55 protein-coding genes (1 of these 55 running past the window's edge) are annotated in these 56,032 nt (G+C 68.1%); 31 read left to right on the top strand and 24 right to left on the bottom strand.

Annotated features, from left to right (window positions below):
* Nucleotides 1-814, bottom strand: the 5' portion of a protein-coding gene (locus WIX39_RS10545) for a Bug family tripartite tricarboxylate transporter substrate binding protein (RefSeq protein WP_409195018.1). It extends 158 nt beyond the left edge of the window; only the first 814 of its 972 coding nucleotides appear in the window; it begins with the start codon at nt 812-814; the stop codon falls past the left edge of the window.
* A gap of 96 nt (nt 815-910) precedes the next feature.
* Between WIX39_RS10545 and WIX39_RS10540 the strand changes: the two genes are divergently transcribed.
* Complete coding sequence (locus tag WIX39_RS10540; RefSeq protein WP_081265714.1) at nt 911-1,837, top strand: LysR family transcriptional regulator; 927 nt, start codon at nt 911-913, stop codon at nt 1,835-1,837.
* Between the two features lie 412 nt (nt 1,838-2,249).
* Nucleotides 2,250-2,522, top strand: a complete 273-nt coding sequence (locus tag WIX39_RS10535; RefSeq protein WP_409195017.1) for a hypothetical protein — start codon at nt 2,250-2,252, stop codon at nt 2,520-2,522.
* A 204-nt stretch (nt 2,523-2,726) separates the two neighbouring features.
* Here the strand turns inward: WIX39_RS10535 and WIX39_RS10530 are convergent, their stop codons facing one another.
* The 7 genes from WIX39_RS10530 to WIX39_RS10500 all read right to left on the bottom strand — a co-directional run bounded on the left by WIX39_RS10530 (nt 2,727) and on the right by WIX39_RS10500 (nt 9,514).
* Entirely contained in the window at nt 2,727-4,238 is a 1,512-nt protein-coding gene (locus tag WIX39_RS10530; RefSeq protein WP_081265712.1) for a tripartite tricarboxylate transporter permease, read from the bottom strand.
* Nucleotides 4,239-4,257: 19 nt separating this feature from the next.
* Entirely contained in the window at nt 4,258-4,746 is a 489-nt protein-coding gene (locus WIX39_RS10525; protein WP_081265711.1) for a tripartite tricarboxylate transporter TctB family protein, read from the bottom strand.
* Between the two features lie 124 nt (nt 4,747-4,870).
* Complete coding sequence (locus WIX39_RS10520; protein ID WP_081265710.1) at nt 4,871-6,667, bottom strand: GspE/PulE family protein; 1,797 nt, start codon at nt 6,665-6,667, stop codon at nt 4,871-4,873.
* Nucleotides 6,664-7,449 (bottom strand): spermidine synthase, encoded by a 786-nt coding sequence (locus WIX39_RS10515; protein ID WP_409195016.1) that lies wholly within the window; start codon nt 7,447-7,449, stop codon nt 6,664-6,666. The genes WIX39_RS10520 and WIX39_RS10515 overlap by 4 nt, the downstream gene beginning before the upstream one ends.
* Complete coding sequence (locus tag WIX39_RS10510; RefSeq protein ID WP_409195015.1) at nt 7,449-7,982, bottom strand: DNA-deoxyinosine glycosylase; 534 nt, start codon at nt 7,980-7,982, stop codon at nt 7,449-7,451. Before WIX39_RS10510 ends, WIX39_RS10515 begins: the two co-directional genes overlap by 1 nt.
* 97 nt (nt 7,983-8,079) lie before the next feature.
* Nucleotides 8,080-8,520: a hypothetical protein gene (locus tag WIX39_RS10505; protein WP_081265707.1), complete on the bottom strand. Its 441-nt coding sequence runs from the start codon at nt 8,518-8,520 to the stop codon at nt 8,080-8,082.
* Nucleotides 8,521-8,653: 133 nt separating this feature from the next.
* Complete coding sequence (locus WIX39_RS10500; protein WP_409195014.1) at nt 8,654-9,514, bottom strand: TatD family hydrolase; 861 nt, start codon at nt 9,512-9,514, stop codon at nt 8,654-8,656.
* Between the two features lie 89 nt (nt 9,515-9,603).
* Between WIX39_RS10500 and WIX39_RS10495 the strand changes: the two genes are divergently transcribed.
* The 6 genes from WIX39_RS10495 to WIX39_RS10470 all read left to right on the top strand — a co-directional run bounded on the left by WIX39_RS10495 (nt 9,604) and on the right by WIX39_RS10470 (nt 15,239).
* A complete protein-coding gene (locus WIX39_RS10495; RefSeq protein ID WP_409195013.1) occupies nt 9,604-10,614 on the top strand; it encodes a S1C family serine protease in 1,011 nt (336 codons plus the stop codon).
* A gap of 48 nt (nt 10,615-10,662) precedes the next feature.
* Complete coding sequence (locus tag WIX39_RS10490; protein WP_081265704.1) at nt 10,663-11,676, top strand: AAA family ATPase; 1,014 nt, start codon at nt 10,663-10,665, stop codon at nt 11,674-11,676.
* Entirely contained in the window at nt 11,657-12,646 is a 990-nt protein-coding gene (locus tag WIX39_RS10485; protein ID WP_081265703.1) for a DUF58 domain-containing protein, read from the top strand. Before WIX39_RS10490 ends, WIX39_RS10485 begins: the two co-directional genes overlap by 20 nt.
* The gene (locus WIX39_RS10480; protein ID WP_081265702.1) at nt 12,643-13,680 is read left to right on the top strand and encodes a VWA domain-containing protein; all 1,038 of its coding nucleotides are present in this window, start codon (nt 12,643-12,645) and stop codon (nt 13,678-13,680) included. The genes WIX39_RS10485 and WIX39_RS10480 overlap by 4 nt, the downstream gene beginning before the upstream one ends.
* A gap of 263 nt (nt 13,681-13,943) precedes the next feature.
* A complete protein-coding gene (locus WIX39_RS10475) occupies nt 13,944-14,321 on the top strand; it encodes a VOC family protein (protein ID WP_409196338.1) in 378 nt (125 codons plus the stop codon).
* A 9-nt stretch (nt 14,322-14,330) separates the two neighbouring features.
* Nucleotides 14,331-15,239, top strand: coding sequence for an amino acid ABC transporter substrate-binding protein (locus WIX39_RS10470; protein WP_106935486.1), 909 nt, complete (start codon nt 14,331-14,333; stop codon nt 15,237-15,239).
* A gap of 104 nt (nt 15,240-15,343) precedes the next feature.
* On the opposite strand, the gene WIX39_RS10465 is transcribed toward WIX39_RS10470, so the two are convergent.
* The gene (locus tag WIX39_RS10465) at nt 15,344-16,282 is read right to left on the bottom strand and encodes a LysR family transcriptional regulator (RefSeq protein ID WP_081265699.1); all 939 of its coding nucleotides are present in this window, start codon (nt 16,280-16,282) and stop codon (nt 15,344-15,346) included.
* A gap of 113 nt (nt 16,283-16,395) precedes the next feature.
* Here WIX39_RS10465 and WIX39_RS10460 point away from each other — a divergent pair, with 113 nt between their 5' ends.
* Nucleotides 16,396-16,779 (top strand): nuclear transport factor 2 family protein, encoded by a 384-nt coding sequence (locus tag WIX39_RS10460; RefSeq protein WP_081265698.1) that lies wholly within the window; start codon nt 16,396-16,398, stop codon nt 16,777-16,779.
* Nucleotides 16,780-16,845: 66 nt separating this feature from the next.
* Here the strand turns inward: WIX39_RS10460 and WIX39_RS10455 are convergent, their stop codons facing one another.
* Complete coding sequence (locus tag WIX39_RS10455) at nt 16,846-17,466, bottom strand: TetR/AcrR family transcriptional regulator (RefSeq protein ID WP_106935487.1); 621 nt, start codon at nt 17,464-17,466, stop codon at nt 16,846-16,848.
* A 64-nt stretch (nt 17,467-17,530) separates the two neighbouring features.
* Nucleotides 17,531-18,133 (bottom strand): phenylacetic acid degradation protein PaaY, encoded by a 603-nt coding sequence (locus WIX39_RS10450; protein WP_106935488.1) that lies wholly within the window; start codon nt 18,131-18,133, stop codon nt 17,531-17,533.
* Nucleotides 18,134-18,282: 149 nt separating this feature from the next.
* Here WIX39_RS10450 and WIX39_RS10445 point away from each other — a divergent pair, with 149 nt between their 5' ends.
* The 21 genes from WIX39_RS10445 to WIX39_RS10345 all read left to right on the top strand — a co-directional run bounded on the left by WIX39_RS10445 (nt 18,283) and on the right by WIX39_RS10345 (nt 38,913).
* Nucleotides 18,283-19,086 (top strand): enoyl-CoA hydratase-related protein, encoded by an 804-nt coding sequence (locus WIX39_RS10445; protein WP_106935489.1) that lies wholly within the window; start codon nt 18,283-18,285, stop codon nt 19,084-19,086.
* A gap of 2 nt (nt 19,087-19,088) precedes the next feature.
* The gene (gene paaI, locus WIX39_RS10440) at nt 19,089-19,532 is read left to right on the top strand and encodes a hydroxyphenylacetyl-CoA thioesterase PaaI (RefSeq protein WP_106935490.1); all 444 of its coding nucleotides are present in this window, start codon (nt 19,089-19,091) and stop codon (nt 19,530-19,532) included.
* Between the two features lie 15 nt (nt 19,533-19,547).
* Nucleotides 19,548-20,861: a phenylacetate--CoA ligase PaaK gene (gene paaK / locus WIX39_RS10435; protein ID WP_106935491.1), complete on the top strand. Its 1,314-nt coding sequence runs from the start codon at nt 19,548-19,550 to the stop codon at nt 20,859-20,861.
* 39 nt (nt 20,862-20,900) lie between these two features.
* Entirely contained in the window at nt 20,901-21,911 is a 1,011-nt protein-coding gene (gene paaA, locus WIX39_RS10430; RefSeq protein WP_081265692.1) for a 1,2-phenylacetyl-CoA epoxidase subunit PaaA, read from the top strand.
* Nucleotides 21,908-22,204, top strand: a complete 297-nt coding sequence (gene paaB, locus WIX39_RS10425; RefSeq protein WP_081265691.1) for a 1,2-phenylacetyl-CoA epoxidase subunit PaaB — start codon at nt 21,908-21,910, stop codon at nt 22,202-22,204. Before paaA ends, paaB begins: the two co-directional genes overlap by 4 nt.
* Nucleotides 22,205-22,218: 14 nt before the next feature.
* Entirely contained in the window at nt 22,219-22,998 is a 780-nt protein-coding gene (gene paaC / locus WIX39_RS10420; protein ID WP_081265690.1) for a 1,2-phenylacetyl-CoA epoxidase subunit PaaC, read from the top strand.
* Entirely contained in the window at nt 22,998-23,522 is a 525-nt protein-coding gene (gene paaD / locus WIX39_RS10415) for a 1,2-phenylacetyl-CoA epoxidase subunit PaaD (protein WP_106935492.1), read from the top strand. The genes paaC and paaD overlap by 1 nt, the downstream gene beginning before the upstream one ends.
* Nucleotides 23,523-23,537: 15 nt before the next feature.
* Entirely contained in the window at nt 23,538-24,623 is a 1,086-nt protein-coding gene (gene paaE / locus WIX39_RS10410) for a 1,2-phenylacetyl-CoA epoxidase subunit PaaE (RefSeq protein WP_106935493.1), read from the top strand.
* A 47-nt stretch (nt 24,624-24,670) separates the two neighbouring features.
* Entirely contained in the window at nt 24,671-25,816 is a 1,146-nt protein-coding gene (locus tag WIX39_RS10405; RefSeq protein WP_081265687.1) for an ABC transporter substrate-binding protein, read from the top strand.
* A 137-nt stretch (nt 25,817-25,953) separates the two neighbouring features.
* The gene (locus tag WIX39_RS10400) at nt 25,954-26,982 is read left to right on the top strand and encodes a branched-chain amino acid ABC transporter permease (protein WP_081265686.1); all 1,029 of its coding nucleotides are present in this window, start codon (nt 25,954-25,956) and stop codon (nt 26,980-26,982) included.
* The gene (locus tag WIX39_RS10395; protein ID WP_285412255.1) at nt 26,979-28,889 is read left to right on the top strand and encodes a branched-chain amino acid ABC transporter ATP-binding protein/permease; all 1,911 of its coding nucleotides are present in this window, start codon (nt 26,979-26,981) and stop codon (nt 28,887-28,889) included. The genes WIX39_RS10400 and WIX39_RS10395 overlap by 4 nt, the downstream gene beginning before the upstream one ends.
* A complete protein-coding gene (locus WIX39_RS10390; protein WP_081266386.1) occupies nt 28,886-29,617 on the top strand; it encodes an ABC transporter ATP-binding protein in 732 nt (243 codons plus the stop codon). The genes WIX39_RS10395 and WIX39_RS10390 overlap by 4 nt, the downstream gene beginning before the upstream one ends.
* A gap of 154 nt (nt 29,618-29,771) precedes the next feature.
* A complete protein-coding gene (gene paaZ / locus WIX39_RS10385; RefSeq protein WP_081266387.1) occupies nt 29,772-31,832 on the top strand; it encodes a phenylacetic acid degradation bifunctional protein PaaZ in 2,061 nt (686 codons plus the stop codon).
* Nucleotides 31,829-32,596 carry an SDR family NAD(P)-dependent oxidoreductase gene (locus WIX39_RS10380; protein WP_234382796.1) on the top strand — a complete coding sequence of 256 codons (768 nt, stop codon included), beginning with the start codon at nt 31,829-31,831 and terminating at the stop codon, nt 32,594-32,596. Before paaZ ends, WIX39_RS10380 begins: the two co-directional genes overlap by 4 nt.
* A 29-nt stretch (nt 32,597-32,625) precedes the next feature.
* Complete coding sequence (locus WIX39_RS10375; protein ID WP_081266388.1) at nt 32,626-33,186, top strand: methyltransferase family protein; 561 nt, start codon at nt 32,626-32,628, stop codon at nt 33,184-33,186.
* A 108-nt stretch (nt 33,187-33,294) separates the two neighbouring features.
* Nucleotides 33,295-33,744, top strand: coding sequence for a hypothetical protein (locus WIX39_RS10370; protein ID WP_205367840.1), 450 nt, complete (start codon nt 33,295-33,297; stop codon nt 33,742-33,744).
* A 161-nt stretch (nt 33,745-33,905) separates the two neighbouring features.
* On the top strand, nt 33,906-34,490 hold the full coding sequence (locus tag WIX39_RS10365) for a phosphatase PAP2 family protein (RefSeq protein ID WP_106935497.1): 585 nt from the start codon (nt 33,906-33,908) through the stop codon (nt 34,488-34,490).
* Entirely contained in the window at nt 34,487-35,572 is a 1,086-nt protein-coding gene (locus tag WIX39_RS10360; RefSeq protein ID WP_106935498.1) for a glycosyltransferase family 2 protein, read from the top strand. Before WIX39_RS10365 ends, WIX39_RS10360 begins: the two co-directional genes overlap by 4 nt.
* Complete coding sequence (locus tag WIX39_RS10355) at nt 35,569-37,185, top strand: ArnT family glycosyltransferase (RefSeq protein WP_409195012.1); 1,617 nt, start codon at nt 35,569-35,571, stop codon at nt 37,183-37,185. Before WIX39_RS10360 ends, WIX39_RS10355 begins: the two co-directional genes overlap by 4 nt.
* Nucleotides 37,178-38,041 (top strand): ChbG/HpnK family deacetylase, encoded by an 864-nt coding sequence (locus WIX39_RS10350; RefSeq protein WP_409195011.1) that lies wholly within the window; start codon nt 37,178-37,180, stop codon nt 38,039-38,041. The genes WIX39_RS10355 and WIX39_RS10350 overlap by 8 nt, the downstream gene beginning before the upstream one ends.
* Nucleotides 38,042-38,109: 68 nt before the next feature.
* Nucleotides 38,110-38,913 carry a CPBP family intramembrane glutamic endopeptidase gene (locus WIX39_RS10345; protein WP_409195010.1) on the top strand — a complete coding sequence of 268 codons (804 nt, stop codon included), beginning with the start codon at nt 38,110-38,112 and terminating at the stop codon, nt 38,911-38,913.
* A 37-nt stretch (nt 38,914-38,950) separates the two neighbouring features.
* Here WIX39_RS10345 and WIX39_RS10340 read toward each other — a convergent pair whose 3' ends face one another.
* From WIX39_RS10340 to WIX39_RS10310, 7 genes are all read right to left on the bottom strand, one after another.
* Nucleotides 38,951-39,466 carry a hypothetical protein gene (locus WIX39_RS10340; RefSeq protein WP_409195009.1) on the bottom strand — a complete coding sequence of 172 codons (516 nt, stop codon included), beginning with the start codon at nt 39,464-39,466 and terminating at the stop codon, nt 38,951-38,953.
* 223 nt (nt 39,467-39,689) lie between these two features.
* Nucleotides 39,690-40,301, bottom strand: a complete 612-nt coding sequence (locus tag WIX39_RS10335; protein WP_106935503.1) for a flavin reductase family protein — start codon at nt 40,299-40,301, stop codon at nt 39,690-39,692.
* A 24-nt stretch (nt 40,302-40,325) separates the two neighbouring features.
* A complete protein-coding gene (locus WIX39_RS10330; RefSeq protein ID WP_106935504.1) occupies nt 40,326-41,894 on the bottom strand; it encodes a TerC family protein in 1,569 nt (522 codons plus the stop codon).
* A 201-nt stretch (nt 41,895-42,095) separates the two neighbouring features.
* Complete coding sequence (locus WIX39_RS10325) at nt 42,096-42,821, bottom strand: hypothetical protein (RefSeq protein ID WP_234382799.1); 726 nt, start codon at nt 42,819-42,821, stop codon at nt 42,096-42,098.
* 205 nt (nt 42,822-43,026) lie between these two features.
* Nucleotides 43,027-44,331 carry a c-type cytochrome gene (locus WIX39_RS10320; RefSeq protein WP_106935505.1) on the bottom strand — a complete coding sequence of 435 codons (1,305 nt, stop codon included), beginning with the start codon at nt 44,329-44,331 and terminating at the stop codon, nt 43,027-43,029.
* Nucleotides 44,328-46,577 (bottom strand): xanthine dehydrogenase family protein molybdopterin-binding subunit, encoded by a 2,250-nt coding sequence (locus WIX39_RS10315; RefSeq protein ID WP_106935506.1) that lies wholly within the window; start codon nt 46,575-46,577, stop codon nt 44,328-44,330. The genes WIX39_RS10320 and WIX39_RS10315 overlap by 4 nt, the downstream gene beginning before the upstream one ends.
* Nucleotides 46,574-47,077, bottom strand: coding sequence for a (2Fe-2S)-binding protein (locus WIX39_RS10310; protein ID WP_106937537.1), 504 nt, complete (start codon nt 47,075-47,077; stop codon nt 46,574-46,576). Before WIX39_RS10310 ends, WIX39_RS10315 begins: the two co-directional genes overlap by 4 nt.
* 178 nt (nt 47,078-47,255) lie before the next feature.
* On the opposite strand from WIX39_RS10310, the gene WIX39_RS10305 reads away from it, so the two are divergent.
* Nucleotides 47,256-48,917: a SulP family inorganic anion transporter gene (locus WIX39_RS10305; protein ID WP_106935507.1), complete on the top strand. Its 1,662-nt coding sequence runs from the start codon at nt 47,256-47,258 to the stop codon at nt 48,915-48,917.
* 115 nt (nt 48,918-49,032) lie between these two features.
* Here the strand turns inward: WIX39_RS10305 and WIX39_RS10300 are convergent, their stop codons facing one another.
* The 6 genes from WIX39_RS10300 to WIX39_RS10275 all read right to left on the bottom strand — a co-directional run bounded on the left by WIX39_RS10300 (nt 49,033) and on the right by WIX39_RS10275 (nt 55,939).
* Nucleotides 49,033-49,662 carry a hypothetical protein gene (locus tag WIX39_RS10300; RefSeq protein ID WP_106935508.1) on the bottom strand — a complete coding sequence of 210 codons (630 nt, stop codon included), beginning with the start codon at nt 49,660-49,662 and terminating at the stop codon, nt 49,033-49,035.
* The gene (locus WIX39_RS10295) at nt 49,662-51,257 is read right to left on the bottom strand and encodes a vWA domain-containing protein (protein WP_409195008.1); all 1,596 of its coding nucleotides are present in this window, start codon (nt 51,255-51,257) and stop codon (nt 49,662-49,664) included. Before WIX39_RS10295 ends, WIX39_RS10300 begins: the two co-directional genes overlap by 1 nt.
* Entirely contained in the window at nt 51,254-52,507 is a 1,254-nt protein-coding gene (locus WIX39_RS10290; protein WP_409195007.1) for a toxic anion resistance protein, read from the bottom strand. The genes WIX39_RS10295 and WIX39_RS10290 overlap by 4 nt, the downstream gene beginning before the upstream one ends.
* A 37-nt stretch (nt 52,508-52,544) precedes the next feature.
* A complete protein-coding gene (locus WIX39_RS10285) occupies nt 52,545-53,669 on the bottom strand; it encodes a hypothetical protein (RefSeq protein WP_409195006.1) in 1,125 nt (374 codons plus the stop codon).
* Between the two features lie 74 nt (nt 53,670-53,743).
* Entirely contained in the window at nt 53,744-55,039 is a 1,296-nt protein-coding gene (locus tag WIX39_RS10280; protein WP_409195005.1) for an aminotransferase class V-fold PLP-dependent enzyme, read from the bottom strand.
* Between the two features lie 3 nt (nt 55,040-55,042).
* A complete protein-coding gene (locus WIX39_RS10275; protein WP_106935513.1) occupies nt 55,043-55,939 on the bottom strand; it encodes a transporter substrate-binding domain-containing protein in 897 nt (298 codons plus the stop codon).
* Nucleotides 55,940-56,032: the final 93 nt, after the last annotated feature.

The following is a 56,032-nucleotide window of genomic DNA, read 5'->3' as shown; positions in this document are numbered from 1 at the left end:
TCGCTGCCTTGTTGATCTTCGCGACGATGTCCGCCGGCAGGTTCTTCGGGCCATAGAAGCCGAACCAGGTGTTCGATTCGTAGCCGGGCAGCGTGTCGGCAATGGGCGGCAGCTCGGGCGCCAGCGGGCTGCGCTTGAGCGAGGTGACGCCCAGCGCGCGCAGGCGGCCGTCGCGCACATGCGGCATGCCGGTGGGCAGCGAGTCGAACAGCACGTCGACCTTGCCGCTGATCAGGTCGGGAATGGCCAGTGCCGTGCCCTTGTAGGGGATGTGCGTGACGAACACGCCGGCCTGTGCCTTGAACAGCTCCGCCGTGAGCTGCACGATGGTGCCGTTGCCGCTCGATGCGTAGTTGAGCTTGCCAGGGTTCTTCTTGGCGTAGTCGATCCACTCGCGCACCGTCTTCGCCGGCGAATTGACCGGCACCAGCATGATGCTGGCCGCGTCGCCCACGTGCGCGATGGGCGTGAAGTCGCGCACCGTGTCGTAGGGCAGCTTGCTGACGGCCGGCCCGATGGAGTGGGTGCTGGTGGTGGCCAGCAGGATGGTGTAGCCGTCGGGCGCGGCCTTCGCGGCCTGGTCGGAACCGATGGCGCCGCCGGCGCCGGGCTTGTTGTCGACCACCAGCGTGGTGCCGAGCTTCTCGCTCATCTTCTGTCCCAGCGTGCGGGCGAACAGGTCGGTGGCACCCGCCGCCGGGAACGGAACGATCAGGCGTATCGGCTTGTTCGGGTAGCCCTGGGCCAGGACGGCGGAAGACGCGGCCGTGCCGAGCGCGACGGCAAGCACCTGGAGGAAGCGGAGGCGTTTCATGTGCGGGGAATTCTGTGCCTGTGTAAAAAAAGAATGCTATGCAGCGGCAGCGCATCAAGCCAGATAATTCCGCTTATTCAACTATCAATGCTGTTTATGACCAAGGGTGCCGCCGAAGACATCTCGCTGCAGCAGCTGCGCGCGCTGACGGCGGTGGCCGAAACAGGCAGCTTCACGCTCGCGGCCGAGGCGCTGCAGCTCACCCAGCCTGCCATCAGCCACCTGATCAAGCGGCTGGAGGAGGAGCTGGCGCAGCCTCTGGTGGTGCGCGGGCGCCGCATCCGCATGACCAACGCGGGCCAGATGATGGTCGACACCGCCGTGCGCGCGTTGCGGCTGATCGACGAGTCGGTGGACGCCTGCCGCTCGCAGTCGCAACTGCGCGAGGGCCGCATCGTGCTGGCGGTGGGGCACCTCACGGCCGGCGCCCTGCTGCCGCCGCTGCTCGGCCGCTTCTCGCAGAAGCACCCGACGCTCGCGACCACGCTGCTCGACAGCACGGCCGAGCAGATGATCTCGCGCATCCTCTCGCAGGAGGCCGACCTGGGCTTCGGCTCGGACATCGGCCAGAAGCACTCCGAACTCGCGACCGAGCCGCTGTTCTCGGAGCGCATGGCGCTGTTCGTGCGCGACGACCATCCGCTGGCGCAGCACGCGGTGGTCGAGGCCCGGCACCTGGAGGGCCTGCCCTTCATCCACGTCAACCCCGACGCCAACGTGTGGCGCGCCGTGAGCCGCCAACTCGCGAGCGCGGCCAACGTGTACCCGCACGTGGTGCACCATGTGTCGATGCTGTCGACCGCGTTCGGCCTGATCCAGGCGGGCGCGGGCGTGGCGCTGGCGCCGCGCTATGTGGAAGTGCTGATGCCGCCCAACCTGCGCGCAGTGGCCGTCACGCGGCCCACACTCGAATACCCGGTGGTCGCCATACGGCTGGCCAAGCATCCGCTGAGCCCGGCGGCGATGGCTTTCCTGGCGATGGCGCGGCAGCACATGAAGCCGCCGCGTTCCATCAGGCCCTAGCTCTCTGTCGTTCAGGGCGCGATCACGCCGACGGGGTACCTTGCTCCGCGAATGTCCCCCGGCCTTCGGCCTCCTCCTTTATTTCGCTGCGCAAGGCATCCCATCGGCCTGATCGTTGAGCGCCGCTGTGGAAGCTGCATTTGTTGGCGATTGGCGAGACTTCGTGCCGCGCGATGCGGCTCTTTCGCCTGGTTCTTCTCTAGAGTGAATGCCCCTGTCACTCCACACCCCGCCTGGGGGCGCAACTCCACACAAGCCAATTGAATGTTCGAAGGCTGCTTGCCTCGCGGCAGGTCATCGGTGCGAAAGCAGCGATGCAGATGCGAGGTATCAAAGGCGACGGCCGGGGTGTTATCAGCACCCCGACCGTCTAACCAAGTTCGTGCACACCCCTAGAAGGAACCGCACAAAAATGGCTACCAAGACTATAGCCCGGCCTCGCACGCCGGTATCTCCCGAAGACACCGCCCAAGACCCCGCGGATCTTCTCGAAAACACCCTCTCCCAGCTCGAAGCCCTCCTGTGGGTCTGCCACGGAGAAGACATCGACTGGTGCAGCGGTGACGCACCCCGACAACTCGACAACCTGCTCTGGCTGGCCGCCGACCTCTCCCGCAAGGCAGGCCAACTCTTCCAGCTGACCGAAACGGCGAGGCGCGCAGCGCCAAAGCCAGGCCCGGCCTGAACGCCCAAGCAGCGCCCAGGTGCGCAGGGCGCCGGGTGCTCCCCGCAGCGAAATAAAGGAGGAGCCGAAGGCGGGGGACATTCGCGGAGGGGAGCACCCGGCGCCCTGTGCACCCGCCCTGAACAGCAGCCCCACCATCGACAACAGCACAAACAAAAACGGCGCCCGAAGGCGCCGTCTTGAAGCGTGCAAAAAACTGGAAGATCAGTCTTCGACGAAAGCTTCTTCGCGCTTCGACTTCACAGCCGGCAGCAGCACGATGATCAGCAGCAATGCAGCTGCAGCCAGCAGGCTCGCCGAGATCGGACGCGTGACGAACACGCTCCAGTCGCCGCGCGACAGCAGCAGCGAACGGCGCAGGTTCTCTTCCATCATCGGGCCCAGGATGAAGCCCAGCAGCAGCGGCGCGGGTTCGCATCCGAGCTTGAAGAAGGTGTAGCCCACCAGACCGAAGATGCCGACCATCCACACGTCGAAGGTGTTGTTGTTGGTCGAGTACACGCCAATCGCGCAGAACAGCACGATCGCCGGGAACAGGTATTTGTACGGCACCGAGAGCAGCTTGATCCACATGCCGATCAGCGGCAGGTTCAGGATGATCAGCATCGCGTTGCCGATCCACATCGAGGCGATCAGGCCCCAGAACAGTTCGGGGTTGCTGGTCATCACCTGCGGGCCGGGCTGGATGTTGTGGATGGTCATGGCACCCACCATCAGCGCCATCACCGCGTTGGGCGGAATGCCCAGCGTCAGCAGCGGGATGAAGGAGGTCTGCGCGCCGGCGTTGTTGGCCGATTCGGGAGCCGCCACGCCGCGGATGTTGCCCTTGCCGAAGGGCACTTCGCCCGGCTTCAGCTTGGTCTTCTTCTCGATCGTGTACGCCGCGAAAGCCGCCAGCAGCGCGCCGCCGCCGGGCAGGATGCCCAGTGCCGAACCCAGCGCAGTGCCGCGCAGCACGGCGGGAATCATGCGCTTGAAGTCTTCCTTGGTCGGGAACAGGCCCGAGACCTTGGCGGTGAACACTTCGCGCTCGTCGTCGGGACGCGAGAGGTTGGCGATGATTTCACCGTAGCCGAACACGCCCATGGCGATGGCCACGAAGCCGATGCCGTCGGTCAGCTCCGGAATGTCGAAGCTGTAGCGCGCCACGCCGGAGTTCACGTCGGTACCGACCAGGCCGAGCAGCAGGCCCAGCACGATCATCGCGATGGCCTTGAGCAGCGAGCCCGAAGCCAGCACCACGGCACCGATCAGGCCCAGGATCATCAGCGAGAAGTATTCGGCAGGGCCGAACTTGAAGGCCAGTTCGGTCAGCGGCGGCGCGAAGGCGGCCAGGATCAGCGTGCCCACGCAGCCCGCGAAGAACGAGCCCAGGCCCGCGGCGGCGAGTGCCGGACCCGCGCGGCCCTTGCGTGCCATCTGGTAGCCGTCGATCACGGTCACCACCGACGAGGATTCGCCCGGCAGGTTCACAAGAATCGCGGTGGTGGAGCCGCCGTATTGCGCGCCGTAGTAGATGCCGGCCAGCATGATCAGCGCCGACACAGGAGGCAGCGCGTAGGTGGCGGGCAGCAGCATCGCGATGGTCGCGACCGGGCCGATGCCGGGGAGCACGCCGATCAGCGTACCCAGAATACAGCCGACCAGGCAGTACAGCAGGTTGGTGAAGGTAAAGGCAACGCCAAAACCCATCGAGAGGTGTTCAACCAATTCCATGATGTGAGCAGCTTTCTTCTCAGCCGGTGATGAAGGTCGGCCAGACCTGGATCTGGAGCTTCAGCGCCCAGATGAATGCAACGTAGCTGCCCACGGCCAGGACGGTCGCGAGGATCAGCACTTTCTTGAGGTCGAACTCGTTGCCTGCGAGGCTCGAGATGATCACCAGCGCGTAGATCGCGATGATCATGCCCATGGCCGGCACGCCGATGCTCGGCAGGCCGCCGAGCAGAATGCCGAACGCGAGGTTGGCGCCCAGGATGAACACCACCTGCTTCCAGGCCCACTTGCCGATCTTTTCGCCGTCGTTGGTTTCAACGGTGAGGCCGCTGAACATGATCCCCAGGCCGATGAGAGCCATCAGGATGCCGAGCATCAACGGGAAGTAACCCGGACCCATGCGGGCGCCGCTGCCCACGCTGTAGGTGGTGGCGCCCCATGCGAACGCCACGCCCACGACCGTGAACATCAGACCCGAGAAAAAGTCTTTCTGACTTTTGATTTTCACAACCGAACTCCTCGAATATTTTCGATGGAGGCGATTGTGGAGTCAGCTCCCGGTCAGCCCGATGTGGGTTCCACTAACCGAAGGCCTAGGGATAACCCGAAAGGCCACACGGGCCTTTGCGTCGCTATTCGAGCGGCGGCGTGGCGCTGAGCACTTCCTCGATGGTGGTCACGCCCTCGGCCACGCGCAGCGCACCGGCCAGGCGCAGCGGGCGCATGCCGTCGATCACGGCCTGGCGACGAAGGCCCGCCAGGTTGGGCTCTTTGGTGACCTGCGTCTTGAACGGCTCGCTGATGCTCAGCAGTTCGTAGAGACCCATGCGGCCCATGTAGCCGGTCATGCGGCAGTCGACGCAGCCCACCGGCTTGTACGCGCGCACCGAGCCCGTGATCTGCCACGGCTTGACGATGGTCTCCAGGCTCTCGCGCGTGACGGTGTCGTCGGGCTGCTTGCAGTGCGGGCACAGCGTGCGCACCAGGCGTTGCGCGAGCACGCCCAGCATCACCGCGTTGATGAGGTAGGAAGGCACGCCCAGCTCCATGAGCCGCGTGATGGCGCTTGGCGCGTCGTTGGTGTGCAGCGTGCTGAACACCAGGTGGCCGGTGAGCGCGGCCTGCACCGCCATCTCGGCGGTGGCAAGGTCGCGGATTTCGCCGACCATGATGATGTCCGGGTCCTGCCGCATCAGCGCGCGCAGGCCCTCGGTGAAGCCGAAGTCGAGCTGCGGCTGCACCTGCGTCTGGTTGAACGACGGCTCGATCATTTCGATCGGGTCTTCCACCGTGCTCACGTTGACCTCTTCGGTGGCCACGCGCTTGAGCGTGGAGTACAGCGTGGTGGTCTTGCCCGAGCCCGTGGGCCCGGTCACCAGGATGATGCCGTTGGGCCGCGTGACCAGTTGTTCCCAGCGCTGCGCGTCGTGCTGCGAGAAGCCCAGCGCGTCGAGGTCTTTCACCGCGGTGTCGGGGTCGAAGATGCGCATGACCATCTTCTCGCCGAAAGCGGTGGGCAGGGTCGACAGGCGCATTTCGACTTCTTCGCCGCGCATGTTGCGGGTCTTGATGCGGCCGTCGAGCGGGCGGCGTTTCTCGACGACGTCCATGCGGCCGAGCAGCTTGATGCGCGCGACCATCGCGTTCATCACGCCCATCGGCATCTGGTAGGCCGGATGCAGGATGCCGTCGATGCGAAAGCGGATCACGCCCTGCTCGCGGCGCGGCTCCAGGTGGATGTCGCTCGCGCGCTGGTCGAAGGCGTATTGCCAGAGCCAGTCGACCACCTGCACCACGCTCTGGTCGTTGGCGTCGAGCTGCTTGTTGCTCTTGCCCAGCTCCACCAGCTGCTCGAAGCTCGCGCCGCCGGTGTTGCCGCCGGCCTTCTGCGCGGCGCGCACCGACTTCGCGAGCGAGAAGAACTCGGCCGTGTAGCGCTGGATGTCGGCCGGGTTGGCGACCACGCGGCGCACCGTGCGGCGCGACTGGCGCTCGACCTCGGCGATCCAGTCGGTGAGGAAGGGCTCGGCCGTGGCCACCACCACCTCGTTGGGCAACACCTGCACAGGCAGCACCTTGTGGCGCTCCGCATAGGCCGCGCTCATGGTGTCGGCCACCTTGCCCACGTCGACCTTGAGCGGATCGATGCGCAAGTAAGTAAGGCCGGCACGGCCCGCGAGCCATTGCGTGAGCATCTCGAGGTCGAGCGGCTTGCTGTCGCTCTCGCGGGTCATCGCCACGTTGGCCAGGCGCACCAGCGGTGCCTGGCGGCTCTCGGCCTGGGCGCAGCGCGCGATGGTGCGCTTGGCTTCGACCGGGGAGATCACGCCGTCGGAGGCGAGCCATTCGATCAGGCGCCGCAGATCGAGCGGGCCTTCGTGGCGCGAGGCCGGCGAGGCGGAAACGGAAGCAGCGGGTACAGCGCTCATGAGCCGGTGGTTCGGGTGAGTGTCGGGTTCTGGGGTTTGAACACCCGCAGCCACTTGGGTGCGGGCAAGCCCCATCGAGTCTGGATCGTTTGGGCGCGCTCGGCAAGCGCCTCGCGCTTGGGGCGGCTCGGCGTGCGCTGCGCGAGCACCACCGTGTTGCCTTCGCGCGTCGGCTTGAAGGCCCAGACCGCGTCCGCGCCGAAGGCACTCGCAATCTTCTCGAGGCTGCGCTCGTAGCTCGACAAGCGTCCGAAAAGGTTGACGGTCATGCAACCGTCATCGGTGAGCAGCGCGCGGCAGTCGGCGTAGAAGTCTTCGCTGTCGAGCACGGGCGCCGCGGCCTCGTGGTCGTAGAGGTCGACCTGCAGCGCATCGACCGTGCCGTGCCATTCGGGCTTGCGGATCTCGGCCGCCGCGTCGGCGATCACCACGCGCAGCTTCGGGTCGTCGGCCGGCAGCTTGAACCAGCCGCGGCAGGCCGACACCACCTGCGGATTGAGCTCGATCGCGGTGGTGCGCATGCGCAGGATCTTGCGGCTGAACTTGGTGAGCGTGGCGGCACCCAGGCCGAGTTGCATCGCGTGGCGGCTGGCCACGGTCTTGCCGTCGGCGAACAGCAGCCAGGCCATCATGCGCTGCACGTACTCGAGTTCGATCTCGAAGGGCGCGTCGATCTTCATCGAGCCCTGGACCCATTCGGTGCCGAGGTGCAGATAACGGATGTCGCCCCAGTCGGAAAAATTGACTTCGGGAAGAGAGACGGGGGTTTTGCTCGATGCCATCAGACGACTAGATTGTGGGCAGCCAGAACCTCGCGCCAGGCGCCGAGCTTGCGCTCGAAACTCCATGACGCATTGGCGGGGCTGGTGGAAGGCAGCTGGTAGACCGGCACGCCCAGCGTCCGGGTGTGGCGCGCGTGCTTGAAGCTCTCGCCGCCGTTGTGGGCGATGGCCGCGAGCTTCGGCAGATGCAGCCCGGCGATGTCGTTCACCACGGGCGCGCGGATGGCGGAGTCGAGACTGCCTTCGCGCTCGCAGGACGCATACACGTCCCACACGCCCAGGCCGCGATCGAGCAGCCACCGGCAGCGCGGCCCGTAGCTGTCGGCGCCCGAGGGAAGGGGAATGTCGGGCCACACGGCTTGCAGGATCTTCCAGAACTGGTTTTGAGGGTGTGCATAGTACTGCTGCCGCTCGAGCGACTTGACCCCGGGGAAGCTGCCGAGGATGAGTACGACGGTCTTTGGCGAGACGATGGGCTGCAGGCCGGTGAGCACGGCGCTGGCGGCGGCATCGGTTGCGACGGGAAGCTTCATGGACGGTATCGTGCCACCGCCTTCCGCCAGCGAGCAAAAATGAAAAAACCCGCCGGAGCGGGTTTTTTTGCGAATGCCGGAACAGGTCCGGGCTTGCTTACTTCTTGGCGGCTTCGTTCTCGGCCGTGCCGGGGATCTTCTCGCCGATGGCCTTGCCGGTGGAGCGCATGCCGTCGGCCGTCTTGTGGCCGGCGTTCTCGACGACTTCGCCCGTCTTGGCGGCGGCGTTCTTGGTGGCGTTGGTGGCCTTCTTGGTGGTGCGCTTGGTGGCGTTCCATGCCTTCTTGGTGCCATTTTCGGTGGCGTTCACGGCCTTCTTGGTCGTGCGCTTGGTGGCGTCGTAGGCCTTTTCCGCTCCGCGCTCGGTGGCGTTCACAGCGTCCTTGCCGGCTTCCTTCACCTTCTCGGTGGTGCTCGGCTGGGCGGTGGCCGGCGTGGCGGTGGCGGGTGCCGTGGTCTGAGCCACAGCCGACACGCCGATGGAGGCGAGCGCCAGCGCGAGAACAACGGGCATCGTGCGAATGAAAGACGTGGTCATGAAAAGGCTCCTTGTTGGATGAAGTTTTTAGCAGTGACTGACTTGCCACTGGTCTAGCAACGAGCTAGCGAACCCAAAGGATGACAGCAAATTTGCAACCTCTGCATACACGGATGCAGGTCGGGACATTGGCCTACGCGATGTGGGGCGCGCGTTCCGACATGGCCATGAGAATCTGTAGCCGCGGAAGCACGTCGAGCGCATTGCGCGTGGTGGCCGCGGCCAGTTCCTCGATGCCGATGCCCCTCAACCCGGCCACCACTTCCGCGATGCGCGGCAGCTCGCCGGGCTCGTTGCGGCCCTGCGGCTGGCCGGCGTCGCGCTGGGCCTGCGTGCGGTAGAGCCAATGAGGCTGTATGTCGGGCGCATCGGTCTCCATCACGATCGACTCCATCGGCAGGCTTGCCGCCAGCCGACGCAACTGGAGGGCGCGCTCGAATGTCACGGCCCCGCCGAAGCCCAGCTTCAGCCCGAGGGCGATGCACGCCTCGGCCTGCTGCTCGCTGCCGTTGAACGCATGGGCGATGCCCAGCCACGGCTTGCCGCCCGCCGTCTGCCGCAGGTGCTTGAGCACCTTGTCGACCGAACGCCGCACATGGATGAGGATGGGTAACCCGTGCTTGCGTGCCAGTTGCAACTGAGTGTGAAAAAACCGCTCCTGCCTGTCGCCGTCCAGGCCCTCGACGAAATAGTCCAGCCCGATCTCGCCGACCGCCACCAGCCGGGGGTCGTCGCGCCGCGCGGTCAGTTCGGCGTCCAGCGCCTCCAGGTCGGCGTCGGCGGCCTGGCCGGTGCACAGCGGATGGATGCCCAGCGCATAGGCGTCGCCCTGCAGGTGGGCCAGCTCCCGCACGGCCTGGAAATTGAAGGCGGCCACCGCGGGGATGACGCACATGGCCACGCCGCGTTCGGCCGCGCGGGCGCGGATGGCGGGCATCTCGGCACCGAATTCGTGCGCGTCCAGGTGGCAGTGGGTATCGATGAAGGTAGCCATCGCGCGATGATGCCCGAAGGGATGCGCAGGCTCGGAAAGCGTGCTACTGTGAACTCCTTCACGCGATATTTTTTGCCGGAGGTGCTCCGATGCGCAGGCCTGCTTTCTACAGCCGATCGCCCCGCACGCTGCCACCGGCCGCAGACGATGCGGCCGATCGGGCGGATGCATCGGCATCGTCCGAAGCGGACGGCGCCGTACCGCCGCCTGTCGCCTCCAAGCCCCCCAGGACGGGCTGGCAGCCAGGGCGCCGCAGTTTCGCGCTGCTCATCGTGCTGTGCGCCGCCCTTGTCACCGGCACCGCGCTGTGGGCGCCCCGGCCCGGCGGCAAGGCGCTCACCCAGAAAGACATCGACGCGGCCGTGTTGCGAACGCTGCAGACCAACACCCTGCCCTCGCCCGCCGCCAAGGCGGCCGACATCATCCGGCCGTCGGTGGTGCGGGTGGTGAGCTACGGCGAGGAGAAGAACACGCCGGAAGCCAAGGTCCAGAAGCGCGGGCGCAACATGGCCAAGGGCAAGCCGCCGGAAGCACCCAACGACGGCGGCCCGTCGGGCGAGGTCGAGCGCGGCGTGGGCACCGGCGTGGTGATCGTCGACAAGGGCGTCATCCTCACCAACCTGCACGTGGTCGCGGGCGCCGACAAGATCAAGGTCACCTTCTTCGACGGCCTGGAAGCCGTGGCCACCATCACCGGCGTGCAGCCCGAGAACGACCTCGCGGTGCTGCAGGCGCAGAAGGTGCCCGACGACCTGATTCCCGCCACCATGCGCTCCACCGCCGACCTGCGCTCCGGCGACCAGGTGGCCGCGGTGGGCTTTCCGTTCGGCATCGGGCCTTCGGTGTCGGCCGGCGTGGTGTCGGGGCTCAAGCGCTCTTTCCGCTCGCCCGAGGGCAAGCAGGAGCTGGGCAACCTGATCCAGTTCGACGCCGCCGCCAACCCTGGCAATTCGGGCGGCCCGCTCATCAACATGGACGGCGAGGTGCTCGGCATCGTCACCGCCATCCTGAACCCGACGCAGCAGCGCACCTTCATCGGCATCGGCTTCGCGGTGCCCATCGAGACCGCCGCCTCGGCCGCCGGTTCGCCGCCGTTCTGATCGATCTTCTACCCAGACCCAGCCTCTACTTCTTCGAAAGCCCTTCGCATGAGCACAGAGACAGCCGCCCCCACGCCCGCCGGCACCGCCGAACTGATGGAGCAGATCCTCTACGAGGTGAAGCGCGTGGTCGTCGGGCAGGACCGCTTCCTGGAGCGCGTCATGGTCGCCATGCTCGCGGGCGGGCACCTGCTGGTGGAAGGCGTGCCGGGCCTCGCGAAGACGCTCACCATCAAGACGCTGGCCGACACCGTGCGCGGCCAGTTCAAGCGCATCCAGTTCACGCCCGACCTGGTGCCGGCCGACCTGGTGGGCACGCGCATCTACAACCAGAAGACCGGCGAATTCAGCACCTCGCTGGGCCCGGTGTTCGCCAACCTGCTGCTGGCCGACGAAATCAACCGCGCGCCGGCCAAGGTGCAGAGCGCGCTGCTTGAAGTGATGCAGGAGCGGCAGGTGACCATCGCCGGCGAAACCCACAAGGTGCCGCGACCGTTCCTGGTGATGGCCACGCAGAACCCCATCGAGACCGAAGGCACCTACGCGCTGCCCGAGGCGCAGGTCGATCGCTTCATGATGAAGGTCATGGTCGACTACCCGAGCGACGAGGAAGAGTTCGTCATCGTCCAGCGCGTGATCGGCGCGCCCGTGGCGGCCACGCCCGTCGCCACCACCGAGCAGCTGGCCGAGCTGCAGGCCGAGGCGCGGCGCGTGTATGTCGACCCTTCGCTCATCCAGTACGCGGTGAAGCTGGTGTCGGCCACGCGCACGCCCGAGAAGCACGGCCTGAAGGACCTGCGCCGCTTCATCACCTTCGGCGCCAGCCCGCGCGCCAGCATCAGCCTGACCGAAGGCGCGCGCGCCCTGGCGCTGCTGCGCGGCCGCAGCTACGCGCTGCCCGAGGACATGACCGCGCTGGTGCCCGACGTGCTGCGCCACCGCGTGACGCTGTCCTACGAAGGCCTGTCCGAAGGCCTGACGCCCGATGGGCTGGTCGACAAGATCATGCGCGCGGTCCCCGCCCCACCCAAGCCGCTCGAACATGAAAAGCTGGTGGCGTAAGGCCCCCGCGGCCGCGAACGACGAACGGCTCGCCGCTGAAGCCGGCGGCGCTGAACGCGCGCTGCGCCGGCTCGAGTGGACGGTGATCCGCCGCCTCGACGGCCTGCTGCAGGGCGACTACCGCACGCTGATGCGCGGGGCCGGGCTCGACCTGGCCGACCTGCGCGAGTACCAGCACCACGACGACGTTCGCCACATCGACTGGAACGTCACCGCGCGGCTGCAGACGCCGCATGTGCGCGTGTTCACCGAAGACCGCGAGATGACCGCGTGGTTCGTGCTCGACCTGAGCCGTTCGGTCGACTTCGGCTCGGGCCTGAAGGCCAAGCGCGAGATCTCGGCCGGCTTCGTCGGCGTGCTCGCGCGGCTGCTCACCCGACACGGCAACCGGGTCGGCGCGCTGGTCTACGGCAGCGACCTCGAAGCGGTGATTCCGCCGCGCAGCGGGCGCCGCCATGTGCTGCACCTGCTGCATGCGATGGACAAGCGCGCCGACAAGGCGGAGCACACGCCCCGGCAGAAGGGCATGACGCGGCTGGACACCCTGCTCAAGTCGGCCGCCACGCTGATGCCGCGCCGCTCCACCGTGTTCGTGGTGTCCGACTTCCTGAGCGAGCCCGGCTGGGAACGCCCGCTGGGCCAGCTGGCGCAGCGCCATGAAGTGGTTGCCGTGCGCCTGTTCGACCCGCTCGAACTCGAGCTGCCGGACCTGGGGCTGGTGCCGCTGCGCGACGCCGAGACGGGCGAGCAGCTCTGGGTCGACACCCACGACGCGGGCTTTCGCAAGCGCTTCGCCCGCATCGCGGCCGAGCGCGAAGCCGCCTTGCGCGGCGCTCTGGCCAAGGCCGGCGTCGACGCGCTCGAACTCTCGACCAGCGACGACCTGGTGGAAGCCATCGTCCGTTTCGCCGATATGCGCAAGCGCCGCACGCGCATCGGCCTCGCAGGCATGAAGGCGGTGGCAGCATGACTTTTCTCTGGCCTCAATTCCTCTGGCTGCTGGCGGCGCTGCCGCTGCTGGTGCTGCTCTACGTCTGGCTGATACGCCGCAAGAAGAAGCTGGCGGTGCGCTATGCCAGCCTGTCGATCGTGCGCGAGGCCATGGGCGCGGGCCAGACGATGCGCCGCCATATTCCGCCCGCGCTGTTCCTGCTGGCCATGGCCGCGATGCTGATCGCCGCGGCCCGGCCGATGGCGGTGGTGGTGCTGCCGTCGAACCAGCAGACCATCATCCTCGCGATGGACGTGTCGGGCAGCATGCGCGCGGCCGACGTGCTGCCCAACCGGCTGGTGGCGGCGCAGGAGGCGGCCAAGAGCTTCATCAAGGACCTGCCGCGCAGCGTGAAGGTGGGCGTGGTGGCCTTCGCCGGCAGCGCGCAGGTGGCACAGTTGCCGACCACCAACCATGAAGACCTGGTGACCGCCATCGACAGCTTCCAGCTGCAGCGCGCCACGGCCACCGGAAATGCCATCGTGGTGTCGCTGGCCACGCTGTTCCCCGACGCCGGCCTGGACGTGGAGCAGTTCAGCGCGCCGAGCCGCCAGCGCGGCGCGGCCATCGACTCGTCGGAGAAGAAGCTCAAGGACTTCACGCCCGTGGCGCCCGGCTCGTTCACCTCGGCCGCGATCATCATGCTGACCGATGGCCAGCGCACCACCGGCGTCGATCCGCTCGACGCAGCCAAGGCCGCGGCCGACCGCGGCGTGCGCATCTACACCGTGGGCGTGGGCACCGTCGACGGCGAGACCATCGGCTTCGAGGGCTGGTCGATGCGCGTGCGCCTCGACGAGGACACGCTCAAGGCCATCGCGCAGAAGACCAATGCCGAGTACTTCTACGCCGGCACGGCGAGCGACCTGAAGAAGGTCTACGAAACGCTGAGCACCAAGCTCACCGTGGAGAAGAAGGAAACCGAGATCTCGGCGCTGTTCGCGCTCGGCGCGGCGGTGCTGACGCTGCTGTCGGCGGGGCTGTCGCTGCTCTGGTTCAACCGCATCCTCTAGCGTCCGGAGTCATCCGGCGGTAATCGGACACGACCGCCGCGACCGCAGCGGTTTCGCACTCGCGCCCGGCTAGCGAGCCTGGCGAAGGTGGCCAGACTGGCCTTCAATGATCGATTTTCGTGCTGCTCAGCAAGAAAATAAATCACTTTCGATCATTGAAGTCCCTCCTTAAAGTTGCGCCCGGTTCAACTCTGACTGGCGAAACTTTCATGTCCACCGCGACCACCCGCATCCCGTTCCATCTGGCGTTTCCTGTCCGCGACATTGCCGAAGCTCGAGCGTTCTACGGCGAACTGCTCGGTTGCCCCGAGGGCCGCAGCGCGCCGGAATGGGTCGACTTCGACTTCTACGGCCATCAGATCGTGGCCCACCTGGCCCCGGACGAATGCGGTCATCGGCAGAGCAGCGCCGTGGACGGCCACGACGTGCCGGTACGTCACTTCGGCGCGATCCTGCCGATGGATCAATGGCAGCGCATGGCCGACAAGCTGGTGGCGCGTCAGACACAGTTCGTGATCGAACCTTACGTGCGCTTCAAGGGAGAGCCCGGCGAACAGGCCACGATGTTCTTTCTCGACCCCTCGGGCAACGCGATCGAGATGAAGTCCTTTGCCGACCTGAGCTCGCTGTTCGCACGCTGAAAGCCCGCCATGCCCACGAGCAACACGAAATCGGTGGCATTGGCTGCCATGCTGGTCGCCTGCGCTTCTGCTTCGGCCCAGTCCGACACCTTGGGCAAGATCAAGGAGTCGAGCTCCATCACCATGGGCGTGCGCGATGCTTCGGGCGCCATGTCTTTCACGCTGGGCCCCGGAAAGTACACAGGCTTTCATGTGGAGATCTGCGAGCGAGTCATCGCCGACATCAGGAAGGCGCTGCACCTCGACAAGATCGACGTGAAGTACCAGCTCGTGACACCGCAGAACCGAATCCCCCTCGTACAGAACGGCACGGTGGATATCGAATGCGGGACGACCACCAACAATGCAGCGCGGCAGAAGGACGTCGCGTTCGCGCCCACGTTGTATGTCGAGGGCATCCGAATCGCCGTCAAGACGAACTCGGGCATCGCATCACCTGCGCAGCTGGCCGGCAAGACGGTCGCGGCCACCACCGGCAGCACGTCCGTGCAAGCGCTGCGAAGGCTCGGGCGCGACGGCGTGGCGGGCGTATCCGAAGTGCTGTCCAAGGACAACAGCGAAGGCTTCCTGCTTCTTGAAGGTGGCCGCGCCGAGGGCTTCATCGCAGACGGCCAGATTCTGGCCACGTTGATTTCCAGGAGCAAGGAACCGGAAAAGTACAGGCTCCTGGATCAGGTCTTCAGTGTCGAGCCCATTGCAATCATGTTCCGCAAGGGCGACCCGGCATTCAAGAAGATGGTCGACGACAGCATCCTGGCACTCGCCAGGAGTGGCGAAGTCTCACGCATCTACGACAAGTGGTTCATGCAGCCCATCCCTCCCAATGGCGCCAGGGTGGGGCTGCCGGCCAACGCCATGACCAAGGCCGCCTGGGCCGCTCCGTCGGACAAGCCGCTGGAGGCTTACGAGGCACGCTGATGCGCCCCATTGCCCCCAGACGACGCGTTGCCGCCTCGCGCACTGCATCCATCTTGCGCCACGCGGGACGGCCATCCGCCCGGGTGCCTGGTCCAGGTGCACGGCTACGGCTTGCGCAGGCGGCCCGACTTTCCCGCGCGGCCGCGCGTGGGCAGCAGCGGGTTGCCCGGCTGCGCATCGGCGGCCTCCCGCAGGTGCTCTGCAAAATGCGCCACGATCGGTGGACTGACCCGCGGCTTGCGTTGCAGCAGGCCGATCTCGCGGTAGAAGGTGAACTCCCCGAGCGAAACGACACGGACTCCGGAAGGCAGGGGAAGGTGCGCTTCGACCAGCGGAACCAGCGCGACCCCCAGGCCCTTGGAAGCAAGGTGGATCAATCCGGGAATCTCATCGATCTCGATCGCGTCGTTGACCGAGACCGCCTCGCGGCGGAGAAATCCCTCGACCATGCGGCCGCCGAAAGAAGCCCGGTCATACCGAAGGAACGGCTGCTGCTGAATCAGCGCGCGCCAGTCCTTCGTCACGGGCAAGGCCTTGGGTACCACCAGCACATAAGGCTCGTGAATCAGCGCCTGCCACGTCAGATCGGAAGGCAGGCCGAAAGGTGGGCGGATGATGACCGCCGCATCGATCTTTCCCGCATCGAGGTCATCCATCAAGCGCATCGAAACGCCCGGCGACACATGCACGCGCACCAGTGGAAAGGCCTTGCGGAGCTTTTCGAGCGCGCGTGCCAGCAACGTGGGCTGGGCCGAAGCGATCGAGCCTATGCGCAGCAATCCTCTGGTGGCATTGTCCTCGGGCAGCTCCCCGAGTTTTGCGAACAGCGCGCAGATCTCTTCGGCGCGCGGCAGGGTCGTCTGCCCCGCAACGTTCAAGGTGGCGGAGCGCCCGGTTCGATCGAACAGTTCGAAACCCAAGGCCTCTTCCAGCCGCTTGATCTGGCTGCTCACCGCGGATTGGGTAAGACCGATGCGGTCCCCCGCTGCCGCGAAGGTGCCGTGCTTGCACACCGCGATGAAGGTCTTGAGTTCGCCAATCACCGCACGAGCATCTCAAATATCGATGAAGAGGTCAATGATTCATCGAATGAATCGTTCAATACAACGCAACGAATGACGGAGCCCAACGCTCTCCAACCTCAACCAGGAAAACCATGAGCAATCCCATCTACGTCCAGGAATACAAGGCCATCGCCGAAGTGCTGCAGAAGTACAACGAAGGCGGCAAGCAGGCCAGCAGCAGCATCATGAAACCGGCCTTCAGCGAGCAGGCGACCATCTTTGGCGTCGGGGCCGATGGCCAGTTGACTGGCGGCCCGATCCAGGGGTTGTTCGACACCATCGACAGCGCCTTCCGCCCGTCGCCCGAAGCACAGGGCGTGATCGTCGGCATCGACATCGTGGGCACCGCCGCCAGCGCCCGGATCGACACCAACGACATTTCGGGCTTCTGCTTCACCGACTTCTTCAATCTGCTGAAGGTCGACGGCAAGTGGACCGTGGTCAGCAAGATCTACCACACGCACGTCGCGCCCTGAGTACTGCCAGCGATCGCGACGGCGTGTTCGTGCAGCGGCGCCGAACCGTGGAAGGCCACGGATGCTTCAGCGCGTGTTCTTCGTGATCTGCGGCGTCTTCACCGCCCCGATGCCGCCCAGGAACAGATCGGCCACGATCGGCGCGATGGCCGCGTGGTCGAGCCGGCCGTCGGGCTTCATCCAGGTGAACATCCAGTTGATCATGCCGAACAGCAGCATGGTCAGCGGCTTGGCGAGGTCGTCGCTCGGCGCGCCGGGGCGCAGTGCCGAGACGGCGCGCGCAAAGCCCGCGACCACCTCGCGCTCTTTGTCGAGCACGCGCTCGCGGTCGGCCTCTTCGAGAAAGCGCACGTCGTCGGTCAGCACGCGGTGCGCGTCCTGCGCGCCGGCATATTCCTCGACGATGCGGTAGATGAAGCGGCGCAGGCGCTCTTCGTCGGTCTGCGTCGAGGCCTCTTCCTCGGCCACCAGGGCGGCGAGCTTGGACACGTGCGTCTCGGCGATGCTGATCAGCAGGCTGCTCTTGTCCTTGTAGTAGTGGTAGAGCGTGGCCTTCGAGAGGCCGCAGGCCTCTGCCACCTGGTTCATCGAGGTGGCGGGGTAGCCGCTGCGCGCGAACAGTTGCGCGGCCTGCGCGAGGATCAGTTCACGCTGGTCGTCGTAGGTGGCGGATCTTCCACGCGGCATCGGGTCGGTTTCCTGGGTTGGGCTGTTGGAACAACGCGCGATCTTGCACGAAGCGCGATCGCGTTCAGCCGCGCTTGGTCGCGATGAGCGAGCGCACGTCGGTGGCCGGCAGGCGCGGCCTGCCCTGCTCCACCCGGGCGAGCGGCGCTACCTCGTGCAGGCTGGCGAGGCTGCGTACCGTGAGCGCCTGGTAGGTGTGCGTGCCTTCCAGCTTCCAGGCGATCTCGTCCTCGGTCAGCTCGCGCTTCACCTTGGCCGGGATGCCCGCCACCAGCGAGCGCGCCGGCACCTTCATGCCGGCCGGCACGAAGGCGCAGGCCGCGACGATGGCCTTCTCGCCGATCTCGGCCTCGTCCATGACCACCGCGTTCATGCCCACCAGCGCGTCGCGCCGCACGATGCAGCTGTGCAGGATCGCGCCGTGGCCGATGTGGCCGTTGGCCTCGATCACCGTGTCGTTGTCGGGAAAGCCGTGCACGCAGCAATGGTCCTGCACGTTCGAGCCCTCCTCCAGCACGATGCGGCCGAAGTCGCCGCGCAGGCTGGCGCAGGGGCCCACATAGCAGTTGGGGCCGACGATCACGTCGCCGATGAGCACGGCCGTGGGGTGCACGTAGGCGCTCGGATCGACGACCGGGATCACGCCGTCGATGGAATAGCTGGGCATTCGGTCTCCTTTGTCTTCGGGTCTCAGGGTTTGCCCTGAAGCGACCCCGCTTGTGTCGGAATCGAGGTCGATCCTAAAATCAACCGAACGGTCGGTCAATAGTGTTTGCACGCCAGGCCGCCTCCCACGAAGGACGAAAGAGACACGCAATGACTGAGCCTTTGGTACTCATCAGCAACGCGGGCGCGGTGCGCACGCTGAGCCTGAACCGCCCCGCGGCGCTCAACAGCTTCACCACCGGGCTGCATGCCGAGCTGATGGCCGCCCTCGAAGCGGCGGCGAACGACGAGGTCGTGCGCTGCGTGGTGCTCACCGGCGCCGGCCGCGCCTTCTGCGCGGGGCAAGACCTGGCCGACCCGTCGGTCGCGCCCGACCCCACGCCCGGTGCCGCGCCCAAGGACCTGGGCCATGTCATCTCCAGCTACTACGCCCCGCTCGTCGCGCGCCTGCGCTCGATGCCGGTGCCGGTGGTTGCCGCCGTCAACGGCGTGGCCGCCGGCGCGGGCGCCAACCTGGCGCTGTGCTGCGACCTCGTGGTGGCGGGCCGCTCGGCCAGCTTCATCCAGGCCTTCACCAAGATCGGCCTCGTGCCCGACACGGGCGGCACCTGGCTGCTGCCGCGCCTCGTCGGCTCGGCCCGCGCGCTGGGCATCGCGATGCTCGGCGACAAGCTGCCCGCCGAGGAAGCCGCGCGCATCGGCCTGATCTGGCAGTGCGTGGACGACGCGGCCCTGGCCGAAACAGCCGCCGCGCTCGCCACGAAGCTGGCGGGCATGCCCACCCGCGCCCTCGTCGCCACCCGCCAGACCATGGCCGCCGCGCAGGACATGGACCTGGACACCGCCCTCGCCGAAGAAGCCCGCATCCAGCGCGACCTGGGCAACGCCGACGACTACCGCGAAGGCGTCGAGGCCTTCCGCGCCAAGCGCGCGCCCGTCTTCAAGGACCGCTGAGCATGACCGACACACAACGCACGCCGCAGCAGACGGCCGAATACGTCCGCGACGGCATGTTCGCCAACGACAACGCCACCAAGGGCCTGGGCATGCGCATCGTCGAGGTCGGCCCCGGCCAGGCCACGATCGAGATGCGCGTGCGCTCCGAAATGCTCAACGGCCACGCCACCTGCCACGGCGGCTTCATGGCCACGCTGGCCGACTCCACCTTCGCCTTCGCCTGCAACTCGTACAACGAGCTGACCGTGGCCTCGGGCTTTTCCATCGACTTCATCGCCCCGGCGCGCGAGGGCGACCTGCTCACCGCGCGCTGCCACGAGGTGTCGAAGGCCGGCCGCACCGGCGTGTACGACACCGAAATCACCAACCAGCGCGGCGAGCGCATCGCGATGTTCCGCGGCCGCTCCTACACGGCCAAGGGCCGCCCCGCCGTCGCTGCCTGAGGAGACATCCAGACCATGACAGCCAGACACCCCGCCCCCGGCGAACTCGACCCCATCGAAACCGCCAGCCGCGACGAGATCGCGGCACTGCAGCTCACCCGCCTGCGCGCCACGCTGCAGCGCGCGTACGACAACGTGCCGCACTACCGCAAGGCTTTCGACGCCAAGGGCGTGCACCCGGGCGACCTGAAGTCGCTGGCCGACCTGTCGAAGTTTCCGTTCACGGTGAAGAGCGACCTGCGCGACAACTACCCCTTCGGCATGTTCGCCGTGCCGCGCACGCAGGTGGCGCGCATCCATGCCTCGTCGGGCACCACCGGCAAGCCGACCGTGGTGGGCTACACGAAGAACGACATCGACACCTGGGCAGACCTGGTCGCGCGTTCCATCCGCGCGGCCGGCGGGCGTGCCGGCGACATGATCCACGTGTCCTACGGCTACGGCCTGTTCACCGGCGGCCTGGGCGCGCACTACGGCGCCGAGCGCGCGGGCTGCACCGTCATCCCGATGTCGGGCGGCCAGACCGAGAAGCAGGTGCAGCTCATCCAGGACTTCAAGCCCGACATCATCATGGTCACGCCCAGCTACATGCAGGTGATCATCGAGCAGTTCGAGCGCCAGGGCCTCGACGCGAAAGACAGCTCGCTGAAGATCGGCATCTTCGGCGCCGAGCCCTGGACCGAAGCCATGCGCCGCGACATCGAGGCCAAGGCCGGCATCGACGCGGTGGACATCTACGGCCTCAGCGAAGTGATGGGCCCGGGCGTGGCCAGCGAATGCGTGGAGAGCAAGGACGGACCCGTGATCTGGGAAGACCACTTCTACCCCGAGATCATCGACCCCGAGACCGGCGAGCTGAAGGCCGACGGCGAAGAAGGCGAACTGGTCTTCACCTCGCTGAGCAAGGAAGCCATGCCCATCGTGCGCTACCGCACGCGCGACCTCACGCGGCTGTTGCCGCCCACCTCGCGCGCGTTCCGCCGCATGGGCAAGATCGTCGGGCGCAGCGACGACATGATGATCATCCGCGGCGTCAACGTCTTTCCCACGCAGGTGGAGGAGATCGTGCTCGCGCACGAGCGCCTGTCGGGCCTCTACCAGGTGCACGTGCGCCGCGACGGGCTGCTCGACGAGGTCGAGGTGCACTGCGAGCTGCAGCCGCGCACGAGCATCGACGAGAGCGAACGCAAGGCCATCGCGAGCTGGGTGCAGGACCGCGTGAAGACGCTGGTCGGCATCTCGACCACGGTGCGCGTGTTCGACCCCGACTCCATCGAACGCACGCAGACCGGCAAGGCCCGGCGCGTGTTCGACACCCGGCCGCGCTGAGCGCGCGCCGCTTCAACCCTCTTTCCAAAGGACACGCACATGTACACCCAGGCAATGGACACCATGGGCAAGGACGCAGGCGACGGCAAGCAGAAGGCCGTGCGCTCCGCCGAAGAGATGCGGCTCGAGGAGCGCTTCGACGCCCACATCGACGCTGGCGACTTCATCGAGGCGAAAGACTGGATGCCCGAGCACTACCGCAAGACGCTGGTGCGGCAGATCAGCCAGCATGCGCACTCGGAAATCGTCGGCATGCTGCCCGAGGGCAACTGGATCAGCCGCGCGCCCACGCTCAAGCGCAAGGCCATCCTGCTGGCCAAGGTGCAGGACGAAGGCGGCCACGGCCTCTACCTGTATGCCGCGGCGGAGACGCTGGGCACCTCGCGCGACCAGATGTTCGACGCGCTGCACAGCGGCAAGGCCAAGTACAGCTCGATCTTCAACTACCCCACGCTCACCTGGGCCGACATGGGCACCATCGGCTGGCTGGTCGATGGCGCCGCCATCATGAACCAGGTGCCGATCTGCCGCTGCTCGTATGCGCCGTATGCGCGCGCCATGATCCGCATCTGCCGCGAGGAAAGCTTCCACCAGCGCCAGGGCTATGAAGCCCTGCTCACCATGATGACCCACGGCACCGACGCGCAGAAGGCCATGGTGCAGGACGCGGTCAACCGCTGGTGGTGGCCCTCGATCATGATGTTCGGCCCGCCGGACGACCAGTCGCCCAACAGCGCGCAGTCGATGCGCTGGGGCATCAAGCGCTTCAGCAACGACGAGTTGCGCCAGAAGTTCGTCGACGCCACGGTGGAGCAGGCGCGCATCCTCGGCGTGACCCTGCCCGACCCCGACCTGAAGTGGAACGAGGAGCGCCAGGCGCACGACTTCGGCGCCATCGACTGGAGCGAGTTCTGGCGCGTGATCGGCGGCGACGGCCCCTGCAACCGCGAGCGGCTGCAGGCCCGCGTCGACGCCTGGGAAGAAGGCGCATGGGTGCGCGAAGCCGCGATGGCCCATGCCAACAAGCAACCGATGAAGGAGGCGGCATGACCGTCGAACAGAAACAAGAGTGGCCCCTGTGGGAAGTATTCGTGCGCAGCAAGGCCGGCCTCGACCACAAGCACTGCGGCAGCCTGCACGCGGCCGATTCGAAGATGGCGATCCAGATGGCGCGCGACGTGTACACCCGCCGCCAGGAAGGCAGCAGCATCTGGGTGGTGCGCTCCGAGCAGATCGTGGCCAGCGACCCGGGCGACAAGGACATGTTCTTCGACCCGGCGGAAGACAAGGTCTACCGCCACCCGACCTTCTACGCGCTGCCCAAGTCGGTCGACCACATGTGAGCAGGGCCAGGACCATGCAAGCATCGATCGAACTGAACCGCACGCCCGCCGTGCAATACCTGCTGCGCATCGGCGACACCTGCCTCGTGCTGGCACAGCGCCTGGGCGAGTGGTGCGGCCACGCGCCAGTGCTGGAAGAAGACATCGCGATGGCCAACATCGCGCTCGACCTCGTCGGCCAGGCCCGGGCGCTGCTCACCCACGCCGGCAAGCTGGAAGGCGCCGGCCGCGAGCATGACGAAGACCAGCTCGCCTACCTGCGCGAGGAGCGCGACTACTTCAACCTCACCATCGCCGAGCTGCCGCGCGGCGACTTCGCCTTTGCCGTGGTGCGCAACACCATGGTGTCGACGCTGCTCAAGCTGCTGTGGCAGCGCCTGGCCGCATCGAGCGACGCCGAGGTGGCCGCCATCGCCGGCAAGGCGGTGAAGGAAGCGCGCTACCACCAGCAGCACTCGGGCGACTGGGTCGTGCGCCTGGGCGACGGCACGGAAGAATCGCGCCGCCGCACGGAGAAAGCGCTGAAGCAGCTCTGGCTCTACGTGCCCGAACTGTTCGAGAGCGACGCCGTGGATGCCGAAGCCAGCGCCAGCGGCCTCGGCCCGGCCTGGAGCGAACTGCGCGAGCCCTGGCTCGCCGACATGCAACAGGTGCTGGACGCCGCCGGCCTCGCCATGCCCAAGGAAGCCGCCTTCCGCAGCACCGGCAAGCACGGTGTGCACAGCGAGCACATGGGCTACATCCTGGCCGAGATGCAGCACCTGCAGCGCAGCTTCCCCGGAGGCGTGTGGTGATGAACGCGCTGGCGTCGCGCGTCGATGCGGCGTGGGCCGTGCTCCACACGGTGCCCGACCCCGAGGTGCCGGCCGTGTCGGTCTGCGACCTGGGCATCGTGCGCGACGTGATCGAGCACGAAGACGGCCTGGAGATCGTGCTCACGCCCACCTACTCCGGCTGCCCCGCCACCGAAGCCATCGAGCACGACGTGCTGGCCGCCGTCGAGCAGGCCGGCCTGGGCCGTGCTCGCGCCACGCTGCGCCGCGCGCCCGCATGGACGAGCGACTGGATCAGCGAGGAAGGCCGCGCCAAGCTCAAGGCCTACGGCATCGCGCCGCCCGCCCACCTCACCCCGGAAGCCGCGGCCAACACTGCCATGCCGATCAAGCTCTTCGGCCGCATCGCCGGCGAGCGCATCGCCTGTCCGCGCTGCGCGAGCGAGCGCACCGAGCGCCTCTCCGCATTCGGCTCCACCGCCTGCAAGGCCCTGTACCGCTGCATGGCGTGCAAGGAGCCGTTCGAACACTTCAAGCCGATCTAGAAAAGCACCCCCGCGATGAGCACCCTCTTCCATCCCCTGCGCGTGAAGGCCATCGAGCCCGACACGGCCGAGGCCGTCATCGTGTCCTTCGAAGTCCCCACCGACCTGCAGGAAGTGTTCGGCTTCACGCAAGGCCAGTACCTCACGCTTCGCAAGGACATCGACGGCCAGGACCTGCGCCGCTCCTATTCGATATGCGCCGGCCTCGACGACGGCGAGCTGCGCGTCGGCGTGCGCAAGGTGCGCGGCGGCGTGTTCTCCAACTGGATCAACGCCAGCCTGCAGCCCGGCGACACCCTGCAGGTGATGGCGCCGCAGGGCCGCTTCTTCGTGCCCATCGAGCCGGCCTCGGCGCGGCACCACGTCGGCATCGCGGGCGGCAGCGGCATCACGCCGATCCTGTCGATCATGAAGACGGTGCTGGCGCGCGAGCCCGCGAGCCGCTTCACGCTGATCTACGGCAACCGCCAGCTGCAGTCCACGATGTTCAAGGAAGAAATCGAGGACCTGAAGAACCGCTACATGACCCGGCTGGTGCTGCAGCACGTGTTCTCCGACGAGCACACCGATTCGCCCCTGGGCTTCGGCGTGATGAACCGCGAGAAGATCGGCGAATTCCTGCAGAGCGTGGTGCCCGCCGCGCAGATCGACCATGTGTACGTGTGCGGCCCGTTCCAGATGAACGACGAGGCCGAGGCCGCGCTGCTGGCGGCGGGCGTGCCCGAGGAGCGCATCCACATCGAGCGCTTCGGCGTGGCGCTGCCCTCGGCCACGCAGGTGGGCGCGGTGGTGCACGAGGCCCAGCCCGGCGACGCCAAGCAGTCGCGCATCACCATCGTGCGCGACGGCCTGCAGCGCGAGATCACCTTCACCGAAGGCCAGCCCAGCATCCTCGACGCGGCTTCGGCGGCGGGGCTGGAAGTGCCGTTCTCCTGCACGTCGGGCGTGTGCGGCACATGCCGCGCCAAGCTGGTGGACGGGGAAGTCCGAATGGAGCGCAACTTCGCTCTCGACAAGAATGAGGTGGCCGCGGGTTTCGTGCTGACCTGCCAGGCGCACCCCCTCACCGAATGCGTCACGCTCTCCTTCGACGAGCGGTGATAGATACTTCAGTCCTCAACAATTTTTCAACCCGGAGACAAGTCCAAATGAAATTCTTCAAGCCCCTGCTGATCGCAGCGCTGTGCGCCACCGCCGCCGCCTCGTGGGCCGACGTCAATGTCGGCGTCACCATCTCGGCCACCGGCCCGGCAGCATCGCTGGGCATCCCCGAGAAGAACACCATCTCGCTGATGCCCAAGACGATCGGCGGGCAGAAGATCAACTACATCGTGCTGGACGACGCCTCCGACACCACCGCGGCCGTCAACAACACGCGCAAGCTCATCGCAGAGAACAAGGTCGACGTGATCCTGGGCTCGACCACCACGCCGGCCTCGCTCGCCATGATCGACGTGGCCAGCGAAGCGCAGACGCCGATGATCTCGGTGGCCGCGTCGGCCCGCATCATCGAGCCGATGGACGCCAAGAAGAAGTGGGTGTTCAAGACGCCGCAGAACGACATCATGATGTCCCTGGCCATCGCCGAGCACATGGCCGCCAACGGCGTGAAAACCGTCGCCTTCATCGGCTTCTCCGACGCCTACGGCGAAGGCTGGTCGCAGGAATTCGCCAAGGCCGCCGACCTGAAGAAGATCAAGGTCGTGGCCAACGAGCGCTATGCCCGCACCGACACCTCGGTGACCGGCCAGGCCCTGAAGATCATGGCCGCCAAGCCCGACGCGGTGCTGGTGGCCGGCTCCGGCACGCCGGCCGCGCTGCCGCAGAAGACGCTGAAGGAACGCGGCTACGGCGGCAAGATGTACCAGACCCACGGCGTGGCCAACGCCGACTTCCTGCGCGTGGGCGGCAAGGACGTGGAAGGCACCTTCCTGCCCGCCGGCCCGGTGCTGGTGGCCGACCAGCTGCCGGCCAGCAACCCGGTGAAGAAGTCCGCGCTCGCCTATGTGTCCGCGTATGAGGCCGCCTACGGCAAGGGCTCGGTCTCGACCTTCGGCGCGCACGCCTGGGACGCCGGCCTGCTGATGAGCTCGGCCGTGCCGGCCGCGCTGAAGAAGGCGCAGCCCGGCACGCCCGAATTCCGTGCGGCGCTGCGCGACGCGCTGGAGCAGACCAAGGATGTGTCCGGCGCGCACGGCGTGTTCAACATGACCGCGCAGGACCACCTGGGCCTGGACCAGCGTGCGCGCGTGATGGTGAAGATCGAGAACGGCGCCTGGAAGTATCAACCCTGATCCTGGGCTCACCCCCAGGCTCCGCGCACTTCGTGTCGCTTCTCCCACCCCCTGCCGGGGGCAACACCTGAGGCCCGGCAAAGCCGGTTCCTCGGTGTTCCTGAACTGAGTCACGGGCGACGCCCGAAGGTTGTTTTATGGATTTGCAGATTGCCCTGTTGCTGGGGCAGGACGGCATCGTGAACGGCGCGGTCTACGGACTGATGGCGCTCGCGCTGGTGCTGGTGTTTTCGGTCACGCGCGTGATCTTCATCCCGCAGGGCGAGTTCGTCGCCTTCGGTGCGCTCTCCATGGCGGCGCTGCAGGGCGGCCGCGCGCCTTCCACGCTGTGGCTGCTGCTGGCGCTGGCGGTGATCGTGCTGGTGGTGGAAGCATGGCGCTGGAAGCGCGGCGCCGTCGTCGACTGGCGCTCGGCGCTGACATGGTGCGTGGCCTTCCCGGCCGTGGCGGCCGTGCTGATACTGGGCTTCAAACCCACGTCGCTCGCGATGCAGTCGCTCGCCACGCTGGTGCTGATCGCGCCGCTGGGCCCGCTGCTCTACCGCGTCGCCTACCGCCCGCTGGCCGACGCCAGCGTGCTGATGCTGCTGATCGTCTCGGTGGCGCTGCACGGCGTGCTGGTCGGCCTGGGGCTCTTCTTCTTCGGTGCCGAGGGTTCGCGCACCAGCGCGTTCTCCGAGGCGCGCTTCGACCTCGGCGGCATTCCGGTCAACGGACAGTCGCTGGTGGTGGTCGGCGTCACGCTGGTGCTGGTGATCGCCATGTTCTGGTTCTTCGGCCGCTCGATGATCGGCAAGGCGCTGCGCGCCACCGCCATCAACCGCGTGGGCGCACGGCTGTCGGGCATTCCCACCGAACTGTCGGGCGACCTGAGCTTCGCGCTGGCCGCCGTCATCGGCGCCATCTCGGGCCTGCTGATCGCACCCATCACCACGGTCTACTACGACACCGGCTTCCTGATCGGCCTGAAGGGCTTCGTGGCCGCCATCGTCGGCGGGCTCGCGAGCTATCCGCTGGCGCTCGCGGGCGCGCTGCTGGTCGGCCTGCTCGAAGCCTTCTCTTCCTTCTGGGCCAGCGCATACAAGGAAGTGCTGGTGTTCACCCTGATCATTCCGGTGCTGCTGTGGCGCTCGCTCAACAGCCATCATGTGGAGGACGAGGAATGAACCCGTCTCCCTCGACCACCGCTTCTACCGCCGCGAACGCGGCGCCCGAGGGCCGCCCGCTGGTGACGCCGCGCGTGCTCACCCTGGTCTTCATCGTCGCGCTCGCGCTGGCCTGGGGCTGGCTGCCCGAGTTCACCGTCTCGGTGCTCAGCAACATCGGCCTCTACGCCCTGGTGGCGGTGGGCCTCGTGCTGCTGACCGGCGTGGGCGGCATGACCTCCTTCGGCCAGGCTGCCTTCGTCGGCATGGGCGCGTATGCCACGGCCTGGATCTGCACTTCGCCCACGGCCGCCGGCTGGCTCGGCGGCCTCGCGGGCTCGGCGCTGGTGCCCTGGCTCGGCCTGCTGCTGGGGCTGGTGCTGACCTTCGCGCTGGCCTGGGCGCTCGGCGCGGTCACGCTCAAGCTTTCGGGCCACTACCTGCCGCTGTGCACCATCGCCTGGGGCCTGAGCCTGTACTTCCTGCTCGGCAACATGGAATTCCTCGGCGGCCAGACCGGCATCACCGGCGTTCCGCCGCTGGTGGTGGCGGGCGTCTCCTTCGCCACGCCGCGCATGCTGGGCGTGGTGATCTGGGCCGTGCTGCTGCTCGCGCTGTGGGCCATGCACAACCTGCTCGACTCGCGCGAGGGCCGCGCCATCCGCGCGCTCAAGGGCGGCCGGCTGATGGCCGAGTCGATGGGCGTGGACACCGCGCGCCACCGCATCAAGCTGTTCGTGCTGGCGGCCCTGCTCGCGGCCATCTCGGGCTGGCTCTATGCGCACATGCAGCGCTTCGTGAACCCCACGCCTTTCAACCTCAACATCGGCATCGAGATGCTGTTCATGGCGGTGGTGGGCGGCGCGGGCCACCTGTGGGGCGCGGTGCTCGGCGCCACGCTGATCACGCTGCTCAAGGAGAAGCTGCAGGACGTGCTGCCCGCGCTGCTGGGCACCAGCGGCAACTTCGAGGTGGTGGTGTTCGGCCTCTTGATGCTGTTCGTGCTGCAGCGCTTTGCCGACGGCCTGTGGCCCACGCTGGCGCGGCTGTCGCGCCGCTGGGTGCGCGAAGTGCCGCGCGCCGCCGGCGCCGGTCCCGCCGCATCGACGATGGAGCCGCTCGCACAGCGCGCGGTGCCCGCCGCCGGCACCCTGCTGCTGCAGGCCGACGGCGTGAGCAAGCGCTTCGGCGGCCTGGTGGCCAACAACGACATCTCGATGACGCTGAAGGCCGGCGAGGTGCATGCGCTGATCGGCCCCAACGGCGCCGGCAAGAGCACCTTCTTCAACATGATCTCGGGCGTGGACGACCCGACCACGGGCGAAGTGCGCCTGGTAGGCCAGCCGATGTCGGGCAAGCCTTCGCGCGCCTTTGCCGCGCTGGGCCTGGGCCGCACCTTCCAGCACGTGCGCCTGCTGGGCCAGCGCAGCGTGGCCGAGAACGTCGCGCTCGGCGCCCACCTGCGTGCGAAGCGCGGCTGGCTCGCGGCCATGCTGCGCCTGGACCGCGCCGAAGAAGCCGCGCTGATGGCAGAAGCCCGCAAGCACATCGACCGATGCGGCCTCGGCGCGCATGCCGAGACGCCCGCCGCATCGCTCTCCCTCGGCCAGCAGCGCGTGGTGGAAATTGCCCGCGCGCTCGCCGCCCAGCCTTCGGTGCTGCTGCTCGACGAACCCGCCGCCGGCCTGCGCCACCTGGAAAAGCGCGCGCTCTCCGAACTGCTGAGCCAGCTGCGCGCCGAAGGCCTCGGCATCCTGGTGGTGGAGCACGACATGGAATTCGTGATGAACCTGGCCGACCGCATCACGGTGCTCGAGTTCGGCACCGTCATCGCCACCGGCACGCCCGCCGAAGTGCAGGCCAACCCGCGCGTGCTCGAAGCCTACCTGGGCGGCGCCGACGACGAACTGCTGGAAGACGCACGATGAGCCATCCCATTCTTCAACTGGAAGACTTCTGCGTTGCCTACCGCACCGTGGAAGCGGTGCACGGCGTGCGCCTGCAGGTGAACGAAGGCGAGATCGTCACGGTGATCGGCCCCAATGGCGCCGGCAAGACCACGCTGCTGTGCGCGGCCATGGGGCTGCTGCAATCGACCGGCCAGCTGATGCTGGACGGCGAGCGCATCGCGCGCCCCGGCGTCGAGACCATGGTGGCGCGCGGCGTGGCGCTGGTGCCCGAGCGGCGCGAGCTGTTCGGCGAGATGTCGGTCGAAGACAACCTGCTGCTCGGCGGCTTCTACCAGTGGCGCAAGGGCAAGCGCGACCAGCGCGCGCGCATGGACGAGATCTTCGAGATCTTCCCGCGCCTGAAGGAACGCCGCCCTCAGATGGCCTCCACGCTCTCGGGCGGCGAACGCCAGATGCTGGCCATCGGCCGCGCGCTGATGGCGCGCCCGCGCCTGCTGATGCTCGACGAGCCCTCACTGGGCCTGGCGCCGCTGGTGGTGCGCGAAGTGCTGCGCGTGGTGTCGCAGCTGCGCAGCCACGGGGTGTCGGTGCTGCTGGTGGAGCAGAACGCACGCGCCGCGCTGCAGGTGGCCGACCGCGCCTATGTGCTGGAGATGGGCGCCGTGGCGCTCGAAGGCAAGGCGCGCGACCTGCTGCATGACCAGCGGATCATTGATACCTACCTGGGTATCGGCAAGAAGGATTGAACGGTTTTTCTCCCTCCCCTTCCGGGGGAGGGTTGGGGTGGGGGCACGGCGGCCGCTGACAGGGCACAGCGCCGAACCGATGCCGCTGGCCCCCATCCCCGCCTTCCCCCAGAGGGGGAAGGAGCAAGACAGACATCGCGAAAGGACCCGCACCATGACCACCACCCTCCAAAGCTACATCGCCGGCCGCTGGATCGGCCAGCAGGCCGCGCAGCAGCTGCGCAGCGCCGTCAACGGCCAACCCGTGGCAAGCACCCACGCCGAGGCCATCGACTTCGCGGAGGCCCTGCAGTACGCGCGCCGCACCGGCATTCCCGAGCTCATGAAGCTCGACTTCCAGCAGCGCGCCGAGCGCCTGAAGGCGCTGGCCAAGTACATCGCCGCGAACAAGGAAACGCTCTACGCCATCTCCGCCCACACCGGTGCCACGCGCGCCGACAGCTGGATCGACATCGAAGGCGGCGCGGGCACGCTGAGCGCCTATGCCGGCATCGGCACCAACGAGCTGCCCTCGGGCAACCTGGTGCACGAAGGCCCGGCCTTCCCGCTCGGCAAGAAGGGCGGCTTCGCGGGCACGCACATCCTGGTGCCGCGCGGCGGCGTGGCGGTGCACATCGACGCGTTCAACTTCCCGGTGTGGGGCCTGCTCGAGAAGTTCGCGCCCAGCTTCCTCGCGGGCATGCCCTGCATCGGCAAGCCGGCCACGGCCACCAGCTACCTGACGGAAGCGCTGGTGCGGCTCATCGTGCAGTCGGGCATCCTGCCCGCGGGCAGCCTGCAACTGGTCATCGGCAGCACGGGCGACCTGCTCGACCGGCTCGAAGGGCCCGACGTGGTCACCTTCACCGGCTCGGCCGACACCGCCGCCAAGCTGCGCGTGCACCCCAACATCGTGCGCCAGTCGATCCCGTTCAATGCCGAGGCCGACTCGCTGAACTGCGCGATCCTCGCGCCCGACGTGACGCCCGACGACGAGGAGTTCGATCTCTTCGTGAAGGAGGTCGCGCGCGAGATGACCATCAAGGCCGGCCAGAAGTGCACCGCCATCCGCCGCGCGATCGTGCCGCGCCAGCACCTCGACGCGGTGGCCGAGCGGCTGCGCGCGCGGCTGGCCAAGACCGTGGTCGGCGACCCGTCGCGCGAAGAAGTGCGCATGGGGGCGCTGGCCTCGCGCGACCAGCAGGCCGACGTGGCCGAGCGCGTGGCCACGCTGCTGCAGGGCGCGGAGCTGGTGTACGGCGAGCGCGACGGCTTCTCGCCGGTGGGCGACGGCGTGGGCGAAGGCGCCTTCTTCGCGCCCACGCTGCTGCTGAGCCGCAAGCCGCTGGAGCACGACGCCGCGCATGACGTCGAGGCCTTCGGCCCCGTCAGCACGCTGATGCCCTACGACGGCATCGACGAGGCGCTGGCACTGGCCGCGCGCGGCCGCGGCAGCCTGGTCGGCACGCTGGTCACGCGCGACCCGGCCATCGCCGCCAAGGCGATTCCCGTGGCTGCCGCATGGCACGGCCGGCTGCTGGTGCTCGAGCGCGAGGCCGCGGCCGAATCGACCGGCCACGGCTCGCCGCTGCCGCAGCTCAAGCACGGCGGCCCGGGGCGTGCCGGCGGCGGCGAAGAGCTCGGCGGACTGCGCGCCGTCAAGCACTACCTGCAGCGCACCGCATTGCAGGGCTCGCCCACCATGCTGGCCGCCATCACCGGCGAGCATGTGCGCGGCGCGGCCGTGCGCGAGAGCGAGGTGCATCCGTTCCGCCGCTACTTCGAAGACCTGCGGGTCGGCGACTCGCTGCTCACGCATCGCCGCACGGTCGGCGAGGCCGACATCGTGGCCTTCGGCGGCATCTCGGGCGACTATTTCTACATGCACTTCGACGAGGTGGCGGCGAAGCAGTCGCCGTTCGGCAAGCGCATTGCGCACGGGTACTTCGTGCTGTCGGCGGCGGCCGGCCTGTTCGTCTCGCCCTCGCCCGGCCCGGTGCTCGCCAACTACGGCCTGGACACGCTGCGCTTCACCAAGCCCGTGGGCATCGGCGACACCATCCAGGCGCGCCTGACCTGCAAGCGCAAGATCGACCGCAACAAGAAAGACGCCAGCGGCCAGGGCCAGGGCGTGGTGGCCTGGGACGTGGAAGTGACCAACCAGGACGGCGAGCTGGTCGCCAGCTACGACATCCTGACGCTGGTCTCCAAGAAGCCGGAAGCGGTGCAGGCATGACGACGATGTTCGACCTCACGGGCAAGGTCGCGCTGGTCACGGGCGGCAACGGGGGCATCGGCCTCGGCATGGCGCAAGGACTTGCCAAGGCCGGCGCGCGCGTCATCGTGGCCGCGCGCAACACGCAGAAGTCGGCCGCCGCGGTCGAGGCGCTGAAGGCGCTGGGCAGCGACAGCTTCGCGCTCGAAGCCGACGTGAGCGACGAGGCCTCGGTGCAGAAGCTGTTCGACGAGGCCGCCGCGCGCTGCGGGCGGCTCGACATCCTCATCAACAACGCCGGCACCACGGTGCGCAAGCCTGTCGACCAGCTCGCGCTGTCCGAATGGCACAAGGTGATGGACACCAACCTCACCAGCGCCTTCCTGTGCAGCCGCGCCGCGCATGCGCACCTGAAGGCCGCGGGCGGCGGCAAGATCATCAACATCGGCTCGATGATGTCGATCTTCGGCGCGCCCTATGCGCCGGCCTACGCCGCGAGCAAGGCCGGCATCGTGCAGCTCACCAAGTCGACCGCGCTCTCGTGGGCGCCCGACAACATCCAGGTCAACGCGATCTTGCCCGGCTGGTTCGAGACCGAGCTCACCGACGGCGCGCGCAGCCAGATCCCGGGCCTGTACGACCGCGTGGTGGCCCGCGCCGCCGCCGGCCGCTGGGGCCAGCCGGGCGACATCGCCGGCACCGCCGTGTTCCTGTCGAGCGCCGCGTCCGACTACGTGACGGGCACCGCGATTCCCGTGGACGGCGGGTTTTCTATAGCCGGATAGATCAACGCGGCCGTGTAAATTCGGCCGCCATGCTCTTCTGGTTCCAGATCTTCGCCTTCATTGCCGGCACCGCCGCGCTGCTCTACGCTTCGCGCGGCCCGCTGAGCCGGCCCGGCTCGCACGGCTTCTACCGCTTCTTCGCATGGGAATGCATGCTGGTGCTGGCGCTGGTCAACCTGCCGTGGTGGCATGACGATCCGTTCTCGGCCAGGCAGATCGTCTCCAGCATCTTCTTCGTGCTGTCGATCTGGCTGCCGATCCATGCGGTGCGCCTGCTCAAGGCGCAGGGCAAGCCGACAGAGGCGCGCAGCGACGACCCCGCGCTCTACGGCTTCGAGAAGACATCCGCCGTCGTCAGCAGCGGCGCTTTCCGCTACATCCGCCACCCGATGTACACCGCGCTGATGCTGCTGGCCTGGGGTGCGTTTCTCAAGCAGTTCAGCTGGCTCACGCTGCTGCTGGTGCTCGCGGCCACGGTGCTGCTGTTCATGACGGCGCTGCGCGACGAGCAGGAATGCATCGCGCATTTCGGCGATGCCTACCGCGACTACATGCGGCGCACGCGGCGCTTCATTCCCTTCGTTCTGTAGCTGCACGGCGCGGGCGCGCGCCTTATACCGCAGGCCCGTGCCGCTACCTTGCGGGATGCTGACCCGCACGATCAGGTTCCGTTCACACGAACCTCCTAGCATTCCCGCATGCTTCTCGCACGCGTCCGCCATTTCGCCAGAGCGCACTACCGTTGGTGGTGCGTGGCGGGCCTGCTGCTGGTTGTTCTCCAGCCCTTCATCGCGGTCCATTACCGCTGCGACGGCCTGGAAGACGAGCCGATGCTGCGGGTGCGCAGCGTCAGCGACACCACGCAGTTCGAGGCCGACGATCGCGCCGACCACCCGAGCGACCACGAGACCACGGTCTTCGCCCAGGCGCCGGCGAGCATCGACCACCCCGACGCCTTCGACTTCGGGCTGAGCGCGCTCATGGCCATGGTGCTCGCGATGCTGCCGCTGGCCGTGGCCTTGGCACGGCTTGCCACGCCCATCGTGCGCGAAGCGCCCGAGCACGTGCCGCCGCACGGCGGCGCGCCGCCCTGCGCGCAGCCCTGGCGGCGCCTGCCGCCCACCGCCGCCCCGCCCTACGGGATCTGAGAAACCGGCGCCTCGCGCGTCGCGTCCTCCCGCTGACGTCTGCGCAGCGGGCCTCTCTTCCTCGTCGAAAGGACTGACATGTCCAAATTTTTCAGGTGCGCCTGCCGCACCTTGCGCAGCCCTGCGCCTGTTGTTTGCATCCATCCGCAAGGAGTGGCGCCATGGACGCGCTGAACCTCGCCTTCTTTCACTGGATCCACGCCGGCAGCCATCCCACGCCGTGGGTGCTCTCGGTCGCCGTCGCCTTCGCGCTGTGGGGCAGCTGGCTCGCCGCGGGCATCGTCGTGGTGGCGCTGTGGCGGCAACGCGCCGACCGCGCCTACCTGTGCATCGTGGCCGCCGCCGCCGGCGTGACTTCGCTGATCGCGCACACCATCGCCACGGGCCTCAATGTTCCTCGCCCGTTCGCGGCGGGGCTGGGCCAGGCCTACATCGAGCATGCGAGCCGCGGCTCGCTGCCGAGCACGCACGCGGCCGTCATGTTCATGGTCGCCCTGGCCTTCATGCTGCGCCCCAGCCTGCGCCGCATCGGCGTGCCGCTGCTGGCGCTGGCCGCCGCCACCGGATGGGCGCGCGTGTACGTGGGCGTGCATTTCCCGCTCGACATCGTCGCCGGCCTGCTGCTGGGCGCGGTGATTGCCGGCGCGATCGCCATCGCGCGGTGGCTCTTTCTCTTCTTCGTCCCGCGAACTGGCCGCGCATCCGCCGACAGTCCGGCGACCAGCTCTCTCTGGAGGCACTCATGATCTCTTCGTCCGCCGCAAGACATTCGCGCCCCGGTGCCGGCATCGCTCCCGGCGCGGTCCTGCCGCCCCACACCTCGGGCACCCCCGAGCCGCTGGCCCAGGCCGGCATGCCCGACGCACCCGCCCCCGACGCGCGCAGCATCTCGTGCGTCATTCCCTGCTACAACGAGGCGGCCAACCTGCGCCTCATGCTGCCGCTGCTGGAAGACATCCTCTGGGCCACGCGGCTGCGCTGGGAAATCATCGTGGTGGACGACGGCAGCACCGACGACACCGCCGCCGTGGCCGAGGCATGGTGCGAGCTCGCGGGCTTCCGCTGCATTTCACTGTCGCGCAACTTCGGCAAGGAAGCCGCACTCACCGCCGGCCTTGCGGCGGCCACCGGCGACGCCGTGGTGCTGCTCGACGGCGACCTGCAGCACTCGCCCGAGCTGATCCACGCGATGCTCGCGCAATGGACGGCCGGTGCCGAGGTGGTCTACGCGGTGCGCGAGCAGCGCAGCGACGAAAGCCGCTTCAAGCGGCTCGGCAGCAAGCTCTTCTACGGCCTCGTCAATTCTTCGGACCGCTTCGAGGTGCCCAAGGACGCGGGCGACTTCCGCCTGATGGACCGCAAGGTGGTGGACGCGCTCATGGCCATGCCAGAGCGCAGCCGCTTCATGAAGGGCCTCTACGCCTGGGTGGGCTTCCGCGCCGTGGCGCTGCCCTACACGCCCGCGCCGCGCGCCGAAGGCACCACCAAGTTCAACGCGCGCCGGCTGATCGGCCTGGCCATCGACGGCCTCACCGCCTTCACCACCTGGCCGCTGCGCATGGTGAGCGTGGCGGGCCTCCTGCTCGCGGTGCCGGCCTTCGGCTACGGCACTTTCGTGACCATCGACCACCTGCTGTTCGGCAACTCCGTGTCCGGCTGGACCACCATCGTCGTGAGCCTGATGTTCTTCATCGGCATCCAGATGATCTCCACCGGCATCGTGGGCGAGTACATCGCCCGCATCTACGAGGAGGTGAAGGGGCGTCCGCTGTACGTGGTCCGGCGCGAACACGGCAAGGGACTCCAGGCCGAGCCCGGGAAACCATGAGACGGCCCGGCTCCGCCTGGTGGACATCGCCCCGACCCCTCTGGCTCATTGCCGCGCTGTTCGCGTGGCTGCTCGCGACCGCTTGGGTGCGCCCGCTGATGGCGCCCGACGAAGGGCGCTACGGCAGCGTGGCGCTGGCGATGCTGCATTCCGGCGACTGGCTGGTGCCGCGGCTGGACGGCCTGCCCTTCTTCCACAAGCCGCCGCTGTTCTACTGGATCGGCGCGGCGGCGATGTCGGTGGCGGGCCCGGTCGAATGGGCGGCGCGGCTGCCTTCGATCATCGGCGCGGGCACGGCGGCGGCGGCGCTGTTCCTGTTCCTGCGGCGCTGGTCGACGATGCGGCAGGCGCTGCTGTCGACCGTGGTGCTGGTGACCACCCCCTTCTTCTTCCTGGGCGCGCAGTTCGCCAACCTCGACATGCTGGTGGCCGGCTGCATCTCGGCCACGGTGCTGCTGGCCGCCGGCGCGGCGCTGGCGCGGGAGCGCGGCGAGCCCTGGCGCGCCCTGCTCGCGGGCGCCTACCTGATGGCCGCGGCCGGGCTGCTGGCCAAGGGACTGATCGGCCTGGTGCTGCCCGGTGCGGTGCTGGTGCTGTGGTGCGCCGCCACGCGCAAGACCGTGGTGCTGAAGCTCGCGCTCTGGCTGCCGGGCTGGGCGATCCTGCTGGCGGCGGCGGGCCCGTGGTTCGTTGCCATGCAGCTGAAGTACCCCGAGTTCTTCGACTACTTCGTCATCACCCAGCACTTCCGGCGCTTCGCTTCGTCGGGGTTCAACAACGAGCACCCGTTCTGGTTCTACGTACCGGTGCTGGCGGTGCTCACGCTGCCGTGGTTCGCGTGGGTGCTCGTGCCGCGCGGCAAGGACGGGGAGCCCCGGTCGCGCCTGTCCGACGTCGACTGGCTCATGTGGATCTGGCTGGCGGTGATCGTGGTGTTCTTCTCGCTGCCGCGGTCCAAGCTGGTGGGCTACGTGCTGCCCGCGCTGCCGCCGCTGGCCTGCCTGATCGCGCAGCGCGTGCTGGCCGGGCGCGCTGTCGAGAAGCTGCTGCCCAGGATGCGCGCCACGTCGGCGGTTGCGGCCGTGCTGTGCGTGGCATGCGTGGTCGCGGTCGCGCTCTACTCGGTGCCGCCGGGCACGCGGCTGCGGCTGCCGGCCGGCCAGTCGGTGGCGCCGGGCGACCAGGTGATGATGCTCGACAGCTACTACTACGAGATTCCCTTCTACTGGAACCTGCGCCAGCCGGTGCTCGTGTCGGACGACTGGAAGGCCGCCGCCACCGACACCCGCGACAACTGGCGCAAGGAGATCTTCGACGCGAGCCGCTTCGAGCCCGCGCGCGCCGACGCCACGCTGATCGACAGGACGCAGCTGGCGCCCGTGCTGTGCGTGCCGCGCACCACCTGGCTGGTCGGGCCGATCGCCTCGCAGCTGTCGAACCCATGGCTGGGCAAGGCGCAGCTGGTGGCGGTCAACGAAAGCATCGCGGCCTGGCGCTTCGCGGGGAGCGCCACGCGCGATCCGGACTGCCTGGGCACCCCTGCCTCCGCGCCCGCCGGTGCCGCCATACCATCCCCTCCCGTGCCTGCCCCCTCCACGAATGGCAATGACTGACACCACCGGCCCGCTGGAACCGACGATGCGCCACCTCTGCGTGTGCGCGGACGACTTCGGCATGAGCCCCGGCATCAACGCCGCCGTGCTCGAGCTAGCCGAGCTGGGCAAGATCTCCGCGACCAGCGGCATGGTGCGGCGCGGCGCATGGGCCGCGGGCGCACGGGCGCTGCGGCGGCTGGACGCCACCCGGCTGGACGTGGGCCTGCACCTGGACCTCACGCGCCCCGACACGCCCGACGGCCCCGAGCCCGGCCTCGCGGGGCTGATCGCACGGACCTACACGCGCACCGTGTTCTCGCCCGTGCTGCACGCCGACATCCGCGACCAGTTCACCCGCTTCGAAGACGCGATGGGCCGTGCGCCCGCGTTCGTCGACGGCCACCGGCATGTGCACCAGTTCCCGGTGGTGCGCGAGCTGCTGGTCGACGAGATCGTGCGCCGCTACCCGAAGTCGCCACCGTGGGTGCGCTATACCGCGCCCGTCGACCGTAGCGGCCCCGACCGGCTGAAGGCCCGCGTGATCCATGCGCTGGGCGGCGCGCGGCTGGCAGCGCTCGCCGCCGAGCACGGCATTCCGGTGAGCCGGCGCCTGCTCGGCGTGTACGACTTCACCGGCGACGTGCAGGGCTACGAAGCGCGCCTTGCCGACTGGCTCGCGGCCTGCCGCACAGGCGACGTGCTGATGTGCCACCCCTCGACCGGCATCCAGCCCGGCGATCCGCATGGCTCTGCGCGCATGCGCGAATACGCGGTGCTGCGCGCGCTCTCGCTGCCACCCCAGGGGCAAGCCGGCGCGATCGCGATCACGCCGCTGTCGCAGGTCTTCAGGCGCGGCGAACTCGCCCACGCGTAGGCCCCCGCCATGTGCAACACGGGGGCGCTAACATGCGCGCCTCCTCATCCGCGCAGCCCGACTCTCCCATGCCCTCCCCGAAAAGCACCGCCTTTCCCTCGGCGGCGCAAGCCGCACTGCTGTTCCTCGCGCTGTGCCTGTGCGAGATCGTCGTGGGTGCGGCGCTGCGCGATGCCAACCGGTGGCTCGGCCTGAACGGCATGCAGATCGGCGTGCTGTCGGCGGTGCTCGGCAACGGCTGCGTGTTCGCGGCGGTGATGCATGCGCAGCAGCTCACATGGCGCGAGCTGTTCCACCAGTCGCGCGCTTCCGCCGGCGTCACGCTGCTGCTGGTGGTGCCGCCGGTGCTGCTGCTGGTGCCCGCGCTGCTGCTGACCGTCACCTCCGCGTTCAACCTGCTGGTGCGCATCGCGCCGCTCTCGGCCTGGGAAGAAGCCATGTTCAGCCGCATGGCCGACGGCAGCGTGGCGGCCGTGCTGGCGGTGTGCGTGGTGGCGCCGCTGCTCGAGGAAATGCTGTTCCGCGGCATCGTGCTGCGCGGCTTCCTGCAGCGCTATCCGCGCTGGCAGGCCATTTTTCTCTCGGCCCTGCTGTTCGGCGCCGCGCACATGAACATCTACCAGTTCGTGGTCGGCGCAATCATGGGCACGGTGCTCGCGTGGCTCTACGAGCGCACGCGCTCGCTCATTCCCTGCATCGCGCTGCATGCCGCGTACAACAGCGCCACGCTGCTGCTGGCGGACTGGCTCGACGCCGCGTCGCCGGCACGCCTGATGTGGGTCGCGCTGCTTGCACTTGCCGCCGCCGTGTGCGGCACGCTGGTGCTGCGGCTGATGCTGGTGGCCAAGCCGGCGCGGCCTACGTCGGCCTAGATCGCGGATCGGAGCCACGCATGCTGGGTCGACGCATCTACTTGCCGGACCGCAATGGAACCGGCAGCCGCGTCGCATCGTCGATGACTCCAAGTCTGCACTTGCGTGTTCCGAAAAGAATCGGGATCACGCCCTCCTCGTAGGCGAAGCCGCCTTCAAGCGAGTAGTTCTTTCCAGCTTCCAGCACCGTTTTGATCGCAATGTTGCATGTGCGATTGCCGGACGCCATTTCGAAGTAGACGAGGGTTATTTCTTCGTTCGCGGGGACTTTGACATAGCCCTCGGGCTTGCTCTTGGACGACCGGACGTCGAATAGATTACCGGAGCCTAGACCACGGGCCAGAGCGCCCGACATCCACACGCTGATCGACTCATGGCGCCCGGAAGCTCCGACCAGAACACTCCGCAAATTGGCACTAGGTATGCCGTCGGGGAGCGCGTACGGTATTGGCGGCGTACTGCTGCACGCTGCGAGGATGGCTGTGCAAGAAGCAGCCACGATGGAGCGAAAAAGCCGGCCCGATGGCAGACGAGGTGCAAGATGCTTGTTCATATCAGTTAGGCAGCCGTCGCTCGCGGATTCGGCCAGCGAGTGTGCCGAGGTTTCAAAGGCGAGAGATTGTGAGAGTGAGACGGGCGAGGACCACGGGCCTTTGTCACGAAAGAGCCCTATTGCTCGGACTACCGGCAGCTTTGGAGCCGATGCTCAACTGTCCGCGGAGACACGTTGATGCTGCAAGGTCTGTGGCCACCAGCGCCGCTGCCCACTACTTGGCCTAGGTCCGAGCAGCCGGCAGCGGCCGCGCATCGACCGCCTCCCCGTCGACGATGAAGTGCCCGCCCGCCACGTGGTGCAGCGTGCGCAGCTCGTCATGCCCGTCGAAATTCCAGCGCCCGTTGGCGAACACGCGCGAATCGGCCTGCGCGGCGATCACCTCGCCCAGGAACAGGTCGTAGCTCTGCTGGATGTGCGGCTCCGGCAGCAGGCGGCATTCGAGCCACGCCGCGCAGCCTTCGAGCAGCGGCGCATCGGTGGCCGTGCCCGCGAAGGTCTGCAGGCCGTAGGCCGCGAACTTGTCGTGCCCCGACTGCTCGACGATCTCGCGGCCGGAGCTGTTGCCCAGCGCTTCCGTCAGGTCGAGCTGCGCGCGCGTGGGCACCTGCAGCGCGAAGCTGCCGGCGCCTTCGAGCAGCACGCGCGTCCAGGTGCTCTTGTCGAGCACCACCGCCACCTTGGGCGGCGCGAAATCCAGCGGCATGGCCCAGGCCGCGGCCATGATGTTGCGCTGGCCGCCGTGCGCCGCGCTCACCAGCACGGTGGGGCCGTGGTTGAGCAGGCGGTAGGCCTTGTCGAGGGGAACGGGCAGGCGGTGGTGGGGGACGTTCATGGCAGGGGCTCCGGGAGCGGCAGTTCAGTTGCCTGATTCTGTCGCAGGCAGGCGCCGCACCACCACCGTGCGGATGCGCTGCGCATCGACGTCGGTCACTTCGAATTCGCAGCCGTCGTGCACCCATGTCCGGCCCTGCGGAGGCAGGCCGCCGAAGCGCGCGAGCAGGAAGCCCGCGACCGAGGTGTAGCTGTCGTCGTCGCTCAGCAGGCCGTGCGTCTGCAGCGCCTGCTCCAGCAGGTGCAGGTCGGCGCTGCCGGAAACCGTCCAGGTGTCGGCGGCGGTCTGCTGGATTTCCAGCGTCTCGTCCTCGTCAGGAAACTCGCCCGCGATGGCTTCGAGCACGTCGATGGGCGTGACCACGCCGGTCAGGGTGCCGTGCTCGTCGTTGACCAGCGCGAGCTGCCCGCGCGCGCCGCGCAGCGTGTCGATCAGGCGGATCACGGTGGTCGACTCGGGCACGTAGATCGGCGCGCGCAGGCCGCCGCTCTCGTCGATCTTTCCGTGCCGCAGCAGGTGGCCCAGCAGGTCTTTCGCGCGCGCCACGCCCACCACCTCGTCGAGCGAGCCGCGGCACACCGGGAAGATGCCGTGCGGCGTGTCGAGCAGCTGCTCGCGCACCGCCTCGGGGTCGTCGTTCAGGTCGACCCAGGAGATGTCGGCGCGCGGCGTCATCACCGAGCGCACGTTGCGCTCGGCCAGCGACAGCACGCCGCTGACCATGTTGCGCTCCTCGAGCGCGAACGCGGGCTCGGGCAGCGGCGCTTCGCCGTCGGCCGTGGCACCGGCCGGTGCCGGTTCGCCCGGCACGCGGCCGCCCAGCAGCCGCAGGATGGATTCGGCCGTGCGGTCGCGCAGCGGACGGCGCGCCTCGTGCTTCAGCGCATTGCGCTTGGCCCACTGGTTCAGCGCCTCGATCATCACGGAGAAGCCGATGGCGCCGTACAGGTAGCCCTTCGGAATGTGGAAGCCCAGGCCCTCGGCCACCAAGCTCAGGCCGATCATCAGCAGAAAGCTCAGGCACAGCACCACCACAGTGGGGTGCGCATTGACGAAGCGCGTGAGCGGCTTCGACGCCCACAGCATGATGCCGATCGAGATGATCACCGCCGCCATCATCACCGGCAGGTGGTCGACCATGCCCACGGCGGTGATGACCGCGTCGAGCGAGAACACCGCGTCGAGCACCACGATCTGCGTCACCACCAGGCCGAAGCTCGCGTAGACGGTGGAGCCGCCGGCCGTGTGCGTCACGCCCTCTAGCCGCTCGTGCAGCTCCGCGGTGGCCTTGAACAGCAGGAACAGGCCGCCCACCAGCAGGATCAGGTCGCGCCCCGAAAAGCCCTGGCCGAACACGGTGAACAGCGGCGTGGTCAGCGTGACCAGCCACGACACCACCGACAGCAGCGCCAGCCGCATGAACAGCGCCAGGCCCAGGCCTAGCCGCCTGGCGCGGTCGCGCAGGTGCGGCGGCAGCTTCTCCGCGAGGATCGCGATGAAGATCAGGTTGTCGATGCCCAGCACGATCTCCAGGACGACCAGCGTCAGGAGACCGATCCAGGCGGCGGGGTCGGTGAGCAGTTCAACGATCATGGTGGAAGAAGAAGGCGCGGCAACGCGCATGGCCCGGCATGGCGCGGGCCATGTCGGGCGACAACAGGGAAGAGGCGGAATGGACGGGAGCCGCGAGGGGGTCGGTCGCGGCGCACGGAGACAGGCGGAAGCTGGCGCAGGCCAGCGGCCTACTGGGAGGCTCGGAGGAAGATTTCACCCCTCCAGTCTATAGAACCCGAGTCAGCCGGCCGGCAGGCGCTGCATCAGGCAGGCCAGCAGCACCGGTTCGTTCTCGATCTTCGAGCGGTCGATGCGGCGCGTCCGGCCGTTCGCGATGATCACCAGATGCTCGTCCACCAGCACCCCGTCGGTTTCCGATTGCGTGTGCACCGTGTCGATGCTCGACCAGGCGATGAGTTGCCCCTCGTGCACCAGACCTTCCGCATTCATGGCCAACGCGCCGAAGTCCACCGTGTCGCCGGCATGCATGCGCCGCTCGACATCGCCGCGCAGCACTTTGCCGATCGCCTCCTCCACCTCGGCCCGCAGCGCGGCCGCGTGGTCCCACAGGCCGAGCCGCAGCCGCGTGGTCTTGCCGCTGCGCGTGGTGATCAGCATGTGGTCGCGGCCGTGGCGATGGCGCAGCCGCGTCACGTCGGCAAAGGCAACGGTGCGGCGGCCGAGCTGCAGGCCGTGCGCGCCGAGCGTCAGCACCGGCGGCGTGCGCCACCACGCGAAGAAATCGCCGCCGCGCCAGACGATCAGGTAGAGCCCCGCCGGAACGGCCATCGACGCGAGAAAGAGCATGCCCTCGTCGGACACCGGCTCGCCGTCGGAAAGAAACGGCAGGATGAAGATTCGCGCGGGCACCAGCATCACCGCGGACAACGCATAGGCCACGGCCACACCGCCCAGCACGCAGTGGAACGCGTGGCGGGGAAAGATTCTGGCGTGGCGGATAGGCATGTGGACTGCCCGATGCGCGGACAGCGCGCGCAGGGCCTGGATCGAAAAAAGCAGGGGCACACCTTAACAGCGCGACGCGGTCCGAACGCGCGTGCGCCTGCCGTCGCGGGGCTCTTTTTTCCGGTATCGGCGCTGCGTCGGCGGGGCCGATAGGTAGGAAGATTTAAATTCCGCGCCGGCCGCTGCGCGAGCCCTGCTCAAGCGCTCACTGCGCGCGCTGCTTCGCCACGAACTCCGGCGTCACCGTCCCCTGCTTGTTGCCGAACTGCGCGATGACGTAGTTCGCGAGCGCCGCGACTTCGGTGTCGGTGTAGGCCTTGTCGAATGCGGGCATGTAGACCTCGTTGTCGTGCACGCGCATCTTCACGCCCCGCAGGATCATCTGCGTGACGTTCGCGCCGCCGGGGTCGTTCACTCCGCGCGTTCCCAGCAGCGACGCGTAGCTGGTCTGCTGCCCCTGGCCGTTCCATTGGTGGCAGCTGGCGCATGCCGCGGCGAAGAGCCTGAGCCCCTGCTCATGCCCTTCGGCCGTGTTGGCCGCCGGCGCGGCCGCGCTCGAGGCCACGGCCCAGGGCGCCTTCGCATCGATCTCGATCGGATCCTTGCCGGACTTCGCGGGCACCGTGCGCAGGTAGCTCACGAGCGCCGCGGTGTCCTCGGCCTTCAGGTACTGCAGGCTGTGCTCCACCGCCTCGCCCATCGGCCCCGAGGCCGAGCCCCGGCCATCGGCGTGCCCCGTGGTGAGGTAGGCGGCAATCTCCGCGTCGCTCCATCCGCCGATGCCGTTCTTCGCGTCCGACGTGATGTTGTAGGCGCGCCAGCCCTGGACCGTTTCGCCCGCCAGGTTGTTGCTCGTCTCCAGCGCGAAGGCGAAGTTGCGCGGCGTGTGGCATTCCGCGCAATGGCCCAGCGCGGTGGCCAGGTACTTGCCCTGGTTCCACGCGGGCGGCTGCGACGGGTCGGCCTCGAAGCGGCGGCTCTTGAAGAAGGCCGCGTTCCAGAAGCCCATGGCCCAGCGCTGGTTGAACGGAAAGCCCAGGTCGGGCTCGCGGTTCGGCTGCTTCACCTGGGGCAGGCTGAAGAGATAGGCCTTGATCGCGAGCACGTCCTTGCGGCTGAGCGCTGTGTACGCGGTGTACGGGAACGCCGGGTACAGGCGCTTCCCGTCGGCGCGCACGCCGTCGTGCATGGCGCGCACGAACTGTTCGTCGCTCCAGTTGCCGATGCCGGTGGCCGGGTCGGCCGTGATGTTCGACGAATAGATGGTGCCGAACGGCAGCACGAAAGGCAGCCCGCCCGCAAAGGGCTCGCCCTTGCCGGGCACCGTGTGGCACGCGATGCAGTCGGCGGCCTTGGTGAGGTACTCGCCGCGCACCAGCAGCGCCGCATCGGCCGGCGCGCCGGCCAGCACGGGCGCCTCGCCCTCCGACTTGTCGGTGCGGTTCAGAAAGAAGTACAGCGCCGCGCCCACCACGAACACGGCCACCAGCAGCTTGAAGAGTCGCTTCATGCCGTGCTCCTTTCGCCTGGCGCCGCCTGCGGGGCATCGGCGATCTTCTTCTTCAGCGCTTCCTTGTCCTGCACCAGCAGCGCGCGGTTCACGGGCAACGCGCGCAGGCGCACGCCGGTGGCCGCGAAGATCGCATTGGCCAGCGCCGGCGCGGCGATGGCGGTGCCGACCTCTCCTAGCCCGCCGGGCGCCTCCCCGCTCTTGATGGTGTGGACCTCGACCGGTGGCGACTCGTTGATGCGCAGCATCCGGTAGTCGTGGAAGTTGCTCTGCTCGATGGCGCCGTCGCGCAGCGTGATCTCGCTGAACAGCGCGGCGCTGAGCCCGAACAACAACCCGCCCTGGATCTGCGCCTCGATGGAGCTCGCGTTCACCGCAATGCCGCAGTCGAGCGCGACCACCGCGCGCCGCAGCCGCACCTCGCCCTGCGGCGTGACCTCGACCTCGACCATGGCGCACACGCGGCTGCCGAACGGGTCGCCAACGGCCACGCCGCGCCCCACGCGTGCCGGCAGCGCGCCCTTGCCCCAGCCGATCTTTTCGGCGGCCAGGTCGAGCACCGCGAGCGTGCGCGGGTTCTTCTTCAGCAGCGCGCGCCGGTAGGCCACTGGGTCCTTCTTCGCGCGCTGCGCCAGTTCGTCGATGAAGCTCTCCAGCACGAAGAGGTTGTGCGTCGGCCCCACGCCGCGCCACCAGCCGACGTTCAGGCCGCTCGGCATGTCGTGCCGCACCCACTCCACCTTGAGGTTCGGCAGGTCGTAGCAGGGCTCGGCGACGCATTCGATCAGGTCGCCGTCCATGCCGTCCTTGCCCATGAAGGCCGGCGCCCAGCGGCCCAGCACGGTGCCGCCCGAGATGCGGTCGCCGAACCACAGGATCTGCCCGTCGCCGTCGACCACGGCCGAGATGTCGTCGTGGTACATCGGCCGAACGATGTCGTGGCGGATGTCTTCCTCGCGCGTCCACACCACCTTCAGCGGATACGCCACCTGCTTCGCGAAGGCCACGGCCTGTTCGACCGAGTCGGTCTCCAGCCGGCGGCCGAAGCCGCCGCCCAGGTACTGGTTGTGCAGCACGACCTTGTCCTCGGCCAGCCCGGTGATCTTGGCGGCCACGCTCACGCAGCGCGCCGGCACCTGGGTGCCGACCCAGATCTCGCAGCCGTCGGGCCGCACATGCACCGTGGTGTTGAGCGGCTCCATGGTCGCGTGCGCCAGCATCGGCAGGTCGTAGGTGGCCTGTACCAGCGTGCCCTCGGGCCGCTTGCCGGTTTCCTTGCCGACGATGGCCTTGTCCTTCGCGAGCGCATCGGCCAGCGCCGAGCGCAACTGCTGCGTCGTGAGCGTGGCGTTCTGCCCCGGTGTCCAACGGATCTTGAGCGCGTCGAGGCCGCGCTTGGCGGCCCAGAAATGCTCGCCCACCACGGCGACCGCGTCCTTGATGCGCAGCACGTCGATCACGCCGGGAATCGCGCGCGCGGCCTTGTCGTCCACCGAGGCCAGCACGCCGCCGAGCGTGGGGCTGGCCTTGACCGTCGCCACCTTCATGCCCGGCACACGCACGTCGATGCCGAACTGCGTGCTGCCGTTGACCTTGCCGGCCGAGTCGACGCGCCGCAGCGGCTGGCCGATGAGCTTGAAATCCTTGGGCTCCTTCAGCGCCACCTTGGCCGGCATCGGCAGCTTCGCGGCGGCCGATGCGAGCGCGCCGAAGCCGAGCTGCCGGTTCGAGGCCGCATGGCTCACCACGCCGCGCGCGACCGTGCAGCTCGCGGGGTCGACGCTCCATTGCGCGGCGGCTGCGCCGACCAGCAGCGTGCGCGCGACGGCACCGGCCTCGCGCAGCACGGAGTAGGTGCCGCGCGTGCTGGTCGAGCCGCCGGTGATCTGGCCGCCGAGCAGCGGCATGCCGTAGAGCGCTTCGTTGGGCGGCGAATGCTCCACGCGCACCTGGTCGAGCTCGACGCCGAGTTCCTCGGCCAGCAGCATGGCCGAGCCGGTGTAGATGGCCTGGCCCATCTCCACCATCGGCATCACGAGGCGCACGCCGCCGTCGGCGTCGATGCGGATGAAGGCGTTGGGCGCGAAGGCGGGGTTGCCGTCCGCAAGCGCGGCGGCCGCGTCCGCGGGTTGCTGGCGCGCGCTGATGGCCGCAAAGGCCTTGCTGCCTCCGACCCAGGTGAAGGCCAGCGCCAGGCCACCCGCCTGCAGGGCGGCGCGCCGGCTGATTCCGGCGGCGGCGCTCACGATGCGCTCCTGGCCGGCATCGTCACCACCGACTGCAGCACCTCCGGCTTGCCCGTGGCGGCCTGCTTGATGGCGGCCCGGATGCGCGAGTAGGTACAGCATCGGCAGACGTTGCCCGACATGGCGAGGTCGATGTCGGCGTCGCTCGGGTTGGGCGTGCGCTGTATCAGCGCCGCGGCGGACATGATCTGCCCGGACTGGCAGTAGCCGCACTGCACCACGTCCACGTCGAGCCAGGCCTTCTGGATGCTCTGGCCGGCCGGGGTCAGCGCGATGGCTTCGATGGTGGTGACGGCCTTCTTTCCGATCGCGCCGACCGGTAGCACGCAAGAGCGCACGGGCTGGCCGTCGAGGTGCACGGTGCAGGCGCCGCATTGCGCGATGCCGCAGCCGAACTTGGTTCCTGTCAGCCCCACGATGTCGCGCAATGCCCAGAGCAAGGGCATGTCGTCGGGAGCGTTGACAGCAACGGACTGGCCGTTGATGTTGATATCAATCATGGGCCCTGCCTTTTCTGCTTGTTTCATCGGGGGTCGGGACTGCACCATAGCGCCAGTTTGAAAAATGCGCTCGGGCTTTTCCAAACCTGCCGGCAAGCGGCAACGAAAGTTTTCATCGTCAGCTTCCGGTCCGTCGGAGGCTGCCAGCATTCCGCGACAACAAAAAAGCAAGAAGGCCATGTCCATTCCCGCAGAAACCGCACCGCCGCCCGGCGCCACCCGCCGCCCCGGCGTCGCCGACCTCGTGGCGGGCGTGTCCATCGCCGGCCTGCTGCTGCCGGAAGCCGTGGCCTATTCAGGCATCGCGGGCCTGCCGCCCCAGGCCGGGGTGATCGCGCTCTTCGCCGGCCTGCTGGTCTACGGCATATTCGGCAGCAGCCGCTTCGCGATCGTCTCGGCCACCTCGTCGTCGGCCGCCGTGCTGTTCGCGGCCACCACATCGATGCCGGGCATCGACACGGCCACGCGGCTGGCCATGGGCGCGGCCATCGTCGCCCTGGCCGGGGTGTTCTTCGTGATCGCGGGCATCGCGAAGCTGGGCGCGGTGTCCAGCCTCATCGCCAAGCCGGTGCTGCGCGGCTTTGCGCTGGGCCTGGCGCTGACCATCGTGGTCAAGCAGTTGCCCAAGGTGCTGTCGGTGCAGCCGGCGCACAGCGACTTCTTCCGCCTCTTCGCCGGGCTGGCCACCGAATGGCGGCACTGGAACCTGGCCGGCGCGGCGATGGCGTTGGCAGCGTTGCTGCTGCTGCGCGGCCTCTCGCGCTGGCGCGCGGTGCCGGCGGCGCTGCTGGTGATCGTCTGCGGCATCGCGCTCGACGTGAGCGGGCTGTGCCATGCGTGGGGCGTGGCGGCGGTGGGGCCGATCTCGCTCGACTTCTCGCACCCCGGCGTGCCGCAGCTCGACCGCGCGCAGTGGCAGAACCTGGGCGGGCTCGCGTTCGCGATGGCGCTGATCCTCTATGCGGAGTCGTACGGCTCGATCCGCACCTTCGCCATGCGCCACGGCGACAACGTCTCGGCCAACCGCGACCTGCTGGCGCTGGGCGGGGCGAACATGCTGTCGGCGCTGTTCCAGGGCATGCCGGTGGGCGCGGGCTATTCGGCCACGTCAGCCAACGAATCGGCGGGCGCGCAGAGCCGCGCGGCGGGCATCGTGGCCGGGCTGGTGGTGGGGGTGGCGGTGTTCACGCTGCTGCCGTGGATCGCGCACACGCCCGAGCCGCTGCTGGCGGCCATCGTGATCAACGCGGTGAGCCATTCGCTCAACCCCTCGGCGCTGCGGCCGTATTTCCATTGGCGGCGCGACCGCCTGGTGGCGCTGGTGGCGGTGGCCGCAGTGCTGGTGCTGGGCGTGCTCGACGGGCTGCTGGCGGCCATCGGCGTGAGCCTGCTGCTGCTGCTGCGCGGCTTCTCGCGCACCACGGTGAGCTGGCTCGGCCGGCTGGGCCAGAGCCACGACTACGTCGACACCGCCCGGCACCCCGAGGCGGTGGTGCCGCCGGGCGTGCTGATCGCGCGGCCCGAGGTGCCGCTTTTCTTCGGCAATGCCGATGCCGTGTTCGCGTCGATCCGCGCGCGCATCGACGCCACGCCGGGCCTGCGGCGCATGGTGCTGAGCCTGGAAGAGTCGCCCGACCTCGACGCCACCAGCATTGAGGCGCTGTGCGATTTCGCGGCCTACGTGCGCGTGCGCGGCCTGCGCCTGTCGCTGGCGCGGGTGAAGGACGACGTGCGCGACCTGCTGGCCAAGGTGAACTCGCCCGACCTGCACGCGGAGGTGTATGCGCCTTGGAGCGTGGACGATGCGGTGCAGTCGCCGCAGCAGCAGGTCAGCGCGTGACCGCCTGCCGCCTTGACTCGCCGGGGCTGACACCCGTGTGCTCGCGGCCAGGCGCGCGCCTGGAACATGGCGCAGCGCATCGAGGCCGGCGCGCAAGCCTTCAAGGCGGCCTGGTTCAGCTGGCCAGGAAGTCGGGCTGGCGGAATTTCTTCTCGAGGAACTGCCCGTTGGCCACCAGCGCGGCGGCATCGCTCGACGCCACGTTCGCGACGATCTCGCGCAGCTTGGCATCGAGCAGGCCCAGCTGTTCGCCGAGCAACTGGCGCGCCGTCTTGCCATCCTTCACCGCATGCGTCATGCGAAAGGCCGGGGGCAGCGCGACGTAGTTGGCGAGCGTTTCGGGCAGGTAGCGCAGCACGGTCTCGCGCACGGTGAAGAGGTCGTCGCCGTGCGCGCCGGCGCCCACCAGCCGCGGCAGCACCTCGCCCACCGAGCCGCGCACGTTGTCCAGGCTCTTGCGCATGTCGTCTGTGAGGTGCGGCTGCGCCCGCGCGACCACACGGTCGAGGCGCTCCAGCGTCTGCTCCACACTGAGGCTGTCTTCGATGCGGCGCTCCAGCTCGGGCGCCTTGCGGCCCATGAGCCAGCCGGCCACATACAGGCCGGCGGTGATCAGCAGCCAGCCGCGGTCGATCACGCCCGCGAACAGCAGCGCCGGCCCCAGCAGCGCCAGCGCGCAGCCCAGGATGTTGCCGTTGCCGTAGAGGAACAGCAGCGCGCGCAGCTTCAGCGAACGCTCCGGCATCACTGGTAGCCCCGGATTTCCTTGAACACCTGCGCCAGCCGCAGCTTGCGGCCGTCGAATTCGCGGCCTCCAGAGAGCTGCGCGATCTGCCGCATCTCGTCCACGTTGCCTTCGCCGAACAGGATCGGGAAGATGCGCGCCGGCAGGCCGCCTGCCGCATAGCGGTCGTGGAACTCGCTCGGCCGCAGCCCGGAGTTGTTCTCGCCGTCGGTCAGCAGCACGATGCTGACGAAGCGCCCGGGCTCGTTCTGCTGCTCCTGCCGCGCGAGGTCTTCGGCGGCGGCCAGCGCCGAGTAGATGGCGGTGCCGCCGTCGGCCTTCATGGCATCGGCGCGCTGGCGCAGCTCGGCGCGGGCGCTGTCGATCTGGTCGGCTTCGAAGCGCACCCACACCGGGGCCTGCACCCGGGTGGCGAAGGTGATGAGCACCACGCGCTCGCGGCTCTGGAAAGCGCTGTAGCGCGTGCTGGCGGTGGCCGCGGCGGTGCCGGCCGCATCTGCGCCCGACAGCAGCTTGAGCGCCTCGCGCATCGACTCCAGCCGCGCGCCCTGCATCGAGCCGCTGAGGTCGAGCACGAAGATCGAGGTGGCGGGCTTGCGCCATTGCGACTGGTAGGTGCCGAGCACCGCGTCGATCACCTCCAGCCGGTTGGGAAAACCCAGCTCGGCCACGGCGGCGGTGGGCAGCGCGCTGGCGGCGGCAACCTCCGGATTGGCGGGGCGCAGGAAAGCAGCCGACAAGGCATCGCGCTGGAACGGCGCGGCCTTGAGCGCGCCGACCAGCCGGGTGTAGGCATCGCGCTTGCGGTCGTTGAGCAGCATCAGCGGATAGTCGGCCGAGATCATTCCGTCGCGCGGGTAGATCAGCGCGAGCTGGTCGGCCTTGGGCAGCTTCTCGTTGGCGCGCAGGATCACTGCCTCGTAGTTGACCATCGCGTCGATGGCTGACGGGTCTTTCACGTAGGCGTCGGCCAGCCAGCCCGAGCTGCCCGCCGTGAGCTTCTGGCCCGAGAGAAAGGCCTTGAGCGTCTTCTCGTCCACGTCCTGCGCCGTCAGGTCTTCCGTCTTGCCGGCCAGTGCGGAGGCCACGGCGAAGAGCGCGCTCATGCCGGTGTTGGAGCTGGTGGCGTTGGTCATGCCGTAGCGCAGCTGGCCGGAGCCCGTGGCCTTGGCGATCTCGGCCCAGCCCGGCGGCTTCCGGTTCCAGCCGAGCTGCGCGGCCTTGGCGTTCTTCACGCCGAGCGCAATGCGCGAGTAGAAGAGCTTGTCGCGCGCCAGCGGCTTGGTCTGCAGCGCCAGCGCCGGGTAGGCGCCGTTGGGCGGCAGGATCGCGTCGAAGCGCTCGCCGGCGTTGATGCGCTCGACGATGTCCAGCGTGCCGGCGTACGAGAACTTCACCTCCACGCCGGCCGCCTTGGCGGCATCGACGATGGGGCCTTCGATGTCCTTCAGTTCCGAGCCCGCGAGGATGGAGAAGGCGGCCGTATCTGCAGCAGGCGCCGGGGTGCCCTGCGATTTATCCTTGCCGCAAGCCGCAAGGCCCAGCGACAACGCCGCCAGCAGCGTCAGCGCCAGCCGGCGCGACCACAGGCTCACAGTGCGACCTCGCCGCGCGGCTGCTGCAGCGCCTCGCTCGTTTCCTGGCGGCGCACGCGGTCGAGGTAGGTGCGGCTCTTGGCGACTTCGTTCGTCAGCGTGTCCACCGTGGTCTGCATGGAGTCGAGCGCCCGGCTCTTGAAGTCGGCGATCGTGTCCATGGTCTGGTAGATGTTGGCAAAGGCCTGCTGCAGCTTGGCGATCTCGATGGTGCTGGAGGCGGCCTGCTGATGGATGGCGCTGCTCTGGTCGCGCAGCATCTCGCTGGTGCTGGCGATGAGGTTGCCGGTGGTGGCGTTGAGCGCGCTGATCTGGTCGAGCACCAGCTTCTGGTTGGACAGCGCCTGCGCCACGATCACCGCGGTGCGCAGCGCGGCCACGGTGGTGGTGGTGGCGCGGTCCACGCCCTTCATCAGCTCCAGGTTGTTCTTGCGGATCATGTCCAGCGCCAGGTAGCCCTGGATGTTCACCGCGAGCTGAGTGAGCAGGTCGGTGACCTTCTGGCGCGAATAGAACAGCATTTCCTCGCGGATCACGCGCGCCTTCTCGGGGTCGATGGTTTCCAGCGCGCGCGCCTTGGCGTCGAGCTGGCCGTCCAGCGCCTTGCCGATGTGCACGTATTTCTCGAGCCGCTCCATCAGCGTCCAGAGGTTGACCTTTTCCTGCTCGATGGCGGTGTTGTCGCGCAGCAGCTCGTCCTTGCCGCGCTTGAGCGATTCGATGATGGCGTTCAGGTGCGACTGCGACGACTGGTAGCGCTCGAAGTAGGCCAGCAGCCTGTTGCCCAGAGGAATGATGCCCAGCAGCTTGCGCGCCGAGAACAGGTCGCCCTGCTTCGAGGGATCGAGGTCTTCCACCTGGTGGCGCAGGTCGATGAGCGACTGGCCGATCTGCGCGCCCTTGTCGAACAGGCCGTTGCGCAGCGAGCCCACGGGCCGCTCGAGCATGCGGTTGGACACCGAAGCCGAGGCCTCGATGTCCTTGCCGCCCATCGAGTGGATGCGCTCCACCGCTTCCTTGAACTGCGGATGCTGGCTGTCGTGCTGGGTGATGTCGTCGATGAAACGCGCCACCTGCGCGTCGAGCTCGGCCACGTCCTCGGGCTTCAGGCGCACCTTGCCGCTGGCCGATTCGACCGGCACCGGCGCGACGGGCGCGGGCGGCTCCAGCGTGAAGGCCTGCGGCGGCTGCAGGTCGATGGGCGCGGTTGCGGCGGTGGTGGTGGTTGCAGTGGTGACAGGCGCGTTCATGGTCGATCCTCGGTTCGTTCGTTGTCTGTTCGTCGATTCACTTGAAGCGGGCTTCGATGCCCGCGGTCATCCGCTCGAGCCACTCGAAGCTCGGCGGGTCGATCACGTCGACGAGCACGTCCGGCACCTTCACGCCGCGCGCAGCCCAGGTCTCCGGGCCCTTGGTGTCGCCGCCGGTGCGGTAGCCGTATTCGTGGGCCAGTTCGCGCAGGGCCGGATCGTTTTCGAGTGCCGCGCCCAGGCGCGCGCCGCCCGGCGTGTAGGGCACCAGCACATGCTTCGAATAGACGGTGGGCTTGGGATAGAGCAGCACCATGTCGCTCTTGAGCCGGTCGGGGTTCTTGAGCCAGAACTCGACCATCTGCGACTCGTAGGCCACCAGCAGCGGCGCCTTGCCCATGCCGAGCGCCAGGTAGTCTTCGAACGGCCCGGCCGACGACTGCTCCTGGAAGCCCTGCCGCAGGAAGAGCGGCGCGACCACCGGCATGACGCGGTCCACGTCCTGCTGGCTCTGCACGATCTGCTGGCTGTTGGCCAGGTAGCTCGCCAGCGCCAGGTACATGGCCGCCGAGTTGGAGGTGCGCACGTCGGTCGAGTTGATGAGCAGCGACTTGCTGGTGGAAAACGCGCTGCTCGCCTTGAGCTCCTTCCAGCGCGTGCCCTTCTCGATCATGGCCATCAGGCCCGGCAGGTCGACCACGTAGTAGAAATCGCCCTGCTTCTGCGCGATGCCGTTGGCCACGAGGATCTCGGCAATCGGCCGCCAGCTGGCCAGCACGATGGGCGTGTAGAACGGATTGAAGACGTTGGGCGCCTTGGCCAGCGTCTTGAGCTGCGCCGCGGCGGGCGCGCCCGAGGGGAATCCGAAGTCGAACTTGCTGGCGTCGTAGCGGCTGGCAATGGCGCGGGAGCCGGCCTTCTCGACCACCACGGTGATGCCCTGCGCGGCAAGGGCTTTCTGCACGCGCGGGTCGGCAAAGAAGGTTTCTTTCTCGGAGCCGATCAGGCCGCGCAGCGTGACCTGTTTGTCTTGTTCGATGCGGGCCGCCGCGGCGGTGGCCGAGTCATCGTGCAGGCGGGTGTTCGAATACCAGACGCCGCCCGCCACCGCGGCCAGCAGGACCGCGGCCAGCACCGGCGCGATCAGCTTGCGAATTTCCAAGTCTCATGCTCCTCGCCCCCTGTGAGCGGGGGTCGAGAAACATTCTGCCGACGCAATATGACGGAATATGACAGTCAGGTGTCAGCGGCGATCCGCGCGGTGATGCGCAGGAATTTCTCCACGTCGGCCACCGAATTGCAGTGCAGCGGCGACACCCGCACGGTGCCCGCGATGCCGAAGGATTCGAGCATGCGCTTCGAGTAAATGCTGGTGGCCACGCGCTCGTACACGGTCACGCCGTGCTTCGCATATTCGACCACCGCCTGCGTGCAGTCGATGCGGTCGAAACCGATGCCCAGGATCAGGTCGCGCTTCGTCAGGTCCTCGTGGTCGAGGAACACTTCCACGCCGGGCATCTCGCGCATGCCGGTGACGTTCTCGTTGCCGTCCAGCAGCAGGGCCAGCAGCGCGCGCTCGTGCAGCTCGATGTGCGTGATGCCGGCCACGAACAATGCGCGGCGGTCGGTGGCGTCGCTGAAGTGGCCGCCAAGCCAGCACACGTAGTCGACGATCTCTGTGAGCACCGCGAACTGCCAGGGCGCCGAGCTGCCCAGGTCCCAGTAGCCGGGCTTCTTGCCGGCCAGCTTGTGGTGCGGCAGCACGGCCGCGCGCTCCGACAGCCACGACAGCCCCGAGCCCCGGCAGCCGAAGAACTTGTACGGCGCGAGGTTGATGCCGTCCACCGGTGTCTTCTGCAGGTCGATGAGGCCGTGCGGCGCGTGCTGCACGGCGTCGACCAGGATGTAGAGGTCGGGCTTGATCTCGCGCGCGCGGCGCACGATGGCCTCCATGTCGAGCTTGGCGCCCGAGATGTTCGACGCGTAGATCACGTTGAGCAGGCAGGTGTCCTTGTCGACCAGCCGCACGATCTCTTCCACGTCGATGCCGCCGGTGACGGGGTTGCTCGGCGCCACCCGCAGCTCGCGGCCCAGGCGATCGGCGTAGAGGCTCATCGCGTCGAATGCGGAAGGATGTTCGAGCACGGTGGTGACCATGTTCGTGCCCGGCACGTTCTCGGCAATGGCGCGCACCATGTCGAACATGGCGCCTGAAGCGGAGAACGAGGCGTACACGCTGCCGCCCCTGGCATTGAGGATGGTGCGCAGGTCTTCGCTGCCCTTGGCCTGGATGTCCTGCAGCTCGACGGCCGTGGCGTGGATGCGCTCGGCGTTGTCGGGTATGGCGTCGACCTGCGCGAAGCGTTCGACCGCCGCCTTCAGCCGGAACGATCCGCCGGCGTTGTCGAAGTACAGGCGCTCGCGCCCGTGGTGGTCATGCCCGACGCCGATGAAGCGCTGCTGCACCTCGCGCATCAGCGCATCGGAGAAGGCCAGGCCTCGCGGATATTGCTGTTGGAGTTCGGCTGCCATCGGTCAGACGCCCTTGTTGTTGGGGTTCTTGTAGATCTCGCGCACCGCGTCCGTCATCGGGAAATTCAGGTTCGCGTTCCTCGGCGGGATCGGCGACATGAACCACTTGGTGTAGAGCTGCTCGATGGCGCCCGACTTCATGAGGCCGGTGACGGTCTCGTCCACCACGGCCTTGAACTGCGGATCGTCCTTGCGCAGCATGATGCCGTAGGGCTCCTGGCGCAGTGACTCCTTGAGGATCTTGTAGTCGCCCGGGTTGGGCGCGCTGGCGATCATGCCGGCGAGCTGCACGTCGTCGAGCACGTAGGCGTCGGCGCGGCCGCTGGACAGCAGCAGGAATCCGTCGGACGTGTCCTTGCCTGCGATCTCGTGGACCTCGATGGCGCCGTTCTTGCGCACGCCGCGCAGCAGCTGGATCGAGGTGCTGCCGGTGACGGTGGCCACGTTCTTGCCGTTGAGGTCGGCGAAGGTGTTGATGCCCGAGTCCTTGCGCACCGCGGCGGTGATGTTGGTCACGAAGTGGCTGGGCGCGAAGTCGACCTGCTGCTGGCGCTGGGTGGTGTTGGTGGTGGTCGCGCAGTCGAGGTCGACCGTGCCGTTCTGCAGCAGCGGAATGCGGTTGGCCGAGTTGAGCATGGTGTAGCGCACATCGAGCTTGGCCAGGCCCAGCTTGGCCTTCACCGCGTCGACGATCTTCAGGCAGATGTCGTTGGTGAAGCCGATGGAAGCGCTGTCGGAGCCGAGCTTGTACGAGAAGGGAATCTGGCTGTCGCGCCCGCCGATCTGGATGAAGCCGCTGTCCTTGATCTTCTGAAGCGTGCCGCCGTCCTGGGCGCTGGCGGCGCCGCAGGCGAAAGCAAGGGTGAGACCGAGCGCGAGGGGCAGTTTCCTGAAGTCCATGGTGGTTCCTTGAAGAGTCGATGACATTGGCTTGGGCGAATCTTCTGCCTCTCGATGAATTTCCAAAAGCGATTTTTTGTGATCGAATCGCAT

Origin of the sequence: Variovorax sp. AB1(2024) (genome assembly GCF_037482385.2) — a bacterium.
Classification (GTDB): Bacteria; Pseudomonadota; Gammaproteobacteria; order Burkholderiales; family Burkholderiaceae_C; genus Variovorax.
This window is presented reverse-complemented; position numbering and strand designations above follow the sequence as displayed.

Coding starts and splice junctions, on each gene's coding strand:
- WIX39_RS10540 (WP_081265714.1), top strand. CDS start 911: ATGACCAAGGGTGCCGCCGAAGACATCTCGCTGCAGCAGCTGCGCGCG.
- WIX39_RS10535 (WP_409195017.1), top strand. CDS start 2,250: ATGGCTACCAAGACTATAGCCCGGCCTCGCACGCCGGTATCTCCCGAA.
- WIX39_RS10530 (WP_081265712.1), bottom strand. CDS start 4,238: ATGGAATTGGTTGAACACCTCTCGATGGGTTTTGGCGTTGCCTTTACC.
- WIX39_RS10520 (WP_081265710.1), bottom strand. CDS start 6,667: ATGAGCGCTGTACCCGCTGCTTCCGTTTCCGCCTCGCCGGCCTCGCGC.
- WIX39_RS10515 (WP_409195016.1), bottom strand. CDS start 7,449: ATGGCATCGAGCAAAACCCCCGTCTCTCTTCCCGAAGTCAATTTTTCC.
- WIX39_RS10510 (WP_409195015.1), bottom strand. CDS start 7,982: ATGAAGCTTCCCGTCGCAACCGATGCCGCCGCCAGCGCCGTGCTCACC.
- WIX39_RS10505 (WP_081265707.1), bottom strand. CDS start 8,520: ATGACCACGTCTTTCATTCGCACGATGCCCGTTGTTCTCGCGCTGGCG.
- WIX39_RS10500 (WP_409195014.1), bottom strand. CDS start 9,514: ATGGCTACCTTCATCGATACCCACTGCCACCTGGACGCGCACGAATTC.
- WIX39_RS10495 (WP_409195013.1), top strand. CDS start 9,604: ATGCGCAGGCCTGCTTTCTACAGCCGATCGCCCCGCACGCTGCCACCG.
- WIX39_RS10490 (WP_081265704.1), top strand. CDS start 10,663: ATGAGCACAGAGACAGCCGCCCCCACGCCCGCCGGCACCGCCGAACTG.
- WIX39_RS10485 (WP_081265703.1), top strand. CDS start 11,657: ATGAAAAGCTGGTGGCGTAAGGCCCCCGCGGCCGCGAACGACGAACGG.
- WIX39_RS10480 (WP_081265702.1), top strand. CDS start 12,643: ATGACTTTTCTCTGGCCTCAATTCCTCTGGCTGCTGGCGGCGCTGCCG.
- WIX39_RS10470 (WP_106935486.1), top strand. CDS start 14,331: ATGCCCACGAGCAACACGAAATCGGTGGCATTGGCTGCCATGCTGGTC.
- WIX39_RS10460 (WP_081265698.1), top strand. CDS start 16,396: ATGAGCAATCCCATCTACGTCCAGGAATACAAGGCCATCGCCGAAGTG.
- WIX39_RS10455 (WP_106935487.1), bottom strand. CDS start 17,466: ATGCCGCGTGGAAGATCCGCCACCTACGACGACCAGCGTGAACTGATC.
- WIX39_RS10450 (WP_106935488.1), bottom strand. CDS start 18,133: ATGCCCAGCTATTCCATCGACGGCGTGATCCCGGTCGTCGATCCGAGC.
- WIX39_RS10445 (WP_106935489.1), top strand. CDS start 18,283: ATGACTGAGCCTTTGGTACTCATCAGCAACGCGGGCGCGGTGCGCACG.
- paaI (WP_106935490.1), top strand. CDS start 19,089: ATGACCGACACACAACGCACGCCGCAGCAGACGGCCGAATACGTCCGC.
- paaK (WP_106935491.1), top strand. CDS start 19,548: ATGACAGCCAGACACCCCGCCCCCGGCGAACTCGACCCCATCGAAACC.
- paaA (WP_081265692.1), top strand. CDS start 20,901: ATGTACACCCAGGCAATGGACACCATGGGCAAGGACGCAGGCGACGGC.
- paaB (WP_081265691.1), top strand. CDS start 21,908: ATGACCGTCGAACAGAAACAAGAGTGGCCCCTGTGGGAAGTATTCGTG.
- paaC (WP_081265690.1), top strand. CDS start 22,219: ATGCAAGCATCGATCGAACTGAACCGCACGCCCGCCGTGCAATACCTG.
- paaD (WP_106935492.1), top strand. CDS start 22,998: ATGAACGCGCTGGCGTCGCGCGTCGATGCGGCGTGGGCCGTGCTCCAC.
- paaE (WP_106935493.1), top strand. CDS start 23,538: ATGAGCACCCTCTTCCATCCCCTGCGCGTGAAGGCCATCGAGCCCGAC.
- WIX39_RS10405 (WP_081265687.1), top strand. CDS start 24,671: ATGAAATTCTTCAAGCCCCTGCTGATCGCAGCGCTGTGCGCCACCGCC.
- WIX39_RS10400 (WP_081265686.1), top strand. CDS start 25,954: ATGGATTTGCAGATTGCCCTGTTGCTGGGGCAGGACGGCATCGTGAAC.
- WIX39_RS10395 (WP_285412255.1), top strand. CDS start 26,979: ATGAACCCGTCTCCCTCGACCACCGCTTCTACCGCCGCGAACGCGGCG.
- WIX39_RS10390 (WP_081266386.1), top strand. CDS start 28,886: ATGAGCCATCCCATTCTTCAACTGGAAGACTTCTGCGTTGCCTACCGC.
- paaZ (WP_081266387.1), top strand. CDS start 29,772: ATGACCACCACCCTCCAAAGCTACATCGCCGGCCGCTGGATCGGCCAG.
- WIX39_RS10380 (WP_234382796.1), top strand. CDS start 31,829: ATGACGACGATGTTCGACCTCACGGGCAAGGTCGCGCTGGTCACGGGC.
- WIX39_RS10375 (WP_081266388.1), top strand. CDS start 32,626: ATGCTCTTCTGGTTCCAGATCTTCGCCTTCATTGCCGGCACCGCCGCG.
- WIX39_RS10370 (WP_205367840.1), top strand. CDS start 33,295: ATGCTTCTCGCACGCGTCCGCCATTTCGCCAGAGCGCACTACCGTTGG.
- WIX39_RS10365 (WP_106935497.1), top strand. CDS start 33,906: ATGGACGCGCTGAACCTCGCCTTCTTTCACTGGATCCACGCCGGCAGC.
- WIX39_RS10360 (WP_106935498.1), top strand. CDS start 34,487: ATGATCTCTTCGTCCGCCGCAAGACATTCGCGCCCCGGTGCCGGCATC.
- WIX39_RS10355 (WP_409195012.1), top strand. CDS start 35,569: ATGAGACGGCCCGGCTCCGCCTGGTGGACATCGCCCCGACCCCTCTGG.
- WIX39_RS10350 (WP_409195011.1), top strand. CDS start 37,178: ATGACTGACACCACCGGCCCGCTGGAACCGACGATGCGCCACCTCTGC.
- WIX39_RS10345 (WP_409195010.1), top strand. CDS start 38,110: ATGCCCTCCCCGAAAAGCACCGCCTTTCCCTCGGCGGCGCAAGCCGCA.
- WIX39_RS10340 (WP_409195009.1), bottom strand. CDS start 39,466: ATGAACAAGCATCTTGCACCTCGTCTGCCATCGGGCCGGCTTTTTCGC.
- WIX39_RS10335 (WP_106935503.1), bottom strand. CDS start 40,301: ATGAACGTCCCCCACCACCGCCTGCCCGTTCCCCTCGACAAGGCCTAC.
- WIX39_RS10330 (WP_106935504.1), bottom strand. CDS start 41,894: ATGATCGTTGAACTGCTCACCGACCCCGCCGCCTGGATCGGTCTCCTG.
- WIX39_RS10325 (WP_234382799.1), bottom strand. CDS start 42,821: ATGCCTATCCGCCACGCCAGAATCTTTCCCCGCCACGCGTTCCACTGC.
- WIX39_RS10320 (WP_106935505.1), bottom strand. CDS start 44,331: ATGAAGCGACTCTTCAAGCTGCTGGTGGCCGTGTTCGTGGTGGGCGCG.
- WIX39_RS10310 (WP_106937537.1), bottom strand. CDS start 47,077: ATGATTGATATCAACATCAACGGCCAGTCCGTTGCTGTCAACGCTCCC.
- WIX39_RS10305 (WP_106935507.1), top strand. CDS start 47,256: ATGTCCATTCCCGCAGAAACCGCACCGCCGCCCGGCGCCACCCGCCGC.
- WIX39_RS10300 (WP_106935508.1), bottom strand. CDS start 49,662: ATGCCGGAGCGTTCGCTGAAGCTGCGCGCGCTGCTGTTCCTCTACGGC.
- WIX39_RS10290 (WP_409195007.1), bottom strand. CDS start 52,507: ATGAACGCGCCTGTCACCACTGCAACCACCACCACCGCCGCAACCGCG.
- WIX39_RS10280 (WP_409195005.1), bottom strand. CDS start 55,039: ATGGCAGCCGAACTCCAACAGCAATATCCGCGAGGCCTGGCCTTCTCC.
- WIX39_RS10275 (WP_106935513.1), bottom strand. CDS start 55,939: ATGGACTTCAGGAAACTGCCCCTCGCGCTCGGTCTCACCCTTGCTTTC.